This window comes from Streptomyces sp. NBC_01260 (assembly GCF_036226405.1).
GTDB lineage: Bacteria > Actinomycetota > Actinomycetes > Streptomycetales > Streptomycetaceae > Streptomyces > Streptomyces laculatispora.
Genome location: NZ_CP108464.1, coordinates 2,925,638 through 2,979,751 on the forward strand (window position 1 = coordinate 2,925,638; position 54,114 = coordinate 2,979,751).

The window sequence follows — 54,114 nt, forward strand, 5'->3', positions numbered from 1 at the left end:
CACGCCGCCACCCTGCTCACCGCCGAACCCGCCCGGCCGCCGGGGGCCAACGAGCGCGCACAGCGACTGCTGACGGCCGCGCTGGCCCGTACGTACGCGGACTGGGACCGGCTGCACGGCGAGGATCCGTACAACCGCACCCGGCAGGAGCTGGCCACCCGGTTCGCGAGGGAGGCCTGGCGCCACCACCACGCGCGCGGCGGGCTGTTGGACCGGCTGACCCCGCAGGAACGGCTCGTCCTGGTGCTGCGGCTGCACGAAGAGGTCGCCGAGGAGCAGACCGCGGCACTGCTCGGACTGCCCGCGGAGCGCATCCGCGCGATCTGCAACCGCTCGGTGGCCACGATGCGCGGCACCCGCGGCCCCAGCATCCGGCAGGGGCCCACCAGAGAGCTGGGGGCCACGCCATGAGCGGTACCGGCCGCAAGGAGGACGAGGTCCGGCGGATGCTGGAGGGGCCGCATCCGCAGGTGCCCGTCGATCTGGCGGAACGGGCGGTGGAGCGCGGCGGCCGGCTGCTGCGCCGGCAGCGGGTCCTGCGCCTGCTGGGGCTGCTCGCGCTGATCGCCGCGGTGGCCGCGTTCGCGGTGTGGGCGGTGACGGTCCAGCCCTGGCAGGCGCCGCCGGCCGAGACGACCCCGCCACTGGGCGGCTGGTGAGCGCATGTCGCCGGGCCGCCCCGGATCTACCCTGGAAGAAGCGGCCGGGGCCAGGCGGAACCGGCCCAGGAGGCACTGCCATGACCAGGAAGATCGCTGACTGCCGCAAGTATCCGAGCGAGTCGAACTGCTCACTGACCATCTCCGGCGAGGAGGACGAAGTCGTGCGGGCGGCAACCGAGCACGCCGTCTCCGTCCATGAGCACCCGGACGGCCCCGAGCTGCGGGAGCAGATCCGGTCCATGCTGGAGGACGAGAAGGCCACCGTCTGAGACGGGCCCGACGCGACCGGGGCGGAGCCGGATTCCCGACCCCGCCCCAGGAGTGCTCAGACGTCCCGCACCAGGAGTGCTCACACGTCCTGGCACAGGAGCCGGCACGCGCCGCCCCGCCACGGCACGGGCACGGCACGCTCGCAGGTGTCAGCCGAGCGCCTGCGTCAGGTCGGCCAGCAGGTCGTCGCCGTTCTCGATGCCGACGGAGAGCCTGACCAGGTCGGCGGGGACCTCCAGCGGCGATCCGGCCGCCGAGGCGTGCGTCATCCGGCCCGGGTGCTCCAGCAGCGACTCGACGCCGCCGAGGGACTCACCGAGCGTGAAGAGCTTCGCCCGGTTGCAGACCTCGACCGCCGCCTCCTCGCCGCCCGCGACCCGGAAGGACACCATGCCGCCGAACGCCTTCATCTGCTTGGCGGCGATCTCGTGCCCCTGGTGCTCGGGCAGTCCCGGGTAGAGGACGTGGGTGACCTTGGGGTGCCGGGTCAGCAGGTCGGCGACCTTGGTGGCGTTCTCGCTGTGCCGGTCCATCCGGACGGCGAGGGTCTTGATGCCGCGCAGCACCAGCCAGGCGTCGAAGGGGCCGGCCACGGCACCCATCGCGTTCTGGTGGTACGCCAACTCCTCGGAGAGTTCCGGGTCGTTGACGATCAGCGCGCCGCCGACGACGTCCGAGTGACCGCCCATGTACTTGGTGGTGGAGTGCACCACCACATCGGCGCCCAGGGCGAGGGGCTGCTGGAGATAGGGACTGGCGAAGGTGTTGTCGACGACCAGCCGCGCACCCGCCGAGCGGGCGACACCGGCGATGGCCGCGATGTCGGTGATGCCGAGCAGCGGGTTGGAGGGCGTCTCCACCCAGATCGCCTTGGTACGCGGCTGGATCGCGGCCCGTACCGCCGCCACGTCCGAGGTGTCGGCGACCGAGAACTCCACGCCCCAGCGCGAGGCGACCTTCGCGAACAGCCGGAACGTACCGCCGTAGGCGTCGTTCGGGATGACCACGTGGTCGCCGGGCGTCAGCAGCGTACGGAGCAGGCAGTCCTCGGCGGCCAGACCGGACGCGAAGGCGAGCCCGCGGCGGCCGCCCTCCAGGGCCGCCAGGTTCTCCTCCAGTGCGGTGCGCGTCGGGTTGGCGCTGCGGCTGTACTCGTAGCCGCCGCGCAGCCCGCCCACGCCGTCCTGCTTGTACGTGGACACCTGGTAAATGGGCGGAACAACAGCGCCGGTGAGGGGATCGGCGGTGTTTCCCGCGTGGATCGCGAGAGTTTCGAAGCTGTGCTGGTCGCTCATGAGGCCCGAGCGTAGTTCGTCCCGAGGGCCCTCATGGAGCACCGGGGCCGTCCGGGGACAATGGAGGCATGGAGATTCTCTGGTTCCTGCTCGCGCTGTGCATGCTCGCCGCGGTTGTCGGCCCCTTCGTGCTGCGGCGCCGCGGCGGTATCCGTCAGGTGGCGCCCGGTTCCCCCGACGCCGCCGACCCGGACACCTACGGCTTCGCGCGCCAGGAGGAACTGGACATCCGGATGCCGGGCCCCGACCAGGACCTCCTGGACGTACTCGACGTCGTCCAGGGCACCCAGGAGTGGCGGGCCGCCTCGCAGCTGCTGTCCGGGACGCCGAAGGAGGGCGAGGTGCGGTGGCAGCGGGTGCAGGCGTTCGCCGGTGCCGCCTCGCTGGAGCTGGCGCGGCGGCCGGGCGTCGGCGGGGCCTGGCTGCGCAAGTGGCGGGCCGAGTCCCCGAAGGACGCGGGTGGCGCGGCCGTGCACGCCGAGTTCCTGGTCCAGCAGGCCTGGCGTTCCTCCACCGTCGGTACGGACGACTTCCGGATCATCCTGGAGGAGGCCCGTACGGTCGTCGGCGAGGCGGCCCTGCTGGCCCCGGGCGACCCGGTGCCGTACCTGGTGGAGCTGGCCGCGGCCCGTGGGCTCGGCTACTCCCACGAGGAGTTCGACCAGCTCTGGGTGAAGATCATCGACCGGGCACCCGCGCACATGGGCGCGCACATCGCGGCGCTGCACTTCTGGTGCGAGAAGTGGCACGGCTCCCGCGAGGAGGCCGACCGGTTCGCCACCGCGGCCGCCGCCCGCGCCCCGCAGGGGTCACTGCTGGCCGCGCTGCCGCTCTTCGCGCTGTACGAGCACCTGCCCGAGGTCAATCTGGTGCGGGGCTTCTACCGGAGCCAGGCGGTGACGAAGGCGGTCGAGGGCGCCCTGTTCGCGGTGCACTCGGCCCGCGCCGACGACCCGATGCTCGCCCATGTCCGCCATCTGCTGGTGCTGTTCCTGGTCCGGATGGAGCGCTGGGCGGAGGCGATGGGCCAGCTCGTCCACATCGACGGGCACGTGGGCGCGCTGCCGTGGACGGAGAGCTCCGACCCGGCGGCCGAGTACACCGTGTACCGCGCCCTGGCGGTCGCCGGCTACGAGGCGAACGGCGGCAGCCCGGCGACGCTGCTGCGGTAGAAAGCCCGGCTCCGGGGCCACCCGGCTCCGGGGGTGTGCGACGGTGGGCACCGACAGGGCGCCCACCGCGCGGACTGCTGACTGATGGGACCGGTACACCTCATGGCCCGACTGATACCCCTGATCCTGATCGGCCTCGGCCTCTACTTCTGGTTCAAGGCCCGCAAGCGGACCGCCGCCTACGTCGAGGACGCGGAGTCCGAGAACGGCATCCCCCGCCGCTGACCGGGGCGACGGCACCGGCGGCGGAATCCACGGCGGTCCCGGTGCGTTGTACGGACAGCACGCCGACCCGACGAGGAGCCCCCGCATGTTCCTGCACCGCCGCACCCCGCAGCTCCCCGCTCCGGAGGAGGCCCTGCGCGGCCGCCCCGTCCCGGAGTTCACCGTCCCGTCCCGCCACACGGTCCTGGGCAACGCCCTGGTGGGCCCGTACCCGGAGGGTCTGGAGGTCGCGGACTTCGCGATGGGCTGCTTCTGGGGCGCCGAGCGCAAGTTCTGGCAGACGGACGGCGTCTGGACGACGCTCGTCGGCTACCAGGGCGGCTCCACGGAGAACCCCGCTTACGAAGAGGTCTGCTCAGGCCTGACCGGCCACACGGAGGCCGTCCGCGTCGTGTACGACCCGCGCGTCGTCACGTACCCCGAGCTGCTGAAGCTCTTCTGGGAGTCGCACAACCCGACCCAGGGCTTCCGCCAGGGCAATGACGTCGGTACGCAGTACCGCTCGGCGGTCTACACCCACTCCCCCGAGCAGGCCGCGGCCGTGCAGGCGTCCCGCGAGGCCTACCAGAAGGTCCTCACAGCCTCCGGCCACGGCGAGATCACCACGGAGATCCTGCCCGCCGAGGGCCGCCCCTTCTGGCCGGCGGAAGCTGCGCACCAGCAGTACCTGGACAAGAACCCGGCGGGCTACTGCGGGATCGGCGGTACGGGCGTCTCATGCCCGATCGGGGTGGCACCGGCCGACGGCTGAGTCCCGGGGGCGGCAGGCCCGGCGCGGGCAAGGCCGGTACTCTCGCATCGACTTGGACGGCGAGGGGCGGGAACATGATGCGCGGGAACCGAACGGACGAACCGGCGATCCCCTCCCTGCGCGGACGCCCCTGGTGGGCCGCGAACGAAGGTCTGGCCTTCGTGCTGGAGCTGGTGGCGCTGGCGTGCCTGTGCTGGTGGGGCTTCACCGCCGGCGACGGCCCGGCCGTGCACCTGCTGCTGGGGATCGGGATGCCGGCCGTCGCCATCGCCCTGTGGGGCACGTTCGCCGCCCCTCGCGCCCGGATCCGGCTGCCGCTGGCGGGCGTGCTCGTGGTGAAGGCCGTGGTGCTCGGCGGCGGCGCCTTCGGGTTGTACCGGGTGGGCCACCCGGTCGCGGCGGTCGTCCTGGCCGCGGTGATGGTGGCGAACACGGCCCTCGCGGAGACCTTCCGCAGGAGGCCGCCCGCCGGGGGCTGATACGTGAGGGGCTCGTCCCGGCCGGGACGAGCCCCTCGTCGCGTCCGGGTCAGATCAGACCCTGCGCCAGCATCGCGTCCGCGACCAGCTCGAAGCCGGCGATGTTGGCGCCGACCACGTAGTTGCCGGGGCTGCCGTAACGCTCCGCCGTGGTGTAGCAGGAGTCGTGGATGTGACGCATGATCTCCGCGAGCCGCTCCTCCGTGTGGGCGAACGTCCAGGAGTCGCGCGAGGCGTTCTGCTGCATCTCCAGGGCGCTGGTGGCGACGCCGCCCGCGTTGGCCGCCTTCCCGGGGGCGAACGCCACACCCGCCTCCTGGAGGACGCGGACGGCCTCGGGGGTGGTGGGCATGTTGGCGCCCTCGGCTACGGCCTTCACACCGTTGCGTACGAGGGTCAGCGCGTCGGCCTCGTGGAGTTCGTTCTGCGTGGCGCAGGGCAGGGCCACATCGCAGGGGACGTCCCAGACACCGGCGCCGGGCACGAACACGGCCTCGGCGCGGCGTTCCGCGTACTCGGCGACGCGGCCGCGGCCCGCCTCCTTGATCTCCTTGAGCAGGGCGAGGTCGATGCCCTTCTCGTCCACGACGTAGCCGTCGGAGTCGGAGCAGGTGATGACCGTGGCGCCGAGCTGCTGGGCCTTCTCGATCGCGTAGATCGCGACGTTGCCCGAGCCCGAGACGGCGATGCGCTGGCCGTCGAGGGACTCGCCCCGGCTGCGGAGCATCTCGGCGGTGAACATGACGCAGCCGTAGCCGGTCGCCTCCGTACGCACCAGGGCGCCGCCCCAGCCGAGACCCTTTCCGGTGAGGACACCGGACTCGAAGCGGTTGGTGATCCGCTTGTACTGGCCGAAGAGGTAGCCGATCTCGCGGCCGCCCACGCCTATGTCACCGGCGGGGACGTCGGTGTACTCGCCCAGGTGGCGGTGGAGCTCGGTCATGAACGACTGGCAGAACCGCATGATCTCGGCGTCCGAGCGGCCCTTCGGGTCGAAGTCCGAGCCGCCCTTGCCGCCGCCGATGGGCATACCGGTGAGGGCGTTCTTGAAGATCTGCTCGAAGCCGAGGAACTTCACGATGCCGAGGTTGACCGAGGGGTGGAAGCGCAGTCCGCCCTTGTACGGGCCGAGCGTGCTGGAGAACTCGACCCGGAAGCCGCGGTTGACGTGGATGTCGCCCGAGTCGTCCGACCACGGCACCCGGAAGATGAGCTGGCGCTCCGGCTCGCATATGCGCTCGATGATCCGGGCGTCCACGAACTCCGGCCGCTGGGCCAGCACCGGGCCGAGCGTTTCGAGAACTTCCCGGACCGCCTGGTGGAATTCCTTCTCGCCCTGGTTGCGGCGGAGGATCTCCGCGTAGAGCGGCTCGATGACGCGGTTCTCGGCGGCGTGCGGGACTGCGGAGTCAGGGGTGGCCTGCATCTGATCAAGACCTTCCATGGGTCGGCTCATCGCGAAGGCGCCCCCGTCCCGGAGGGCGCCAGGTCCCCCCTCCCCATTGAGGGCGTCGCCCGGATAGCGCGGGTACCGCGCTCACGACTGCGACGTACAGGACCGTTGTGGCCTACCGAGTGTCCCAGTGGGACCGCTGAATCCTCCATGCCATCCACATGGTGAATCCCGCCGGGTTGCGTACGGGCCGGCCGCAACGGCCTTGCCCCGGACCGGTTCCGGGCGGAACGACCGGGTTGCGGGGTATGCCCGGACACCTCTCGGAGTGGTGAACCTCACAGCGCACCGGCTGCGGCTGTGAGGCGAGGGTGCGCGGCCCTCAGGACTCGCGCGGGCTGCGCAGCATCCACAGGCACGCGGCCGACACCAGGACGACCACGCCCGACACGACGCTCAGGGCGATGTTCAGGCCGCCCTGCTCGACCAGGAAGTTGAGGGAGACGTTCGCGACGATCGCGGCGAGGAGCACGATCCAGAGCAGCGGCTTCACGGGGTTCCTCCACGGAGACGGAGCCGGGCCCGGAGACGGAGCCCGGCAAGGACGGAGCGGGTGACGCAGCCGGGCCGGCGTCCGGCTGCGTCACCCATCCTTCCGGCCGGCGGACGCCGGTACGAGGGCGCCCGCTCCCGGAACCGCGGTGTAGCGGGCTACACCACGGTTGCGGCCCGGAGTGCTTCGGCGCGCAGCGCGGCGGCGGTCGCCCCGGCGTCGTAGTCCCGTGCGACACCGTCCACGAGCACCACGTCGCCCGCCATGTTCCGGCTCCGCAGCGGGGCCAGCTCCTGGTAGGCGGGCGAGGCGAACCAGGTGCGGGCGGCCTCGATCGCGGGGAACTCCAGGATGACGAGCGCGCCGGGCCAGTCGCCCTCCATGACCTCGACCGGGGTGTTGTGGACCAGGAACCGGCCCCCGTACGGGTCCATCGTCGACTGGATGCGCTCGATGTACTCCAGCACCTCCTCGTTGGGGAGGCCATCGGGGTGCAGGTGAGCGATCGCGTACGCGGTCATGGTCACGTCCTCCGTCTTCCGGTCTTCCGTCCGCTGATGCACACCATGCTGCCGGGAGCGGCGGGGAGGGTCGATTACCCCCGAGGTAAGCGGGCGGACCGCCTGTGCGGACCGGGCCCGCGGTGATGGGTAATCAGACATGATGCCGTCATGAAGACTTCACGGGGGAACCGCGGCACCCAGGATCCTCACCGGCCTTACGAGTCAGTGCTGTTGGACGCAAGCACGTTGCCAGGGCACGGGCAGCCGAGGCCCTCGCACATACCCGGCCGGACAGGGCGGGCCGGGCATCGCACGCCGCCCCGGGCCGGGGAGATGCGCCGCTATCTCGCCGTGGGACTCGACTGCTATCTCTGCCTGGTCACCGCCGGGTTACTGGCCCGGCCGCACGTGGACGCGACGCCCCTGTCCGGGGACGTCGCCCTGCTGCTCGGGCCGGGGGTCGTCATCTCCTTCCTCAACCAGGTGGTGCTCACCGCGCTCGTCGGAGCCGGTGCCGGAAAGCTGATCATGGGCATACGGGTGGTGAGCCTGCCGGACGGCGGACGCCCGGGGCCGGGGCAGCTGGTGCGGCGCTGGCTGCACGGGCTGTGCTGGCTGCCGCTCCAGCCCTGGTACGGGCTGCGCGCCCACCTCGCCCGTACCGGCGACAGCCCCGGCCCCGCTCCGCGCTGCTGCGAGGAGGGCGATCCGTACGCCGACCCGTTCGCCGATCCGGCCGGGGTGCGCCAGGTCCGCCGGAGCGATCTCGCGGCGCACCGCCGGGCCGCCGCCGGACGGGCCGCCTGAGGCTGCGGGGGGTGAACCCGCACCGCCGCCCGCGAACCCCGGTGCGGGTCCGCGGACGGCGGCAGCCGTGGCGGTGCGGTAACAGCCTTGCGTGGGAGGGCTGTTCAGGCCGCCGCGTTCTCCGTGATGGTGACCTTGCCCTTGCGGATGGTCGCCAGCCGCGGGGCGCGGCGGGCGATCGCGCTGTCGTGGGTGACCATGATGAAGGTGAGCCCGTGCTCCTTCCACATGGTCTCCAGCACCTCCATGATCTCGTCACGCATGGACTCGTCGAGGTTGCCGGTGGGTTCGTCGGCGAGCAGCACCTTGGGCTGCTTGACCAGGGCTCTGGCTATCGCCACCCGCTGCTGCTGGCCGCCGGACATCTCTCCGGGCAGATGTCCGAGCCGCTCGCCGAGACCGACCGAGTCGAGCGCCTCGGCCGCCCGTCTGCGCCGCTCCGACGCCTTGCCGCCGAGGGGTACCAGGGCCGTCTCGACGTTCTCCTGGGCGGTGAGCGTCGGGATGAGGTTGAAGCTCTGGAAGACGAAGCCGATGTTCTCCGCGCGCACCTTGGTGAGCTTGGCCTCGCTGAGCTTCGCGAGGTCGACACCGTCGAGTTCGACGCTGCCGGCCGTGGGGCGGTCCAGGCCGCCGAGCATCTGGAGCAGCGTGGACTTGCCGCCGCCGGTGGGGCCCTGGATGACCAGGCGGCCGCCGTCCTCGATGGTCAGATCGACGCCGGCGAGTGCGTGGACGGTGGACTTGCCGCGCGTGTAGCGCTTGGTGACGCCTTGAAGCGTGTACATGGGTCAACTCCTGCTGGACGGTGATCGCGGGTGCCGGGTGAACGGATGCCGGGTGAACGGGTCCCGGCTGAGCTGGTCCCGGATCACCGGGACGGGGGCGAGGGCCGGGACACCCGGGCGACGGGTCTCCCGCGACGGGTCACTCGACGCGCCGCAGGGCGTCCGCGGGGCGCAGCCGGGAGGCGCGCCAGCCGCCGAAGGCGCCCGCGATGAGCCCGCCCGCCACGGCCAGGCCGACGGCGATCAGGATGATCGAGAGGGACACGGGCGCGGTCAGCGCGATGTCGAGGGCCTTGGAGGCGCTCTGCCGGCCGGGGCCGCCACCCATCATGCCGCCGCGCATCCCGCCGCCCGAGGAGCCGCCCGCGGAGCCGAGCTGCGCGGTCAGGGTGGGGCTGACCGCGGTGACGACGTACGCGCCTGCCAGGCCGACCGCGATGCCGAGGACGCCGCCCATCAACCCGTTGACCAGGGCCTCGCCGACGACCTGGCGGGTGACCCGGCCGCTCTTCCAGCCGAGTGCCTTGAGCGTGCCGAACTCCCGTACCCGGCGGCTGACCGCGGAGGAGGTGAGCAGGCCGGCCACCAGGAAGGCGGCGATCAGTACGGCGATGGAGAGCCACTTGCCGACGCTGGAGGCCAGGTCGGACGCGGTGGACAGGGAGCCGGAAACGGTGTCCGCGAGATCGGCGGAGGTGGTGACGGTGGTGCCCGGGATGTTCTTCTGGATCGTGGACTTGACGCTGTCGATCTGCTGCGAGTCCGCGGCCTTCACATAGACCGTGGTGACCTTGTCCTTCGCGTCGGCCAGGGTCTGCGCCTGCTGGAGCGGGACGTAGAGGTCGGCGGCCGCGTCGCCGCTGTCGGCCGCCGAGACGCCGACGATCGTGAACTTGGTGCCGTGGACCGTCACCGTCTTGCCGACGATGAGCTTCTTCTCCTTGGCGTACGCGGCGTCGACGACGGCCACCCTGCCGTTGGTCTCGGTCGTCTTGAACGTCCGCCCCGCGGTGATCTTCGACGAGGTCAGCGGGCCCAGGTCCTGCTTGGTGACGTCGGTGCCGTAGACCGTGTAGGAGTTGACGTCGAAGGAGGCGCCGCCGCCCTTGACCTCGCCCTGCGGCTGGGCACTGCCTCCGGGGCCGCCGCGGCCGCCCTGGGACGTACCGCCCTCCTGCTTGAACTCACCGCGCTTGAACTGGCCGTCCACCTTCATGACGCTCATGCTCAGTCCGCCGACGGCGTCGGCGACGCCGTCCTGCTTGCCCACCTTGTCCACGGTGGTGGAGGCCAGCGTCTGGAAGCCCTGGACCATGACCCGGTCCGTGCTCTGGGTCGAGTCGTCGCCGCTCTCCTTGGCGTCGAACTCGAACTTGGGCCGCTCCGTGCCGGAACCCGGGGCCGCGGCCGCCTTGCTGACGGTCATGTCGGTGCCGAGGCCGTACAGCGATTCCAGGACCTTGTCCTGGGCCTTGCTCATGCCCGAGGAGACCGAGCTGACGATGATGACCAGCGCAATGCCGAGGCCGAGCCCCGAGGCGACGACGAGCGCCGCCTTTCTGCGGCGGCGCAGCTCGCGCCGGAGGTAGGTGAAGAACATGGCGCGAGGTTATGAACGGGTTGTGATGGCGGGTTAAGTCCACCATGAGATCCGGATGAGAACGCCCCACAACGCCGCAGGCGGCGGCACCGGGATCCGTGGGGATCCGGTGCCGCCGCCTGCGGTAAGGGACTTGGGGCCGATCGGGGTCCTGCCCGGGGCGCGGAGGACGTCCGGTCAGGCCGCGGGGGCCTGCCACTGGGCCCAGCTCATGTTCCAGCCGTTGAGTCCGTTGTCGGGCTGGATCGTCTTGTCCGGGGAGTTCTTCATGATGACCACGTCACCGATCATGGAGTTGTCGTAGAACCAGGCGCCGGGCTGGGCGGCGTCGCCGGCGCCCTTCGTGTCGGAGAGACCGACACAGCCGTGACTGGTGTTGGCGCTGCCGAAGATCGACTTGGCGCCCCAGTAGTTGCCGTGGATGAAGGTGCCCGACGTGGACAGCCGCATGGCGTGCGGCACGTCCTTGATGTCGTACTCGCCCTTGCCGTCGCCGTCGGTGAAGCCGACCGTCGAACCGTCCATCCGGGTCTCCTTGAACTTCTCGGAGATCACCATCTGGCCGTTGTACGTCGGGTTCTCCGTGGAACCGGCGGAGATCGGGATGGTCTTGATCGTCTTCCCGTTCTGGGTGACGGTCATCATGTGCGTCTTGGCGTCCACGGTGGAGACCTGGTTGCGGCCGACCTTGAAGGTGACCGTCTTCTGCTGCACGCCGTAGACGCCGTCCGCGCCCTCCACTCCGTCCAGCGCCAGCTTCAGCGTGACGGTGGAGCCGCCCTGCCAGTAGTTCTCGGGGCGCAGGTCCAGACGCTGCGAGTTGAACCAGTGGCCGACGACCTGCTGGCCACTGCTGGACGTCACGTTGATGCCGTCCTGTACGGCCTTCTTGTCCGTGATCGCCTTGTTGAAGTTGATCGAGACGGGCATGCCGACGCCGACGGTGGAACCGTCCTCGGGGGTGAAGTTCCCGATGAAGCTGTTGGCGGGCGACACGGTGGTGAAGGAGGAGTTCTCGTGCGCCTCTCGGCCCTTCGAGTCCTTCGCCGTGGCGTCGATCTTGTACGTGGTAGAGCGCTCCAGCTGGGCGTCCGGCTTCCAGCTGGTGCCGTCGGCGGAGAGGGTGCCCTTGACGCTCGCACCGGCCGCCGTGGTCATCGTGACGGCCGTCAGCTTGCCCTTGGCGACGGAGACCTTCGCGTCGTTGTTGATCCCGGCGTTGGTCGCGCCGTTCTTCGGCGAGATCGCTATCTGCGCCTGCGAGGTCTCCTCGGCCGCCGCCTTGTCGACCTCGGCCGCCTGTGACTTCTTCGAGCTGTCGGGGCTGGAACCGCTGCCGTCGCTGCAGGCCGTAAGCACCAGCACGCCGCCGAGCAGTGCGGACGCGGCCATGAGGCCCTTGCGCCGCTTGCTGTCCGTCATCACACACTTCTCCATCGTTGCCGAAATCCCCAAATAACCCCGAGCAAGCCGTTGACCGGCGATACCCCGTCAATGCTCCAAGAACACCCTGAAAGGGTTGCCCGTTCCACATCTGCGGGAGATGTGGGGAACACCACTCATCGACGCGGTGATATCAGCGGTGGTTCCCGTGGTCCACCCCGTAGGTGCCGCCGGTGTCCTGCCCGGTTGTGCAACAGCTTCACGACCCGGTGCACCGGCTGTCACACACAGCGGCCCCGGCCCGCCGGAAGCGGGCCGGGGCCGGTGATCTCCACCTGCTACGCCCGCCGCTCCGCGCTGCCGTCGTCGTCGTTCTCCTCCCCATTGTGCGGGACGCCGGCGCCGTCCTCGTCGTCGTCCTCTTCGTCGTCGCCGTCGTCGAGGTCCCATCCGTCCGGGTCCTGCGGGTCGTAGGCGATGCTTTCGCTGCTCCAGGAGGCCTGGGTCAGCTCGACCCCGGGGACCTCACTGACCAGGTCGAACGGGTCGATCAGCGAGGCGAGGGCCTCCGCACCGTCTTCCCGGACCGCGGTCTCGGCATGCGTGCGCTCCTCGGCGGAATCGCCGCCGGGCTCGCCGTACTCGGCCGCGAGGCTCTCCAGAGCGGTGCCGCTCAGGGCGTCGGCGTCCGTGATCTCCAACACCATTTCCACGTGAAGCCGAACATAACGCGATGTCTCAGAAGTGCTCATGTGCCGGAGCGTAAGCTCCCGGCCGCTGTGGCTTTCCTGCGACCCGCTGCTTTCACTAGCATCGGCCGCAGGCCTAACTCACGGCTGTCACAAGGGGGATCGATTCTGTGGCCATCACCCGCCGCCCGCTCCTGACCGCCACCGCTGCGGGAACGCTGCTGTGCGCTCTCTGGTTCGTCCCGACGGCCAACGCGACCGGCGACACGGGCGCCGCTCCCGGCGCACCGGGCCGGACGTCCGCCGTCGACGCCACCGGCACGGACGGCACCACGCTCGCCGACACCGGGACCGGGACCGACACGACCCCGTACCTGATCGGGGGCATGGCGTTCCTGGGCATGGGCGCGGGCTTCGTCACCTACTCCGCCCGCCGCGTCGGCCCGCTGCCGGCGCATTGACCGTCACGCGGAGGCGGCCACCGGGTCCACCCGGCGGCCGCCTCCGCGTACGTCACTGGAACGAGCGGCGCTAGGCGAGCTGCCCCGTCACCGGTTCCACCGCCGCGACCAGCTTCCCCGCGCGCACGAAGGCGTCCGCGGCGGCCAGGTCCGGCGACAGGAAGCGGTCCGGGCCCGGCCCCTCCACGCCCGCCGCGCGCAGTGCCTCGACGGCCGCCAGTGAGGCGGGCGCCGGGGTCAGCCCCTGCGCGGCGCGGAGCTCGATCGCGCGGGTCGCCGCGTACAGCTCGACGGCGACGATCCGGGCGAGGTTCTCCACGGCGGTACGGAGCTTGCGCGCGGCCGACCAGCCCATCGAGACGTGGTCCTCCTGCATCGCGGAGGACGGGATCGAGTCCGCCGAGGCCGGGACGGCGAGCCGCTTCATCTCGCTGACCAGGGCGGCCTGGGTGTACTGGGCGATCATCAGGCCGGAGTCGACGCCGGCGTCGTCCGCCAGGAACGGCGGCAGCCCGTGCGAACGGTTCTTGTCCAGCAGCCGGTCGGTCCGGCGCTCGGTGATCGAGCCGAGGTCGGCCGCGACGATCGCCAGGAAGTCCAGGACGTACGCGACCGGGGCGCCGTGGAAGTTGCCGTTGGACTCGACCCTGCCGTCGGACAGCACCACCGGGTTGTCCACGGCGGCGGCCAGTTCGCGGTCGGCGACGAGCCGGGCGTGGGCGAGGGTGTCGCGCCCGGCGCCGTTGACCTGCGGGGCGCACCGCACGGAGTAGGCGTCCTGGACGCGGGGGGCGTCGTCCTGATGGTGGCCGGTGAGGCCCGATCCGGCGAGCACCCGCAGCATGTTGTCGGCGCTGGCACCCTGCCCCGGGTGCGGGCGGATGGCGTGCAGCTCGGGGGCGAGGACCTTGTCCGTGCCGAGCAGGGCCTCCAGGGAGAGGGCCGCGGTGATGTCCGCCGAGGTGTAGAGGTTCTGGAGGTCGGCGATGGCCATCACGAGCATGCCGAGCATCCCGTCGGTGCCGTTGAGGAGGGCGAGGCCCTCCTTCTCGCGCAGCTCGACCGGGGTGATGCCGTGGGCGGCGAGGAGCTCGCCCGCGGGGCGCACGGTGCCGTCGGGGCCCTCCGCGTCGCCCTCGCCCATCAGGGTCAGCGCGCAGTGCGAGAGCGGCGCCAGATCGCCGGAGCAGCCGAGCGAACCGTACTCGTGAACGACGGGTGTGATCCCGGCGTTCAGGACGTCGGCCATGGTCTGTGCGATCTCGGGCCGCACGCCCGTGTGACCCGAGGCCACCGTCTTCAGCCGGAGGAACATCAGCGCCCGGACGACCTCGCGCTCGACCCGCGGGCCCATGCCGGCGGCGTGCGAGCGGACGATGTTGCGCTGGAGCTGCGCGCGGAGCTCCGGGCTGATGTGGCGGCTGGCCAGTGCCCCGAATCCGGTGGAGACGCCGTAGACCGGCTCGGGCTTGGCGGCGAGCGCGTCGATGACCTCACGGGCCGCGGCGAGAGCGCCCACCGCGGCCGCGGAGAGCTCGACACGGGCGTTGCCGCGGGCCACGGCGATGACGTCCTGAGCAGTGGTACCGGACGTCCCCACCACGACTGTATGCATATCCATATTCAGAAGCGTACGGACTGAATCTCTTCATGTCACTAGTGGCGGCCGGGTTGACCCCTTACCGATCGGACCGCGCGGTTCAGGGACTGTTTCCGCGCAGCCGGCGACGGTCGTGGGCGGATTTGGGCGGGGAGTCGGCCAGCCGGATCACCTCGCCGTCGCGTCCCGCCACCACGGGCTTCAGCGAACGGGCCGCCTTCGCCCGGTACTGGGCCGCGTCCGCGAGCCGGAACAGCCGCCGCGCGGAGACCACCGGGCCGATCGGGTCACCGGTGGAGGCGATCCCGCAGGCGACCCCGTTGCCGAATTCCAGCTCGGCCGCCCGCCCGCAGAGCTCGGTTGCCACCGCGACCACCTCGTCCGCCCCGGGACCCAAGGCCAGCAGGCAGAACTCGTCCCCGCCGAGCCGGGCCGACAGCGCACCGGGCAGCATGGCGCCGCACCGGGACAGCACCGAGCCGAAACGTTCCAGCAGACGGTCACCGACCGCATGGCCATGGGTGTCGTTGACCCACTTCAGCCCGTTGAGATCGCAGACGACCAGACTGACCACCGAACCGTCCACCCGGTGCCGCTCCACCGCCTCGTCCAGCCGCATGTCGACGGCCCGCCGGTTGGCGAGGCCGGTCAGGGGGTCGGTGAAGGCGAGCTTGCGCACCTCCTCCAGCCGCTCCGTCTGGGAGATCCCGGCGGCCACGACGGCGGCCAGCACGGTGGCGAAGTCCGCGTCCGCGCGCCCGAACACCGGATCCCCCACCGGACGCGCCACGTAGAGCTCACCCCAGGCCCGCCCGTGCAGCACGATCGGCGCCACCACACAGCAGCCGCGCCCGCGCCGGCGCAGCGCCGCCACCCGCTGATGGCAGTAGCCGTGCCCGTAACCGTGCGCACCCGCCACCCCGGCCTTCCGCCCACCGTCCGCGGGCTCCGGCTCCACCGGGCCCTCGGCGGTCTCCACCCAGGCGTCCGGCTCACCGCCCCCGGCCCACCGTTCATGGAGGAACTCGGTGATCTCCGGGAACTGGTGCACCGGGTACGTCTCCTCGTCGGGGAACTCCTCCTCCCCCTCGGCCCGCTCGCCCGCGTTCACCAGGACCCGCAGCCGCCCGCGCCCGCGCTCCCAGACCGACAGCGCGGCAAAGCCGCCGCCCAGCGCCTCGCACGCCCCCAGCGCGGCCGCCCGCCAGCACCCCCGCGGGGTGTGTGCCGCCGCCATCGCCTGCGCAAGCGAAACCACGGCCCGGAGCCGCGCATCATCACCACCCATCGCTACAGCCTATGTAGATTTGTGGTGATTTGATCAGTTCGCAACCATGATCATGCGCGTTGTGTCGGCATTCAATTACCTGCTGTCACGACTGCTTCATTCCCCGGGCCAGTTCGGCTTCCGCTTCTCGTTGAACGCGGCGACGCCCTCCGCGCGGTCGCCGGAGAAGGCCACCGACCGCCACGCGGAGTCCTCCACCTCCAGGCCGGCCCGCAGATCGAGCCCGTGCCCCAGCCGCAGCGCCCGCTTGGCCGCTCGCAGCCCCACCGGGGAGTTGCCCGCGATCCGGCCGGCGAGGGCCAGCGCCTCGGACCGGTCCTCGCCCTCAGCCACCAGCTCGTCGACCAGCCCCAGCTCCCGGGCCTCGGCCGCCTCCACCCGGCGGGCGGTGAAGATCAGCTCGGCGGCGCGGGCCGCCCCGATCCGGCGCGGCAGCAGCTGGGTGCCGCCGCCGCCCGGGATGACCCCGACCGACACCTCGGGCAGGCCCACCAGAGCGGTCCGGTCGGCGACGATCAGATCGCAGGACAGGGCCAGCTCGAATCCGCCGCCGAGCGCGAAGCCGTGCACCGCGGCGATCGTCGGCATGGGCAGTTCGAGGACACCGGTGTAGGCGGCGCGTGCGGTGGGCCGCTGACGCACCAGGTCGGCATCGGTGAAGGAGTTCCGCTCCTTCAGGTCCGCCCCCACGCAGAAGGCCCGTTCATGGCTGGAGGTGAGGACGGTGACCCGTACGTCCGGGTCGGCGGCGAGCGCGGCGCAGGCGGCGCCGATCGAGCGGGCCATGTCCGTGGACACCGCGTTCATGGCCTTCGGCCGGTCCAGGACCAGCTCGGCGACGTGCTCCAGGCCCTCGTGGCCCCGTACGACGACGAAATCCCCGAACCGCTGCTCGGACGTGACGGTCATGGCTGCACCCCTGTCGGTTAACGAGCGTTACCGCAGGGATCCTAGAGCGCAGCCCCGCGAGCCGGAGGGGGCGAGGGTCTCTCGGGTGGATCAGGCTGGACCGGGGAGCGGAATCCGGTGCCGTGCCGGACCGCGCGAGCCCGGAAGGCCCTGGGTCAGGACTGGCCGCGGCGGGCCAGCAGCCACGGTTCGACGACACCGAGGCCGCGCACCGGGCGCTGCCACATCGGCTGCAGCCCGTAGCGGTACCTGGGCACGGACCTCGGCTCCTCGCCGTCCGCACCCTCCTTCTCGGCGCGCTCGGCGGCCGCCGCGGCCTCCTCGGCGGCCTGGGCCTCGGAGGCGGGGGCGTCGCCGGTACGGGTCAGCTCCTCGGCGAACGCCCCGTCCACCAGGACGGCGTCCTTCGGCGCTATCGAGGTGAGCCGGCTGGCGAGGTTCACCGTGGTACCGAACACATCGCCCATCCGGGTGGTGACCGTGCCGAACGCGATGCCGACGCGCAGCGCCGGCATCGACTCGTCCAGGGCCATCGCCTCGATGAGGCGCAGCGCGATCTCGGCCGCGGTGCCGGCGTCGTCGGCGGCGTAGAGGACCTCGTCACCGAGGGTCTTGATGAGCCGGCCGCCGTGTGCGGCGACCAGGTCGGCGCAGGTGGTCTCGAAGGACTCGACGAGTTCGCCGAGCTCCTCCTCCTCCAGGCGGCGGGTGAGCCGGGTGAACCCGACGAGGTCGGCGAAGCCGACGGCTAGGCGCCGGTCGACCATCTCGTCGTCGTCCGCGGCCTGCACGACCCGGCCGGTGGCGGCGGCGAGCTGGCGCCGCCACACGTAGACCAGGAACTCCTCCAGCTCCGGCAGGAGCAGTTCGACCAGCGGGTACGTGACCTCGGTACGGGTCATTCCGGGCTCGGGCGGCTCGGTCAGGCCCTCCAGGAACGAATCGATCTGCCACTCCGCCAGCCGGGCGGTGGTCTGCCCGGTCGACCGGGCGACCTGGATCGCCATCGGCTCGCTGAGCAGCCCGGCCTCGACCAGACCGGACAGCCGGCGCAGCGCCAGCACGTCCGCCTCGGTCAGCGCCTTGGCCTGGCCGATGTCGGCGAAGCCCATGGCCCGCCAGAACCGGGACGCCAGGTCCATGGAGACGCCCGCGGTCCGGGCGGCCTGGAACGGGGTGTAGCGCCGGTCGGCGCCCAGGATCAGCGCTTCCAGCCTGATCGCGAGGGGGTCGTCGGTCGGTTCGGCCGTGTGGTCGACTTCGTGATGCGGTGTCGCGTGGACCGATGGGTCCGACGGGGGCTCCACGCCATCGCCGGAGGTCGTGTCGTCGACGGTCACCAGCCGCCTCCTGCCCGTTCCCTGCGCACTGCCCTGCCGATCTGTCGGTGGATCGCCTCAACGATACGGCAGGTGTGCCCTACCTCACGTCCCCAGGTCACCCGGATGCGGGGCGCGCCGCTCAGGTCAGACCGCCCCCGGCGCCCCGGAGGTGCACGATGTCGCCCGCCGACACCGGCTCCTGGAGACCGTCGCCGGTCGACAGGACCAGCCGCCCGTCCCCGTCGATCGCCACGGCCTCCCCCGTGAGCGTGCGGTCGCCCGGCAGCTGGGCCCGCACCGTCCGCCCGAGCGTCGCGCAGCCGGCCACGTACGCCTCCTGCAGGCCGCTCGCGGCCGCGTCGCCGTCCGCCGCCCGCCACTTCCCGTACCACTGCTCCAGTGAGCGCAGCACGCCCCTCAGCAGCGTCTCGCGGTCCGTGGAGACCGCTCCGGCCAGGGCGAGCGAGGCGGCCGTGGGGGCGGGCAGCTCGTCCGCGCGCAGGGAGACGTTGAGGCCGATGCCGATGACGACACCGTCCCCGGCGCGTTCGGCCAGGATGCCGCCCGTCTTGCGCTCCTCTCCCTCGATGGTGACCAGGACGTCGTTGGGCCACTTCAGGGCCGTGTCGACGCCCGCCGACCTCGCCAGACCGGCCGCCACCGCGACCCCGGTGAGCAGTGGCAGCCAGCCCCAGCGCTGAACCGGTACCGCGCCGGGCGTCAGGTAGACGGAGAAGAACAGGCCCGAGCGGGCCGGGGCGGTCCAGGTCCGGTCGAGGCGCCCCCGTCCGGCGGTCTGCTCCTCGGCGACCAGGACGGCGCCCTCGGTGAGCCCGGCCGCGCGCCCAGCGAGATCGGAGTTGGTGGACCCGGTGGTGTCCACGACGTCGAGGGTGCTCCACAGCCCGTCCGGGCGGAGCAGCCCGCGCCGCAGCGCGGGAACGTTCAGGGGCGGCCGGTCCAGGTCCGACCAACGGTTGTGAGACGCATCCGAGGGTGTCATGCAAGCCACCCTAGGTGTGTCAAACGACGCACTGCCGAACCGTATCCGCGCCGATACGCTACGGGGCAGTAGCTGTTCATCCGCTGATCAGCAGCACAGCCGTCCCCGTGACCAGGCAGGGAGCCGCAACCCGATGTCCGAGCCGGAAGAGACCGACATCCACACCACCGCGGGCAAGCTCGCGGACCTGCAGCGCCGTACCGAAGAGGCGACCCACGCGGGTTCCGCGCGCGCCGTGGAAAAGCAGCACGCGAAGGGCAAGTTGACGGCGCGCGAGCGCGTCGGTCTGCTGCTCGACGAGGGCTCCTTCGTGGAGCTCGACGAATTCGCCCGGCATCGCTCGACGAACTTCGGGATCGAGAAGAACCGCCCGTACGGAGACGGTGTCGTCACCGGGTACGGCATGGTCGACGGCCGCCCCGTCTGCGTGTACTCGCAGGACTTCACCATCTTCGGCGGCTCGCTCGGCGAGGTCTACGGTGAGAAGATCGTCAAGGTGATGGACTTCGCGCTGAAGACCGGCTGTCCGGTCATCGGCATCAACGACGGCGGCGGCGCCCGCATCCAGGAGGGTGTGGCGGCGCTGGGCCTCTTCGCGGAGATCTTCCGGCGCAATGTGCACGCGTCGGGTGTCGTCCCGCAGATCTCGCTGATCGTCGGACCGTGCGCGGGCGGCGCGGTCTACTCCCCCGCGATCACCGACTTCACGGTCATGGTCGACCAGACCTCGCACATGTTCATCACCGGCCCCGACGTCATCAAGACGGTCACCGGCGAGGACGTCGGCTTCGAGGAGCTCGGCGGCGCCCGCACCCACAACACCACCTCCGGTGTGGCGCACCACATGGCGGGTGACGAGAAGGACGCCATCGAGTACGTCAAGTCGCTGCTCTCCTACCTCCCGTCGAACAACCTCTCCGAGGCCCCGGCCTTCCCCGAGGAGGCGGACCTGGCGACCAGCGACGAGGACCGCGAGCTGGACACGCTCATCCCCGACTCGGCGAACCAGCCGTACGACATGCACACCGCGATCGAGCATGTGCTGGACGACGGCGAGTTCCTGGAGACCCAGGCACTCTTCGCGCCGAACATCCTCACCGGTTTCGGCCGGGTCGAGGGCTATCCGGTCGGCGTCGTCGCCAACCAGCCGATGCAGTTCGCGGGCTGCCTGGACATCAACGCGAGCGAGAAGGCCGCGCGCTTCGTGCGCACCTGCGACGCCTTCAACGTGCCCGTGCTGACCTTCGTGGACGTGCCCGGGTTCCTGCCCGGCGTCGACCAGGAGTACGGCGGCATCATCCGCCGCGGCGCCAAGCTGATCTACGCGTACGCGGAGGCGACGGTCCCGCTGATCACGGTGATCACCCGCAAGGCGTTCGGCGGCGCGTACGACGTCATGGGCTCCAAGCACCTGGGCGCCGACATCAACCTCGCCTGGCCGACCGCCCAGATCGCCGTCATGGGCGCCCAGGGGGCCGTCAACATCCTGCACCGCCGCACGATCGCCGCCGCGGAGGATCAGGACGCCACCCGCGCCGGGCTGATCGCGGACTACGAGGACGCGCTGCTCAACCCGTACGTGGCGGCCGAGCGCGGCTACGTGGACGCGGTGATCATGCCGTCCGAGACCCGGGCCCATGTGGTCAAGGGGCTCCGGCAGCTGCGGACCAAGCGGGAGTCGTTGCCCCCGAAGAAGCACGGCAACATCCCTCTCTAGAAAGGGCTCTGGCCATGATCAAGGTCGTACGGGGCAACCCGACCCCGGAAGAGCTGGCGGCCGCGCTCGCGGTCGTCCAGGCACGCGCCGCCGCGGTGGCCGCCGTGTCGTCCGGCGCGCCGGAGCTGCCCGGCCAGTGGTCCGACCCGGGCCGGGTCGCCCGGCGCGGCCGTCATCTGCCGGGGCCGCGCGCCTGGGCACGTACGTACTGGCCCGGCTAGTCACCGGCCGTCACCGGAGGCCCGGAACCCCTGCGGGGTCCGGGCCTCCGGTGCGTACCGGAAGGATCCGGTCCATCCGCGCGGGATGGCTGAGTACCCGTACTCAGGCGCGTGCGCGGTCCGCGCAGCAGGATCGGAGGCATGCTGTGGTCGGACCCCGAGAACAAGCCGCCGAAGGAACTGCGCGACGCCCAGGAGATGATGCGGCGCGTGGGGCTGGTGCTCGCGCTGGCCATGGTCGTCGCCATGTTCGTGCTCGGCACCCGCTGACCGTGCGGGTCCTGCGGCGCCGGTCCGCCCGCACCGGCTGATTTGTACGATGGCGCGCATGACTGATCCCGCACCCCGCCGCTTCGTGCTCGCCTCCGCCTCCCCCGCCCGCCTCGGTCTGCTCCGGCAGGCCGGGTTCGCGCCCGAGGTGATCGTCAGCGGGGTGGACGAGGACGCGCTGAGCGCCCCGACACCCGCCGAGCTGGCGCTGGTGCTCGCCGAGGCCAAGGCCGCGGCCGTGGCCGGGCTTGCGGAGGTCGCGGGGGCCCTGGTCATCGGCTGCGACTCGGTGCTCGAACTCGACGGCGAGGCGCTGGGCAAACCGGCCGACGCCGAGGACGCCACGGCCCGCTGGAAGTCCATGCGGGGCCGGTCCGGGGTGCTGCGGACCGGTCACAGCCTGGCCGACACCGCGACCGGGCGGACGGTCTCCGAGACCGCGTCCACGACGGTCCGCTTCGGTGAGCCGACGGACGCCGAGATCGCCGCCTACGTGGCCTCCGGCGAACCGCTCCACGTGGCGGGCGCCTTCACCCTCGACGGGCGCTCGGCGCCGTTCGTGGACTCCATCGACGGCGACCCGGGCAACGTCATCGGGCTCTCGCTGCCGCTGCTGCGGCGGCTGCTGGGCGAGCTGGGCATCCCGGTCACCGATCTCTGGGTCTGAGCGGGCCCGTCCGGTCAGGCCGGGGCCGGAGCCACCGGCTTCTCGGTAGCCGCCCCGGCGGCCGGCTCCTCGCGGTCCGCGCCGTACGCCACCAGCGTCAGCACGATCAGACCGAGCACCACCATCATGAACGCGAACGCGGCCCAGCCGACCAGCCCCACCGTGAGCGCGCCCAGCACCCCGTGGATGACGGCGCAGCAGATGAGGACGATCCGGGCGATCCTGCCCGGGGCCCGGTCGCGGATGCCGCTCAGCAGGATCAGCACACCGCACAGCAGCAGGAACAGTCCAAAGACTCCGCCCGTCGCCCAGGTGCCGTTGGCCATGACCCCGGGATCCATTCCCGCCAGGGACATGTCCTGGTTCCTGACGAACGTCGCCATGACGCCGTTGATGATCACGATGCCCACGGCTTCCGCGAACAGCACGATCGCGGCTATGAAAGCCACTGGCCTGCGCACCATGGCGCTCACCCCCTGTTACCTGCAGTACGTGCGATAGCGCGGACCCTACTAATCGGTAATGCTCCGTACAAGAGGTTCGGCGGCGTTCGCGCCCCGGTTCGCCTCCGCGACAGGCCCCCATCACGGAGGACGGCCGGGCGTCTGGCAAAGAATCGCGCAGCCGTTAGTAGGAATCACACAAAGAAACACCTGGCGTCGCTGCCCGTACCGACAGAGACCTGGACCACACCTCGTGGCTACTGTGCGGTTATGGATCCCGGCGTACCGTGGTGCCACAAGGGATTTCGCGACTTGAGCAGGCCTCGAATCACACTCCGTGTGGGCAAGCTCACCATTGGGGACGGGTCGTAGGGCCGTGTCGGTAGTCCCTAAACTCAGCTTGTTTCAAGGAGGGAGCCATCGTGCGCAAGGTGCTCATCGCCAACCGTGGCGAAATTGCTGTCCGTGTTGCCCGCGCTTGCCGGGATGCGGGAATCGGGAGCGTGGCCGTCTACGCAGACCCGGACCGCGACGCTCTGCACGTGCGTGCGGCCGACGAGGCATTCGCGCTGGGCGGTGACACCCCGGCCGCCAGCTATCTGGACATGGCCAAGGTGCTCCAGGCTGCCAAGGACTCCGGGGCGGACGCGATCCACCCGGGTTACGGATTCCTCTCGGAGAACGCCGAATTCGCCCAGGCCGTGCTGGACGCCGGACTGACGTGGATCGGCCCGCCGCCGCAGGCGATCCGGGACCTCGGCGACAAGGTCGCCGCCCGCCACATCGCCCAGCGTGCCGGTGCCCCGCTCGTCGCCGGCACCCCGGACCCGGTCGGGGGTTCCGCCGAGGTCGTCGCCTTCGCCGAGGAGAACGGGCTGCCGATCGCGATCAAGGCCGCCTTCGGCGGTGGCGGGCGCGGGCTGAAGGTCGCCCGCACCCTGGAGGAGATCCCGGAGCTGTACGACTCCGCGGTCCGTGAGGCCGTCGCCGCGTTCGGGCGCGGGGAGTGCTTCGTGGAGCGCTACCTCGACAAGCCGCGGCACGTGGAGACCCAGTGCCTGGCCGACTCCCACGGCAACGTGGTCGTCGTCTCCACCCGTGACTGCTCGCTCCAGCGCCGGCACCAGAAGCTGGTCGAGGAGGCCCCGGCACCGTTCCTGTCCGAGGCGCAGAACGCCGAGCTGTACGCGGCGTCGAAGGCGATCCTGAAGGAGGCCGGTTACGTCGGCGCCGGCACGGTCGAGTTCCTCGTCGGCACGGACGGCACGATCTCCTTCCTGGAGGTCAACACCCGCCTCCAGGTCGAGCACCCGGTCACCGAGGAGGTCACCGGCCTCGACCTCGTGCGCGAGATGTTCCGCATCGCCGACGGCGAGGAGCTGGGCTACGACGACCCGGCCGTGCGCGGCCACTCCTTCGAGTTCCGGATCAACGGCGAGGACCCGGGCCGCGGCTTCCTGCCCGCCCCCGGCACCGTCACCGTGTTCGCCCCGCCGTCCGGCCCCGGTGTCCGCCTCGACGCGGGCGTCGAGTCCGGCTCGGTCATCGGCCCCGCCTGGGACTCGCTGCTGGCGAAGCTGATCGTGACCGGTGCGACGCGTGAGCAGGCGCTCCAGCGCGCGGCCCGCGCGCTGGCCGAGTTCAACGTCGAGGGCATGGCCACCGCCATCCCCTTCCACCGCGCGGTCGTCGCCGACCCGGCGTTCACCTCCGCCCCGTTCCGGATTCACACCCGCTGGATCGAGACGGAGTTCGTCAACGAGATCCCGGCGTTCGCCGCTCCCGCCGACGCGGAGGCGGACGAGGAGTCCGGCCGCGAGACCGTGGTCGTCGAGGTCGGCGGCAAGCGCCTAGAGGTCTCGCTGCCCTCGTCGCTCGGCATGAGCCTGGCCCGCACCGGTCTCGCGGCGGGTGCCAGGCCCAAGCGCCGCGCGGCGAAGAAGTCCGGCTCCGCGGCCTCCGGCGACACCCTCGCCTCCCCGATGCAGGGCACGATCGTGAAGATCGCCGTGGAAGAGGGCCAGGAGGTCAAGGAGGGCGACCTGATCGTCGTCCTTGAGGCCATGAAGATGGAGCAGCCGCTCAACGCGCACCGCGCCGGCACGGTCAAGGGCCTCGCCGCCGAGGTCGGCAGCTCGGTCTCGTCCGGTGCCGTCATCTGCGAGATCAAGGACTGACCCTCGCTCCTGCGTTCCACCGGCGCCCCTGTCATGTCGTACGACGTGGCAGGGGCGCCGGTCATGGGCCGTCGGGACGCCGCCTGCGGAACACTCCGCCGGACGCGCGATGGCATCCTGGACCCCCGCGGCGGAATCAGGGAGGACTGCGCGATGGCGATGAGCACGGCAGCGACACCGGCCAGGCCCATGCGCGCCGACGCGCGCCGCAATTACGACCGGCTGCTGGCCGAGGCCCGTACCGCCTTCGCGGAGCACGGCACGACGGCGTCCCTGGAGGATGTCGCGCGGTGCGCGGGGGTGGGGATCGGCACGCTGTACCGGCACTTCCCGACCCGGCACGCGCTGATGAGCGCCGTCTTCCAGGAGGCGGTGGCCGACCTGATCGCCCGCTCCCACGAGCTGGCCGGGACGGAGCGGCCGTGCGACGGGCTGGTGGAATGGCTGGGCGCGATCATCACTCATGCGGGTGAGTACCGCGGGCTGGCCCAGGCACTCATGTCGACGTGCCGGGACGAGACTTCGGCGCTGTCCCGGTGCAATGTGCCGCTGCGCGAGGCGGGTTCGGTACTGCTGGCCCGCGCGCAGGCGGGCGGGGCGGTGCGGCCGGACGTCTCCATCGACGACCTGATGCAGCTCACGAACGCGATCGCGCTGGCCGCGGAGCAGTCGCCGGACGATCCGGGGCTGGCGGGGCGCTTGCTGACGCTGACGGTGCAGGGGCTGCGGGCGTCGGGCTGACGCCCGCGCCCGGCGGCTGCGCCCCGGACCCCGCGCCTCAAACGCCGGCGGGGCCGGACTGTCACCGCCGCCGCAGGTCCGCCACCCGGGCCCGGTCCCGGTCTCCCTGGCTCTGCTCCGCCAGCACCGCCGAGGCCCGTAACGACTGCGGCCCGCCCCCGTGCGTCCGCCGCTGCCCCGGCAGGGGCATCTCACGGCGGTTGGTCCGGCCGGGCGGCGCGGGGTCGGCCGAGGACTGAGCACCCGAGGCGCCGGCCACCGCGATCTGCACTCCCTGGTCCGCCAGGGCCTGCAGCTCCGCCGCGGCACGGTCGTCGTGCGCGGCCGGTTCGTCCGTCACGAGGCGGGTGATGAGGTCGGTCGGCACCGTCTGGAACATGGTGTCGGAGCCGAGCTTGGTGTGGTCCGCGAGGACCACCACCTCCCCCGCCGCCTGCACCAGCGCCCGGTCCACGCTCGCGGAGAGCATGTTGGACGTGGAGAGCCCGCGCTCGGCGGTGAGGCCGCTCCCGGACAGGAACGCGCGCGAGACCCGCAGCCCCTGGAGCGACTGCTCGGCCCCACTGCCCACCAGGGCGTAGTTGGAACCGCGCAGGGTGCCCCCGGTCATCACCACTTCCACCCGGTTGGCATGGGCCAGCGCCTGGGCGACCAGAAGCGAATTGGTGACCACGGTCAGGCCGGGGACCCTCGCGAGCCGGCGGGCCAGCTCCTGCGTGGTCGTACCGGCGCCGACCACAATGGCCTCGCCCTCTTCGACGAGACCGGCGGCCAGATCGGCGATGGCCGTCTTCTCCGCGGTGGCGAGATGGGATTTCTGCGGAAAACCGGACTCCCGCGTAAAACCGCCCGGCAAAACCGCACCGCCGTGCCGGCGGTCGAGGAGTCCTTCTGCCTCCAGTGCCCGCACGTCCCGCCGTACGGTCACTTCGGAGGTCTGGACGACGCGGGCGAGCTCACGGAGCGATACCGCCCCGTTGGCACGCACCATTTCGAGGATCAATTGACGACGTTCTGCAGCGAACACGAAACTGACAGTAACGCGACCGCCCGAGAGTTTTCAGCAGTTTGCGCCGAATAGCAGAAGTTGTACATGCAAGGGGCCGCCGAGTGGTATAGGCGGCCCCGTTGTTGTTCTCTCCTGATCGCGAGCGGTCGTCGGACGGCCCGAGTTGCCGGGAGTTGCCGCGGAATGCCGGGTTCCCGGAGGCGTTCTAGGCTTCGCCCGCCTGCTTACGGGTGTGCAACTGACGGGCCACTTCGGCGATCGATCCCGACAGGGACGGATACACAGTGAAGGCGTTTGCGATCTGTTCCACCGTCAGATTGTTGTCGACCGCGATCGAGATGGGGTGGATCAGCTCGCTCGCCCGCGGTGCGACGACACAGCCGCCGACCACGATGCCGGTACCGGGCCGGCAGAATATTTTGACGAAACCGTCCCGGATGCCCTGCATCTTGGCGCGCGGGTTGCGCAGCAGCGGCAGCTTGACGACCCGGGCGTCGATCTTGCCCCCGTCGACATCGGACTGGCTGTAGCCGACCGTGGCGATCTCCGGGTCGGTGAAGACGTTCGAGGAGACCGTCTTCAGGTTCAGCGGCGTCACCGCGTCACCGAGGAAGTGGTACATCGCGATCCGGCCCTGCATCGCGGCGACCGAGGCGAGCGCGAAGATCCCGGTGACGTCACCGGCCGCGTAGACACCCGGCGCGCTGGTGCGGGAGACCTTGTCGGTCCAGATGTGGCCCGAGTCCTTGAGCTTGACCCCGGCCTCCTCCAGGCCCATGCCGGCGCTGTTCGGGATCGCGCCGACCGCCATCAGGCAGTGCGAGCCGGAGATGACCCGGCCGTCGGCGAGGGTGACCTCGACGCGGTCACCGACGCGCTTGGCGGACTGGGCGCGGGAGCGGGCCATCACGTTCATGCCGCGGCGCCGGAAGACGTCCTCCAGGACGGCGGCCGCGTCCGGGTCCTCGCCCGGCAGCACCCGGTCCCGGGACGAGACGAGCGTGACGCGGGAGCCGAGGGCCTGGTAGGCGCCGGCGAACTCCGCACCCGTGACACCCGAGCCGACCACGATGAGCTCCTCGGGGAGCTCGTCGAGGTCGTAGACCTGGGTCCAGTTCAGGATCCGCTCGCCGTCGGGGAGCGCGTCCGGGATCTCCCGGGGGTGACCGCCGGTCGCGATCAGCACGGCGTCGGCGGAGAGGGTCTCCTCCGTGCCGTCGGCCGCGGTGACCACGACCTGGCGGGAGCCGTCGGCGGCCTGGAGTCCCTCCAGCCGGCCGCGTCCGCGCATCACCCGCGCACCCGCACGGGTGACGGAGGCGGTGATGTCGTGGGACTGGGCGAGCGCCAGGCGCTTCACCCGTCGGTTGACCTTGCCCAGATCGACGCCGACCACACGCGCCGCCTGTTCCATGTGCGGCGTGTCGTCCGCGACGATGATGCCCAGCTCCTCGTACGAGGAGTCGAAGGTGGTCATCACCTCCGCCGTCGCGATCAGGGTCTTCGAGGGCACGCAGTCGGTGAGCACGGACGCGCCGCCGAGGCCGTCGCAGTCGACGACGGTCACCTCCGCGCCGAGCTGGGCGCCCACCAATGCCGCCTCGTACCCGCCGGGTCCGCCGCCGATGATCACGATCCGGGTCACGAAAAGTCCGCCTCGCGTTTCTCGTCCCACGGCCGTCTGCCGTCCCGGCCGGGGTCCGGGGGGCCGCCCCGGGGGAATGCAGTACGTACTTCATTGTCCCGCACGCGCCAAGGTGCTTCGCCCCGGGGCCCTCCATACGTGCACCGGACCCCTGGAACAGGGGCCGCGCCACGGGCGGCGGACACCCCGAGCGGGCGTCTTCCTCACCGGAATCGACCTCCCCGCGGCCACCTCCCGTACCCTCGACCCCATGTCGCTCTACGCCGCATACGCCGGCAACCTCGACGCGCGGCTGATGACGCGCCGCGCACCGCACTCGCCGCTGCGCGGAACCGGCTGGCTGAACGGCTGGCGGCTGACGTTCGGCGGGGAGCAGATGGGCTGGGAGGGCGCGCTGGCCACGGTGGTCGAGGCGCCGCGCTCCCAGGTCTTCGTCGCCCTGTACGACCTGGCTCCGATGGACGAGGACTCCATGGACCGCTGGGAGGGTGTCGGCCTCGACATCTACCGGCGGATGCGGGTCCGGGTGCACACCCTGGACGGCGAGGAGCCGGCCTGGATGTATGTGCTGAACGGTTACGAGGGCGGGCTGCCCTCCGCCCGCTACCTCGGCGAGATCGCGGACGCAGCCGATTCGGCGGGCGCCCCGCACGACTATGCGATGGAGCTCCGCAAGCGCCCCTGCTGAGCCCGGACAGCGCCCGCGAGCTGCCCTTTCCGCGGGATCACCGCCCCACCGCTGTGCGAACGCACGAACGGATGCCCCCAGACTCTGTACGGGAACATCTACGCGCGTAGGGAATCAGCGGTTACGCTCATCCGCGTGAACGCATCAGTTATTCCGGACCACATCCAGGGCGACCCGCGCGCCGCCGCCGCCGACGCCGCCGCCCGCCTGCGCGAGCTGACCGGTGCCGAGACCCACGACGTCGCACTCGTGATGGGCTCCGGCTGGGCACCCGCGGGCGATGCGCTCGGCATTCCGGAGGCCGAGTTCCCGGTGACCGCCCTGCCCGGGTTCCCGGCCCCCGCCGTCCAGGGCCACGGCGGCACGATCCGTTCGTACCGGATCGGCGAGAAGCGCGCCCTGGTCTTCCTCGGCCGCACGCACTTCTACGAGGGCCGCGGCGTCGCCGCCGTGGCGCACGGGGTGCGTACCGCTGTCGCGGCGGGCTGCGGGACCGTCGTGCTGACGAACGGCTGCGGAGGGCTGCGCGAGGGCATGCGCCCCGGGCAGCCGGTCCTGATCAGCGACCACATCAACCTCACGGCGGCGTCGCCGATCATCGGCGCCAACTTCGTCGACCTGACCGACCTGTACTCGCCGCGGCTGCGGGCGCTGTGCAAGGAGGTCGACGAGACCCTCGAAGAGGGCGTGTACGTGCAGTTCCCCGGCCCGCACTACGAGACGCCGGCCGAGATCAACATGGTCCGGGTGATGGGCGGCGACCTGGTCGGCATGTCCACCGTGCTGGAGGCCATCGCGGCCCGGGAGGCCGGGGCGGAGGTGCTGGGCATCTCGCTGGTGACGAATCTGGCCGCCGGGCTGAGCGGGGAGCCGCTGAACCACGAAGAGGTGCTCCAGGCGGGCCGCGACTCCGCGACCCGGATGGGCTCGCTGCTGGCCCGCCTGCTGGACCGCATCTGACCCGGCCCCACCCGTTTCCGGGGCGGAGCCCCACCACACACGACAGCTTCACCCCGGAAAGGCGGACCACCGTGCTGCAGCAGGACCTCATCACCCGGGCCAGGACCTGGCTCGCCGAGGACCCCGACCCCGAGACCCGCGACGAGCTGGCCAAGCTCATCGAGACCGAGGACCTCGACGAGCTCGCCGTCCGCTTCGCGGGCACCCTCCAGTTCGGCACCGCGGGCCTGCGCGGCGAGCTGGGCGCCGGTCCGATGCGGATGAACCGCGCCGTCGTCATCCGCGCCGCCGCCGGACTCGCCGCGTACCTGAAGAACCAGGGGCAGGCCGGCGGCCTCGTCGTCATCGGCTACGACGCGCGCTACAAGTCCACCGACTTCGCCCGCGACACCGCGGCCGTGATGACCGGCGCCGGGCTGCGGGCTGCGGTGCTCCCCCGCCCGCTCCCCACCCCCGTACTCGCTTACGCCATAAGGCACCTGGGCGCCGTCGCGGGCGTCGAGGTGACCGCGAGCCACAATCCGCCGCGCGACAACGGCTACAAGGTCTACCTCGGCGACGGCTCGCAGATCGTCCCCCCGGCGGACGGCGAGATCGCCGCGGCGATCGCCGCGGTCGGTCCGCTGGGCACCGTGCCCCGCCCCGGCAACGGCTGGCAGACCCTCGGCGACGAGGTGCTGGACGCCTATCTGGCGCGTACGGACACCGTGCTCGACGCCGGATCGCCGCGGACCGCCCGCGTCGTCTACACGGCCATGCACGGCGTCGGCACCTCCGTACTCACCGCGGCCTTCGACCGGGCCGGCTTCCCCGCCCCGGTCCTGGTCGCCGAACAGGCCGAGCCGGACCCCGCGTTCCCCACCGTCGCCTTCCCCAATCCGGAAGAGCCCGGCGCGATGGATCTCGCCTTCGCCACCGCACGCCGCTCGGACCCCGACATCGTCATCGCCAACGACCCGGACGCCGACCGGTGCGCCGTCGCCGTCCCGGACCCGGCCGCCGACGGCGGATGGCGGATGCTGCGCGGCGACGAGGTCGGCGCGCTGCTCGCCGCGCACCTCGTGCGCCGCGGTGTCACCGGCGTCCTCGCCGAGTCGATCGTGTCGTCGTCCCTCCTGGGCCGGATCGCCGAGAAGGCGGGGCTGGGCTACGAGGAGACGCTGACCGGCTTCAAGTGGATCGCCCGGGTGGACGGTCTGCGGTACGGCTACGAGGAGGCGCTCGGCTACTGCGTCGACCCGGACGGCGTCCGCGACAAGGACGGCATCACGGCCGCCCTCCTCGTCGCCGAACTCGCCTCCGTGCTCAAGGAGCAGGGCCGCACACTGCCCGATCTGCTGGACGACCTCGCGGTCGAGCACGGACTGCACGCCACCGACCAGCTCTCGGTCCGGGTCGAGGACCTGTCCGTCATCGCGGACGCCATGCGCCGTCTGCGCGAGCAGCCGCCGACCGCACTCGCCGGCCTCGCCGTCACCTCGGCCGAGGACCTGTCGCAGGGCACCGGACTGCTGCCGCCCACCGACGGGCTCCGCTACCACCTGGAGGGCGCCCGGGTGATCGTCCGCCCGAGCGGCACCGAGCCGAAGCTCAAGTGCTACCTGGAGGTCGTGGTGCCCGTCGCCTCGGCCGACGAGCTGCCCGCGGCCCGCACGAGGGGCGCTGAGCTGATCACCGGCATCAAGCGGGACCTGGCCGCCGCGGCCGGGATCTGAGCGGCACTACCTGACGCGGGCCGAGAAGACCGAGTGCCCGCGCCACTGGCGTACCGGGCAGACCCCGCCGGCCCCCTGACCGGCGGACCGACGGGGAGGGCACCCTCCGCTCCGGGCGGGTGCCCTCCCCGTCAGTGCGCCGAAACCCAGCGGTCCGGAACGGAGCCCCTGGTGCGGCGCACTCAGCCGGCGAACCGGGCCATCCACGCCTCGACCTCGTCCGCCGACCGGGGCAGACCCGCCGACAGGTTCTCGTGGCCGTCTTCGGTGACGACCAGGTCGTCCTCGATCCGGACGCCGATGCCGCGCCACTCCTCGGGCACGGTGAGGTCGTCCGGCTGGAAGTACAGACCGGGCTCGACGGTGAGCACCATGCCCGGCTCCAACACGCCGTCGACGTACTCCTCGTTCCGGGCCTGCGCGCAGTCGTGGACGTCCAGGCCGAGCATGTGGCCGGTGCCCGCCATGGTGAAGCGGCGCTGGAGGCCGAGCTCGTACGCGCGGTCGGCCGGGCCCTCGATGAAGCCCCACTCGACCAGCCGGTCCGCGAGGTAACGCTGGGACGCCTCGTGGAAGTCGCGGTACGCGGCGCCCGGCTTCACGGCGGCCATGCCCGCCTCCTGGGCCTCGTACACCGCGTCGTAGACCTTGCGCTGCAAGGGTGTGAAGGTGCCGTTGATCGGGAGGGTGCGGGTGACGTCGGCGGTGTAGAGGGTGTGGGTCTCCACGCCGGCGTCGAGCAGGAGCAGGTCGCCGGGGCGCACCGGGCCGTCGTTGTCCGTCCAGTGCATGATCGTGGCGTGCTCGCCCGCCGCGCAGATCGAGCCGTAGCCGACGGCGTTGCCCTCAAGGCGGGCGCGGCGGAAGAACGTGCCCTCGATCCACCGCTCGGACGAGGCGACCGCGCGGGAGAGTTCACCGATCACATCGGTGAACCCGCGCACGGTGGAGTCGACGGCCTTGCGGAGCTCGGTGATCTCCCAGTCGTCCTTGACGAGGCGGAGATCGCTGAGCGCCTCCTCCAGTTCGGCGTCACGGTCCTCCTCGGTGGTGACGGCGTCCTCCAGGGACGGGTCGATACCGCGGACGATCCGGGTCGGCGCGCCCGAGCCGGCGGCCAGGCCGTCGGCCGCCGTGCGGACGTCGCGGCAGGGCAGACCGAGCACGAGCTCCGACTCGGCGAGCGAGCGGCGGCGGCCCATCCACAGCTCCGCCGTGGGACCGGTCCAGAACTCGTCGTTGTCCCGGCTGTCCCGCGGCAGCTGGAAGCAGTAGGCGTCATGGCCGCCGTCCGCACGGGGTTCGAGGACGAGAGCGCCGTCCCGGGCCCGGTCGCCGGTCATGTGCACATAGCCCGTGTAGGGGCGGAACGCGTAGCCGTCGTCGTTCGAACGGACCTTGAGGTTCCCCGAGGGAATCACGAGGCGCTCGCCGGGGAAGCGCGCGGAGAGCGCGGCGCGGCGGCCGGCCGCGTACGGGGCCTGCTCGCCGAGCTGGAGGTCGTGCCGCTCGGTGTCGGCCCAGCCCGTCCGCATCAATGCGGACAGTTCCTCGGAGATCCCTGAGTAGAGACCGTTCCTTCGGCCTTTCGCCATGTCTGCACCTTCTTCTGGCTGGGTTTCCTCCGCGGCGAGGGCCGGCGGAGCCGCACGTACCGGCATGCCCTGCCGGTACGGACCGGTTGCCCTCGCTGCCGCCGGTCGGCGGCGGCACCCGGACGCTATCGCGCACCGCGCGCGCCCGGTGCCAAGGAGTGCCACTGGCACGAATCGGCCAGGGTCCGGACGGGAGCCGTTGGATAATGAGGGGCATGACGAACGCGAAACTCGGCGAGGCCCTGCGGCTTCTGGGGCTCGATCACGCGGCGGGCCAGGTCTATCTGGCGCTGCTCGATCTGGCTCCCGCGCCGCTGGGCGCGATCGGCCGGGCGGCCGGTCTGGGCGGGGCGGAACTCGACGCGGCGTACGGCGCGCTGGTCGACGCCGGTCTGGCCAGCACCGCCGGGGAGGGCGAGGACGTGGTGGCCCCGGTGCCGCCGGCCGCGGGCCTGGAGATCCTGGCCCGGCACCGGGCGAGTGAGGTCGAGGAGTCACGCATCGCCGTGGGGGGCGCGTTCGAGTCGTTCCGGCGCCAGCGGCTCGCGGCGTACAACGACCATCTCGTCGAGGTCGTCACCGGCGAAGCCGTCGGCCCCCGGATTCGCCAGGCCTGGGCGAGCGCCCGCGATCAGATCCGGCAGTTCGAGTCGCCGCCGTACTTCCCCCTGCCCGGCGCCACGGACGACGCGCTGGCCACGCTCGCCCGCGGTGTGACGCAGCGCGTCGTGTACTCACGGGAGTCGCTGGAGCATCCGGGCCATCTGAAGGACGTCATCGAACCGTGCGTCAACGCCGGCGAGCAGGCCAGGGTGCTGCCGTCCGTGCCGGTCAAGCTCGTGATCATCGACGACGCGTACGCGCTCGTGTCGCTGTCGATCAAAGAGGCCGATGTGCACAACACCATGCTGGTGGTGCAGCCGTGCGGGCTGCTGTCCGCGCTGATCGCCCTGTTCGAGCAGTCCTGGCAGAACGCCCTGCCGTTCCACGGCCGCACCGCCCGGCCGGGCGGCCTGCCGCCCGGCGACCGCCGCCTGCTGTGGCTCCTGGCGGGTGGCGCGAGCGACGACGCCATCACCCGCGAGCTGGGCATCAGCCGCCGCACGCTGTTTCGCCGCGTCCAGATCCTGATGGCCCGGCTGGGCGCCGCGAACCGCTTCCAGATGGCCCTGCAGGCGCAGCGCAGCGGCTGGCTGTGAGCGGCGACGCGGCGGGCCGCTCTCAGCCGGTCGCGCCCAGCACCACCAGCAGCACCGCGCCCACCACGGCCGGCGCGATCACCTCGTACGCCCAGCGCACCGACATGACGGCGTCCCCCGCCACGGGCGTCTCGCCCGCCTGTTCGGCCAGCTCCCGCAGGTCCACCACGGCCTGGTCGGCGCCCGCGGTCAGGGCCTTGGTGGCGCGCACGTCGGCGGTCACCGACGTCTTGCCGTACGGATCGTCCATCGACTGGCGGGACTGCCGGCGGGCGGCCTTCTTGCGCTGCCGCAACGAGACCGGCACCGCCCAGAGCTGGTACTTCGTGCCCTCCTGCGTGAACAGTTCGCTGGAGTAGCTCGCCCGCACGTCCGCGACACCGGTCCAGGGCAGCGTGATCGTGCGGAACGGGTTGCGGATCCGGATGCGCCGGTCGTTGGCGAACACCGCCGGGCGCAGGGTGAAGGCGACCACCAGCGGGACCGCGGTCAGCAGCCCGGCCAGCGCCAGCCACGGCACCCGGCCCTCACCCCGGATCGCGGCGTCCAGGCCGATCCAGAGGATGAGCAGGAGCAGCAGGGCGCCCCCGACCAGCCCGGCGGGCGACCGGAAGATCCGGTCGGCGTAGGTGGGCTCGGCGGGGGGCGTGGGGCTCGTCATGGGCCCGATTCTGCCTGACGGGCGCAAGGGATGCGGGGGCGGCTTCCCCGCTGCCGTGCGCGCGGCGGTCCTGAGCCGTGCGATACACGAACGGCATGGGCCCCTGTACAGGCCGCTACGCGCGTAGATATGCTCACCTGGTGACCATGCCCACCACTGCACCCGCATTTGCCGACGCGACGGCGTCCGACGGTGCGCTGCGCCGCTTCCTGCACGGGCTGCCCGGCGTCGATGCCGTCGGCCTCGAAGCGCGCGCCGCCTCGCTCGGAACCCGTTCGATCAAGACGACGGCCAAGGCGTACGCCATCGACCTCGCCATTTCGATGATCGACCTGACGACGCTGGAAGGCGCGGACACCCCGGGCAAGGTCCGGGCGCTCGCCGCCAAGGCCGTCAACCCCGATCCCACCGACCGCACGTCCCCGCGCACCGCCGCGGTCTGCGTCTATCCCGACATGGCGGCGACCGCGGTCGCCGCGCTGGCCGGCTCCGGCGTGAAGGTGGCGTCCGTGGCGACGGCCTTCCCGGCCGGCCGTGCCGCACTCGACGTGAAACTCGCGGACGTCCGCGACGCCGTGGCCGCCGGGGCCGACGAGATCGACATGGTGATCGACCGGGGCGCCTTCCTCTCCGGCCGCTATCTGAAGGTGTACGAGGAGATCCTCGCCGTGAAGGCCGAGTGCGGCCGGGCCCGGCTGAAGGTGATCTTCGAGACCGGCGAGCTGTCCACGTACGACAACATCCGGCGGGCCTCCTGGCTCGGGATGCTGGCGGGTGCGGACTTCATCAAGACGTCGACCGGCAAGGTCGGGGTCAACGCCACGCCCGCGAACACCCTGCTGATGCTGGAGGCGGTACGCGACTTCCGTGCGCAGACCGGCGTCCAGATCGGCGTGAAGCCGGCCGGCGGCATCCGCACCTCCAAGGACGCCATCAAGTTCCTGGTCCTGGTGAACGAGACGGCGGGTGAGGACTGGCTGGACAACCACTGGTTCCGCTTCGGCGCCTCCAGCCTGCTGAACGACCTGCTGATGCAGCGCCAGAAGCTCAGCACCGGCCGTTACTCCGGCCCCGATTACGTGACGGTGGACTGATCCCCATGGCATCTGCATTCGAGTACGCACCCGCCCCCGAGTCGCGTTCGGTCGTCGACATCGCGCCCTCGTACGGCCTGTTCATCGACGGCGAGTTCACCGAGGCCGCCGACGGCAAGGTCTTCAAGACCCTCTCGCCGAGCAGCGAGGAGGTCCTCTCCGAGGTCGCCCGGGCCGGCGCCGAGGACGTGGACCGGGCCGTGAAGGCGGCCCGCAGGGCGTTCGAGAAGTGGTCGGCGCTGCCCGGCTCCGAGCGCGCCAAGTACCTGTTCCGGATCGCCCGGATCATCCAGGAGCGCTCGCGCGAACTGGCCGTCCTGGAGACCCTGGACAACGGCAAGCCGATCAAGGAGACCCGCGACGCGGACCTCCCGCTGGTCGCCGCGCACTTCTTCTACTACGCGGGCTGGGCCGACAAGCTGGACCACGCCGGGTACGGGGCGAACCCCCGTCCGCTCGGGGTGGCCGGCCAGATCATTCCGTGGAACTTCCCGCTCCTGATGCTCGCGTGGAAGATCGCCCCGGCGCTCGCCACCGGCAACACCGTGGTCCTGAAGCCCGCCGAGACGACGCCGCTGTCCGCGCTCTTCTTCGCGGACATCTGCCGCCAGGCCGGTCTGCCCAAGGGCGTCGTCAACATCCTCACGGGCTACGGGGACGCGGGCCAGGCCCTCGTCGAGCACGCGGACGTCGACAAGGTCGCCTTCACCGGCTCGACCGCCGTCGGCAAGGCCATCGCCCGGAGCATCGCGGGCACGGACAAGAAGGCCACCCTTGAGCTGGGCGGCAAGGGCGCCAACATCGTCTTCGACGACGCCCCGCTCGACCAGGCCGTCGAGGGCATCGTCACCGGCATCTTCTTCAACCAGGGCCAGGTCTGCTGCGCGGGCTCGCGGCTCCTCGTGCAGGAGTCGGTCCAGGACGAGCTGCTGGACGCCCTCAAGCGCCGGCTGACCACGCTGCGCCTCGGCGACCCGCTGGACAAGAACACCGACATCGGGGCGATCAACTCCGCGGAGCAGCTCTCCCGGATCACCGCGCTCGTCGAGACCGGCGAGGCCGAGGGCGCCGAGCGCTGGTCGGCCCCCTGCGAACTGCCCTCCTCGGGCTACTGGTTCGCACCGACGCTGTTCACCAACGTCACCCAGGCGCACACCGTCGCCCGCGACGAGATCTTCGGCCCGGTGCTGTCGGTCCTGTCGTTCCGCACGCCGGACGAGGCAGTCGCCAAGGCCAACAACAGCCAGTACGGCCTCTCGGCCGGCATCTGGACGGAGAAGGGCTCCCGCATCCTCGCGGTGGCGAACAAGCTCCGGGCGGGCGTCGTCTGGGCCAACACGTTCAACAAGTTCGACCCGACCTCGCCGTTCGGCGGCTACAAGGAGTCGGGCTTCGGCCGCGAAGGCGGCCGTCACGGTCTGGAGGCCTACCTCGATGTCTGACGGACGACTGAGTGTCTTCAAGACCTACAAGCTGTACGTCGGGGGCAAGTTCCCCCGCTCCGAGAGCGGCCGGGTGTACGAGGTGACCGACTCCAAGGGCAGGTGGCTGGCCAACGCGCCCCAGTCGTCCCGCAAGGACGCCCGCGACGCGGTCGTGGCCGCCCGCAAGGCGTTCGGCGGCTGGTCGGGCGCGACCGCGTACAACCGCGGCCAGGTCCTCTACCGCGTCGCGGAGATGCTGGAGGGCCGCCGGGAGCAGTTCGTACGGGAGGTGGCGGAGGCCGAGGGCCTCTCGAAGTCCAAGGCCGCCGCCGTCGTGGACGCGGCGGTGGACCGCTGGGTCTGGTACGCGGGCTGGACCGACAAGATCGGCCAGATCGTGGGCGCGGTGAACCCGGTCGCGGGCCCCTTCCTCAACCTCTCCACCCCCGAGCCGACCGGTGTGGTCACGGTCCTGGCCCCGCAGGAGTCGTCGTTCCTGGGCCTGGTCTCGGTGGTCGCCCCGGTGATCGCCACGGGCAACACCGCGGTCGTCATCGCCTCGGCGAACGCCCCGCTGCCCGCCCTGTCGCTGGGCGAGGTGCTGGCCACCTCGGACCTGCCGGGGGGCGTGGTCAACATCCTCTCCGGGAAGACCGCGGAGCTCGCCGCGCCGCTCGCCTCGCACCAGGACGTGAACGGCATCGATCTCACGGGCGCCGGCGCGGATCTGGCGAGGGAGCTGGAGATCGCGGCGGCCGACAACCTGAAGCGGGTGTCCCGCCCGCCCGTCTCCCGACACCACGCCGAGAAGGAAGCGAAGGGCGCGGATCGTCCACAGGCTGTGGACGGCGTCGACTGGTCCGCCGATCCGGGCACGCACCGGCTCACCGCGTTCCTGGAGACCAAGACGGTCTGGCATCCGACGGGCGCGCTGGGCGTATCGGGCTCCTCGTACTGACGGACGCGTGAGCGTGGCCCGTGCCGCCGGGAAGCCCGGCGGCACGGGCCACGTCCGTGTCAGCTGTGCAGCAGCCCCGTGATCTGCCCCACCACGGGCAGGTCCTTCAGCGCGCCGCCGCTGGTCACCGGGTCGGTGACGGCGGCCGTGGAGACCGGCTTGAAGTCGGCGATCTGCGTCCCCACCGCGTTGTCCAGCGGGTCCGTCCCCGTGCCCGCCAGCGGGTCGAGCCGCAGGTGCGTCACGGGGGCGATACCGCTGTCCAGCGAGTGGCCGAGAGCCCCGGTCACCGCGCCGCCGGCAGCGTCGGCGGCCTCACCGAGGCCGCTGTCGGCGCCCGTCGCCGACGCCAGGGGCAGCGGCGCCGCCTGGGCCGCCGCACCCCCCGCACCGAGCGCGGCTCCCACCGCGGTGACGGTCAGGCCTGCCCGCAGCAGAGCGCGGCGCCGGGACTTGGAAAGTGCGTGACGTGCCATGGATTTCCCACCTGATCGGGCCGATCGAACCATCAATCGAGTAATCGTCTGGACGCACAGCGTAGTTGAGGTGTGATGCTCGATACCAACAAGACCTCCGGGGGGTCCCCTGTGCGGGTCAATGCCTCACACTCATGTCCTGTGAGTTCCCAAGCGCTTTCGACCCGCGTCGTCCTGCTGGCCGGCCCTTCCGGCTCCGGCAAGTCCTCCCTCGCCGCCCGTACCGGCCTTCCGGTGCTGCGGCTGGACGACTTCTACAAGGAGCGCGACGACCCCACGCTGCCGCTCGTCCCCGGCAGCCCGGACATAGACTGGGACTCCGTACGGTCCTGGGACGCCGACGCCGCGGTCGCCGCGATCGAGGCACTGTGCCGCACCGGCCGCAGCGAGGTGCCGCTGTACGACATCGCCACCAGCTCGCGGACCGGGCACGAGGTTCTCCACATCGAGCGCACCCCGCTCTTCGTGGCCGAGGGCATCTTCGCCGCGGACGTCGTCGAGCGGTGCCGGTCGCTGGGGGTGCTCGCGGACGCCCTGTGCCTGCGCGGCCGCCCGACGACGACGTTCCGCCGCCGGCTGCTGCGGGACCTGCGCGAGGGCCGCAAGTCCGTACCGTTCCTGCTGCGGCGGGGGTGGCGGCTGATGCGGGCCGAGCGGCGGATCGTGGCACGCCAGGCCGAACTGGGGGCGTACCCCTGCGGCAAGGAGGAGGCGCTGGGCCGGCTGGTCGCCGCCGCCGCGGGGCGGTGCCGGACACCGGCGGCGCTCAGGGCAAGCCCCTCCGGAGACTGAGGAGCGGGGCCGCGGGGGCAGCGCCCCCGATCGGTACGCCCGGGAAGCCCGGGGCAACGCCGACGGGGCCGGACAGGACCCCCGGCCCATCCGACCCCGCGACGTTTTCCCCCGTGCGCCGCCGCCTCCCCCGAAGCAGCGGCCCCGTTCCCCCGTATCCCCGTTCCCCCGTTTCCCCCGTCGCCTCAGGCCACCAGCTCGCCGAAGGACTCTTCCTCGTCACGGCCGAAGCTGAGGACCTCGTCCTCGCGCAGCCGGCGGAGCGACCGCCAGATGCTGGACTTCACCGTGCCGACACTGATGTCGAGGATGGCCGCGATCTCCGGGTCCGTACGGCCCTCGTAGTAGCGCAGGACCAGCATCGTGCGCTGGAGCTCCGGCAGCCGCGCCAGCGCCTGCCAGAGCACGGCACGCAGCTCCGTACCGCGCATCGCGTCCGTGTCGCCCGCCGTCTCCGGCAGCTCCTCGGTCGGATATTCGCTCAGCTTGCGCCTGCGCCAGGCGCTGATGTGCAGATTGGTCATGGTGCGGCGCAGATAGCCGCCGACCGCCGCCTTGTCGCTGATCCGGTCCCACGCCCGGTACGTCGAGAAGAGGGCGCTCTGCAGCAGGTCCTCGGCCTCGAACCGGTCGCCGGTCAGGTGATAGGCGGTGGCGTACAGGGAGGCACGGCGTTCCCGGACGTAGGCCGTGAACACCGCTTCGGCGTCCTCGTCCCGCGCCGGGGCCTGCCGCTCCCCCATGGCCTCCCCGTACGTGCTTCCCCCGTTGCTCCCGCCTGTCGCGGCAGGTGCGTCGACCACCGTCATGTACGACGGGTGCTGACGCCTGCCGGCGCGTTCGCACCCCCGCCCGTTCAATGCGGCGCCGGACTTCTCGGTGGCCCGTCCGACGTCGTGGAGACGCGTGACAACTGCGCTTGCGGTGATGCTGTGAGTTGCGTTCATCTCGCGCCCCCCGTCGGTGGAGTCCGTCCGTTCCTTGTGTCAACGAGCTTGCCGGGGCAGTTTCATGGCGCTGTCCCCCAACTGTCACAGGCCTGTCACAGGGCCCGGCGCGGGTGCGATCCGGGGGTGCCGGATGCATGAGAGGGGACCAACTGTCGAACTAGGGCTCCCCCATGGGTCAGAATGACCAACGTGCCTTTCCTGTTGCTGATCGAGGACGACGACGCCATCCGCACGGCCCTCGAACTCTCGCTGTCACGCCAGGGCCACCGTGTGGCCACCGCGGCGACGGGAGAGGACGGCCTCAACCTGCTGAGAGAACAGCGGCCCGACCTGGTCGTACTGGATGTGATGCTGCCCGGGATCGACGGATTCGAGGTGTGCCGGCGCATCCGGCGCACCGACCAGTTGCCGATCATCCTGCTGACCGCGCGCAGCGACGACATCGACGTCGTGGTCGGACTGGAGTCCGGTGCCGACGACTATGTGGTGAAACCCGTGCAGGGCCGGGTGCTCGACGCCCGGATCCGCGCGGTGCTGCGCCGGGGCGAGCGCGAGTCCACGGACTCCGCGACGTTCGGGAGCGTGGTGATCGACCGGTCCGCGATGACCGTCACCAAGAACGGGGAGGATCTTCAGCTCACGCCGACCGAGCTGCGTCTCCTGCTCGAACTGAGCCGCCGCCCCGGCCAGGCCCTGTCCCGGCAGCAGCTGCTGCGGCTGGTCTGGGAGCACGACTACCTCGGTGACTCCCGGCTGGTGGACGCCTGCGTCCAGCGGCTGCGCGCGAAGGTGGAGGACGTGCCGTCCTCGCCGACCCTGATCCGTACTGTGCGGGGAGTGGGATACCGGCTGGACTCGCCGCAGTGAGCACGGCTGTGCGGCGGAGTCTGCTCGCCGGGCTCCGCTGGACCAGCCTGCGGTTGCGGCTCGTCGTCGTGTTCGCGCTGGTGGCGCTGACCGCCGCGGTGTCCGCGTCCGGGATCGCGTACTGGCTGAACCGCGAGGCGGTGCTGACCCGTACCCAGGACTCGGCGCTCGGGGACTTCCGTCAGGAGATGCAGAACCGGGCGGCCTCGCTGCCGCCCAGCCCCACCAAGGACGATCTGGAGCACGCCGCCGCGCAGATGGCGAGCAGCAGCCCCGGTTACAGCGTGCTGCTGATCGACGAGCGCGATCCGGGCAAGCCGATCGTCGGCAACTCCGACGTGGACACCTTCACCCGGGACAACGTGCCGCGGTCGCTGCAGGAGCAGGTCGCCAAGAAGCAGCCGGTCAAGGCGGGCAACAAGTACCGGTACCACCTGTTCTGGCAGCGGACCTCGATCCGAGGCACGCCGTATCTCGTCGGCGGTACGAAGATCATCGGCGGTGGCCCGACCGGCTACATGCTCAAGTCCCTGGACCAGGAGCGGCAGGATCTGAACTCCCTCGCCTGGTCGTTGGGGATCGCGACCGCGCTCGCCCTCGTCGGCTCCGCCCTGCTCGCCCAGGCCGCCGCGACGACCGTGCTGCGTCCGGTACAGCGGCTGGGCGACGCCGCCCGCAAGCTCGGCGAGGGCAAGCTCGACACCCGGCTGGTGGTGTCGGGGACCGATGAACTGGCCGATCTCTCCCGGACGTTCAACAGAACGGCGAGCTCGCTGGAGAAGAAGGTCGCGGACATGACCGCGCGGGAGGAGTCCAGCCGCCGCTTCGTCGCCGACATGTCGCACGAGCTGCGCACTCCGCTCACCGCGATCACCGCGGTCGCCGAGGTGCTGGAGGACGAGGCCGACAACCTCGACCCGATGATCGCGCCGGCCGTGCACCTGGTGGTCAGCGAGACCCGCCGGCTCAACGACCTGGTGGAGAACCTGATGGAGGTCACCCGCTTCGACGCGGGCACGGCCCGTCTCGTCCTGGACACCGTCGATGTCGCCGACCAGGTGACGGCCTGCATAGACGTCCGCGCCTGGCTGGACGCGGTGGATCTGGACGCCGAGCGCGGCATGATGGTCCGCCTCGATCCGCGCCGGCTCGATGTGATCCTGGCGAACCTGATCGGCAACGCGCTGAAGCACGGCGGTTCGCCGGTCCGGGTCACGGTACGGACCGAGGGCGACGAGCTGGTCATCGAGGTCCGCGACCACGGCCCCGGCATCCCCGAGGACGTACTGCCCCATGTCTTCGACCGGTTCTACAAGGCCAGCGCCTCCCGGCCGCGGTCCGAGGGCAGCGGTCTCGGCCTGTCGATCGCCATGGAGAACGCACACATCCACGGCGGTGACATCACCGCCGCGAACTCGCCGGACGGCGACGGCGCGGTGTTCGTACTGCGCCTGCCGCGCGACGCGGAGGCGCTGAGCCGCACCACCGAGGGTCACGACGCGGAGATCCCGGACGAGGAGGACGACGCGACGTGATGCGCAGCGAACGCCGGGGCCGACGCCCCGCCGCGGCGGTGGCCGGGGCCGCGCTCTGCGCGATACTGGCCGCGGGCTGCGGGATCAGGACGACATCGGTGCCGGTCGACGCCGGGCCCGCACCGTCCCGGGTGCCGTGCGAGATGCCCGCGCAGGACGCCACCGCCCAGCCCCGGCAGAGCATCTCCGCGGAGATCTATCTCATCTGCAACTCGCAGCTGGTCACCGTCGACCGCACGGTCCAGGTCCAGGAGGCGAAGTCCGGGAGCACCGTCGCCGCCGCCCTCCTGGCTGAGCTGCGCAAGGAGCCCCCGGGCCCCGAGCGGCAGGCGGGCTTCTCCACGGACGTCCCGGAATCCCTGCGGGTCAGCGGGCCCCGTGCGGGCGACCCGAAGGGCGCGCTGCGGCTCAGCGAGCAGCCGGAGGACCTGACAGCCGAGGCGCTGGCCCAGATCGTCTGTACGTACACGGAGAGCGAACCGCTCGTCCAGGACGGCACGGTGATGCTCGGCGGCCCCGGGAAGTACGCGCCGCGCGGCTATCTGTGCACCGCGGAGACCAAGGCCAGCCCGAAGGCCGTACCGACCCTGGGCGCGGTCCGGCTGTCCTGAGCGGTGCGGCGGTGGGGCGGGGCGGCAGCGCGTACGGGGCGGCCGGGACCGTGAGCCAGGTCTCCCCGGCAGGAGCGGAACCGTTCCTGCCGCTACCCGCGTCTTGGGGAACGTGCGTCAAGGTTCTGGCGGCCAGGCCGTCATCCGCTTCCGCGCGGTCGGAGTGTCCCTCCTCCTCGTGCATCTGCTGCTCGTCGGGTGGCTGACTCTTCGCCCGCTGGACGTGCCGTGGATGACCGCCGCCAACCTCCAGCCGTTCGCCGGCATCAAGGCGGACCTGACCCTGGGCCCGGCCGCCGCCATCCGGCGGATCGGCGGGGAGCTCCTGCTGCTGGCACCCCTGGGCGTCCTGCTGCCGATGGCCGGGGGCCGGCTCTTCGTCTCGCCGTGGGCCTCGCTCGCCCGTACCGTCGCGGCCGGGGCACTGATCTCGCTGGGCATCGAACTGGGCCAGACCGGGGTGCCCGGCCAGGTCGTCGATGTCGACTCGCTGATCCTGAACACCGTCGGCGTGGCGCTGGCCCACGTGCTGTTCGTACCGGCGTGCCGGGCGCGGCTGCGCCGCCGGAAGCACTGGCGGATCCGGGTGCTGCCCTCGGCCGCCCATGAGGTTCCTCAGGGGGCGACCCCGACGATTTCCAGGGTCGGCATCGCCCCGTAGAGCGACGCTTCGCACCGGTTCGGCGAGCCACCATGGATACATCGGGAGCACAACGGACTGCTCCCCGGCGACGGTTCGCGAAGGAGCCCACCATGGCCGCACTTGCCCGCCCCCGTGACGGACGCATGCTCGGCGGAGTGTGCGCAGCGCTGGCACGGCGCTTCGGCACCTCCGCAGGGACCATGCGCGTCATCTTCCTCGTCTCGTGCCTGCTGCCGGGACCGCAGTTCCTGCTCTACCTGGCGCTGTGGGTGCTGCTCCCCGAGGAGCGGTCGTCCACCTCCACCGCCTGGTAGTCCCGCCGCACACGCCTGTGGGCGGGCACCCCGGCCTGGGGTGCCCGCCCACAGGCGTGTGCGGTACGGGTGTCAGCGGCCGAGCGGCAGGCCGTTGGCCGACAGGCCGCCGGTCTTCAGGCCGCCCGTGGGCAGACCGCCGAGGAGGCCCTTGGCGGGGGCGGTGACGTCCTTGACGGTCTTCGCCTGGCTGGTGCCGAGGAGGCCCGTGGCGGTGTCCTTGACCGGCAGGGTCGAGGTGGCGTTCGCCAGCGCGCCGGCGACGGGCAGGGCGCTGGTCGCGGTGCCGAGCGGCAGCGCGGAGGCCGACGCGGTACCGGCGGCGGCAGCGGCGAAAGCGGCACCGACAGCGGCGACGCCGAGAGTCCTGACAGCAGACTGCTTCATATGAATGTCATCCTTGGGGAAGGGGATGTGAGCGGCTCTGCAACGTAGCCAGCACCGGGCCCGTCCCGCAAACATCGATAACACGCGAAAACGGCCGGGATTCGCCTTCCCGGCCGTTTGTCGTCACGCGTCCGATCAGCCGGCGACGGAGGTGGAAACGCTGGTCGCAGCGGTCTGCTCGAAGAGCCATTCGGACTTCAGCTCGGCGTATCCGGGCTTGATGACGTCACTGATCATCGCCAGACGTTCATCGAAAGGAATGAATGCTGATTTCATCGCATTGACTGTGAACCACTGCATGTCGTCGAGCGTGTATCCGAATGTCTCGGTCAGCTTCTCGAATTCCTGGCTCATGCTCGTACCGCTCATCAGCCGGTTGTCCGTGTTCACGGTGGCCCGGAAGTGCAGCCTGCGCAGTAGCCCGATGGGGTGCTCGGCGTACGAGGCGGCGGCACCGGTCTGAAGGTTGGAGGTCGGGCAGAGCTCCAGCGGGATGCGCTTGTCCCGTACGTAGGAAGCCAGGCGCCCCAGCTTCACACTGCCGTCCTCGGCGACCTCGATGTCGTCGATGATGCGGACGCCGTGGCCGAGCCGGTCGGCGCCGCACCACTGGATGGCCTGCCAGATCGACGGCAGCCCGAACGCCTCGCCCGCGTGGATGGTGAAGTGGTTGTTCTCGCGCTTGAGGTACTCGAACGCGTCGAGGTGCCGGGTGGGCGGGAAGCCCGCCTCCGCGCCGGCGATGTCGAAGCCGACGACGCCCTGCTCCCGGTAGCGGTTGGCGAGTTCGGCGATCTCCAGCGAGCGGGCGGCGTGCCGCATGGCGGTGAGCAGGGCGCCGACCCGGATCCGGTTGCCGTCCCGGCGGGCCCGGCGCTCGCCCTCACGGAAGCCCTCGTTGACCGCCTCGACGACCTGTTCGAGGGAGAGCCCGGCTTCCAGGTGCTGCTCGGGGGCGTAGCGGATCTCGGCGTACACGACCCCGTCCGCGGCCAGGTCCTCGGCGCACTCGGCGGCGACCCGGACCAGCGCGTCACGGGTCTGCATGACGGCGCAGGTGTGCGCGAACGTCTCCAGGTACCGCTCCAGCGACCCGGAGTCGGCGGCTTCCCGGAACCAGATGCCGAGCTTGTCCGGCTCGCTCTCCGGGAGTCCTTCGTATCCGCTCGCCGCGGCGAGGTCGACGATCGTCCCGGGGCGCAGTCCGCCGTCGAGGTGGTCGTGGAGAAGGACCTTGGGCGCACGCCGGATCTGATCCTGGCCGGGCACATTGAGGGTCGGGCTCATCATCCACGCACTCTACCGCCTACGCGCGTAGAGCGCTGCTGGGCGCCGCTCGTCGATGCGTAACAGTGACCGCGAATACGGGTGGCGTACACCTGTCCTTCTGAGACTGTTACGTCATGGCACAGCGCGCACTACCCCTGCCTGCTGCGAGGCTGGGACGGGCCGTCAGGACGGCCGGAGCACCAACCGCGGTCAGCGGTGTGGTCCTGCTGCTCCCGGACGGCGAGCCCTACTCGCACCGCCGCCCCTCCCCCCTCTCGTACGCCCGCCAGATCCCGCTGGCCCGCGCCCTGGCCCGCGCGGGCCGGGACGACGGCCTCACCGCACACGTCGTCCGCTACCGCTGCCGCGGCTGGAACACGACGGACGCGCGGCTCGCGGCGGACGCCGAATGGGCGGTGGACGAGGTGGTACGCCGCTACGGCGACGTCCCCGTCTGCCTGGCCGGCCACGGCATGGGCGGCCGCGCGGCCCTGCGCGCGGGCGGCCACCCGGCGGTCGGCGCGGTCCTCGCCCTGGCCCCCTGGCTGCCCGCCGCCCCGGACGCCGAGCCGGAGCCGGTGAAACACCTGGTCGGCCGTCAGGTCCTGCTGGTGCACGGCACCAACGACGCCCGCGCCGACCCCGAACTCTCCTTCCGCCTCGCCGAACGCGCCAAGAAGTCCAACCGCGACACCTGCCGCTTCGAGGTCCACTCGGACGGCCACTCCCTGCGTCAGCACCACACCGAAGTGGCCGCCCTGGCAGCGGACTTCATCCGCGGCTCGCTCTTCGCCCACACCTACGCCCGCCCGGTCGCCGACGCCCTGGCGGCCCCGCCGCCGCTGGGACTGCGGATGCCGCTGGCCGTAGGGTTCGGGAAGTCGCTGGGCCGATGAGGGGGCGTTGGGGATGAGTTTCCGGCTGGCCGCGTACGCGGTGTGCGTCGAGGACGGGCGGGTACTGCTCGCCCGTCACGTATCGGCGAACGGCGAGAGCAACTGGACCCTCCCGGGCGGTGGGGTCGAGCAGGGGGAGGACCCGTTCGACGCGGTGATCCGGGAGGTCGCCGAGGAGACCGGCTGCGACGCGGTGGTCGAAAGCCTGCTGGGGGTGGACTCGAGGGTGATCCCCGCGGCCGAAGCCCGCAGGGGGATCGAGCACCAGAACATCGGCGTCTTCTACCGGGTACGGATCACCGGCGGCCGGCTGCGGCCCGAGCCGAACGGCGAAATCGCCGAGTCCGTCTGGACTCCGTTTCCCGACGTCGCTTCCCTGCGCCGGTCATCCCTCATCGACGTCGGCCTCGACCTCGCACGGACCGCTCCGGCGACCGGCCACGTCGCCCCCGTCCCGGTCGGCGGCCTGGTCCAGCACTGAGAGGTCGCCCGAAAGCCTCTGAGGCACCCGTGGGTCCCACCCTCCGATTTGGGCCCTGGTATAGGCCTTTGGACACTGTCCGTGGGCCCCCGTGCCGTCGCTACGGTTCGAGCCCCGGTGGGTGTCCCGCCCCCGGTGACTCGGGCGAGCAACGACGAGGTGACACGTGAAGTGCAGCAAACGGATACGCCAGGGCGTACGCACGAGCACGGGGCAGACGGCGATCGAGTACCTGGCCATGCTGGGCGTCGTCGTCGCCGTGGTCGGTGCGATCGTCGCCGTCAGCATCGGGGGCGACATCACCGGCTCCGCGCACCAGCAGATCTGCCGCATCGCGGCGACAACGGGCGGCGGTGGCGAATGCGGCGATGACAACGCTGTCACCGACGGCGGCGGGGAGTCCCGGCCCGCCGATCCCACCGAACCGATCGAGCCCGCCTCCGCCCCCGGCGACGAACCCGGAGAACCCGGCGGCGTACCGGGCGGCAAGCCCGACGACCAGTCCGGCGACAAGCCCAGCGGCAAGCCCGACGGCAACAAGGGCAACGCGCTTCCCAGCCTGTGCTTCGAGCCGCGGGAGCGGTCATCGAACTCGTCGGTCTCGGTTCCCGGCAACGGCCCCGTCAGCACGGCAGCCGCCTGGGGGTACTCGTACCTCGTCAACTTCGTCATCGACAAGGTCAACAACGAGAAGAACAAGGAGAAGCGGGTCAAGCTGGCGCTCGACGACCTCTCCTACTGCCTCCCCGACTACAACGTCGTCATCGCGCAGCCACATGAGGGCAATCTGCAGCAGATGGACGGTGCGGCGATGATCTCGACCGTGGAGATCAGCGGTACGACCTACCGCGTCTACGCCTTCAGGACCGGCAAGTTCACCTGGGCCGACGACGCCGACCTCGGATGGAAGAACCGCGCGTTCAAGGGCGTGTTCGACGTCAGCGAGGACAAGCGCACCGTGACGTTCGACGAGCCGCCCCGTCCCAAGCGGAAGAAGGACTGGAAGCCCGGCGACGAGGGCTGCCAGATCGAGGGCCAGGAACCGCCTGACCGGAGCCGGTACTACGACACCTACTCCCCGCTGGACAACGAGGGTTCGGCCCAGGCGGTCCGACGGCTCGTGAACGACATGCGCCGCTGCTACCCCGACTACAACGTGGTCGCGATGCATTCGGAGCAGTCGTCGCACTGGGTCGAGAAGCCGGACTCGTTCATCAATGAGAGCAGGTACCGGCTGAACTCCAACGAGTACCACGACGAGGAGACCGGGAACGACATCGCCTCGGGCCGGGCCGTGTTCGACGTCTACGTCTTCGACAAGGGCAAGTTCAGCAACGACGGCGACGGCGGATACACCAACTGGGCGTACTACGGCGACGCCACCCGCGACGGCTCGGAGGCCACCTTCAAGCAGCCGGAACCCGCCGACCTGGACGCCGACTCCACCTCCACCGGAACGGAGTCGGTCAACTTCAACGACGGCGCACCGAAGTACACGGACGGCCCGTACCCCGGTACCGACTACTCCGGCAAGGTTCCGGGCGACGACGCCGAGCTGAACCAGTCGCTGATCGACGAGTACAGCCGCAGCTTCCCGGACACGAACATCATCGCGGTGAAGAACTTCAACGACCTCTCCTTCTCCGGGGTGTCCGGCCTCGAACACCTCGCGGTGGTGGACGGGGTCGACATCTTCTCCGTCAAGAACGGGACCATCGTCAACAACGGTGACGGCGGCTGGAAGAACTGGGGCTTCGCCGGCAACTTCGAGCGCGACAAGGACTCGAAGGAGGTGACGTTCAGCCGTTAGCAGCGGCGTCGCGGACGGGTCGGGGCCGGAATCGTCACGGACCGGCACGGGGGACCCCCGTACCCGTACAGACATGCCTGTACTGGTTCACCTCATGGATGTGAAAGGTGACCCTCGCTCCAGCGCTATGGGAAAATGCGCTCACAGGCGCTGAGCCACGAGGCCACTGCAAGCCTGCTGAAGCAGATGCAAGCAGCGCCATGAGCACCGAACCGGCCTGGTTCAAGAGCAGTTACAGCGGGAGCGGCGGCGACAACTGCGTGGAGGTCGCCCTGCACACCGGGGCCGTCCACGTCCGTGATTCCAAGGACACCGGCCGCCCCCACTCACCCTCTCCACCACCGCCTGGTCCGACTTCACCGCGTACGCGTCCGCCAACGGCGTCTGACACCGCGCTCCCGCGGCTCCGTTCAGCGGAGGACAGCCAGGGCCCGTCTCCCCCGGGGAGGCGGGCTTTCGTGTGTCCGCGTCGGGGCGGAACGGAATGGAACTCGATTCCGGCTTCCGGCGAAGGACAGGTGTACGACCCGAACAAGCCCAAGCCTTCGAGGTATTCAGACCGATGAATGGAGCCCCGATGACCGTCGAGCCCCCGGGCGTCCGCACCCGCGAGCCAGATCGCGAGGAGACCGACGCCCGTGTGATCGCACGGTCCCGGGATGAGCCCGAGCTGTTCGCCGCTCTCTTCGACCGGTACGCCGATGCCGTGCACCATTACGCGGCGCGGCGGCTCGGTCCGGAGGCGGCGGAGGATCTGATGGCGGAGACGTTCACGACCGCCTTTCAGCGACGCCATACGTACGACCTCTCGCGCGGCGATGCCCGGCCGTGGCTGTTCGGCATCACGACCAACCTCGTGAGCCGGCACCGCAGGGCCGAGGCGCGCCGCTTCAAGGCGCTGGCCCGTGTTCCGGAGCCGGTGGAGCACGAGGAGCCGGTCGCGGACCGCGCGGTCGCCAGGGCCGGCGCTACAGGGGTGCGCCGGGAACTGGCGGCCGCGCTGGCCGGGCTGTCGGCCCGGCATCGCGATGTCGTACTGCTGGTGGCCTGGGCCGACCTCGACTACGAGGAGGCGGCCCAGGCCTTGGGGGTGCCGATCGGCACCGTCAGATCACGGCTGCACCGGGCTCGCAGCAGACTGCGCGAAGCGCTGGGTGGATGCGATCCGACAGGTCCGGCAGGTCCGGCTGATCCGACAGCTTCCCGAGAGGCAGACACCCCATGAGTGACCGTGGCATCGATGAACTGCGAGCGTTGCGGGAGTACGAGGCGCAGGCTCCACCGCTCGACACCGCCACCCGGAACCGGGCGCGGGCACGGCTGTTCGCCGCGATGAGCGCGCCGGACGTGGCCACCGCGCGCGTGGGCCGCCGGCCCGTTCTGCGCATCGCCCTGACCGGCGGGGTCGCGGCGGCCGTCGCCGCCGGCGTCCTGGTCGCCCTGCCGGACCACGACAAGGGGGGCAGAGACGGGGGGCGGGCCGCGGCGCCCGCCACCAGTGCGCCCGCGCTGCGGAACGTGAGCGCGCAGACCGTGCTCAACGGCGCGGCGGCGTACGAGCGGAAGCACGAGCGGGTGGCCAGCCCGCGCGACGACCAGTTCGTCTACACCAGGGAGATCATCCAGGAGACGAACCGGAAGACCGGCGCCAAGAAGAGCTACGTCGACGAGAACTGGCGCTCGGTGGACGGCTCCCAGCGGTCCTGGATCATGGAGATCGGCCATGGCTGGTGGTCGCCGCCGCTCAAGGACAACCAGGGCATGTGGCCGCCGCAGGACTGGGGCACGCTGAGGAAGCTGCCGACCGACCCCGAGAAGCTGATCCTCTCGCTCCTGCTCAAGAGCGGGCCCGACGACAGGAACGACTCGCTCGACGAGATCACCGAGAACGAGTGGTCGGACATCCACTTCTCCCTCACCGGGCTGCTCAAGCTGGTTCCGGTGATGCCCAAGGGGCTGCGCCCGGCGGCGTACGAGGCGCTGGGGATGGTGCCCGGGGTGCGGGCGGTGCCGAACCAGAAGGACGCCAAGGGCCGCACCGGCGTGGCCATCACGTACGACGACCCGGTGGCCCCTGGGGGGTCCGAGGGTTTCGGCAGCTTCTTCATCTTCGAACCGCGGACGCACCGGTTCCTGGGCTTCCGTGACGAGCGCAGCTCGGGCAGCGGCAAGAACACGAAGCGGTACATCCAGCTCTCGTACCTCGACAGCTGGGCGGTCGTCGACAAGGTCAGGCAGCGGCCGTAGCCGGATCTCGCGGACGGGGTGTGGCCTGCTGCCGGAGTGCCGGGGCGCCGGGGGGCGTCTCCGTCACTCCGGCAGCAGGTGTCCGCGCCGCGAGAGCAGGAACTTCTTGAACGCCGCGACCGGCGGGGTGTCCGGGTGGCCGTCCAGCCAGGCGACACCGATCTCGCGGGCCGCCCGGGGCGCCGTCACCGTCAGTTCCACGACTCCGGGGCGGGCCACCGCCGGGGGCGGGAGCAGGGCCACGCCCAGGCCTGCCGCGACCAGGCCGCGCAGGGTTTCGGCCTCCTCGCCCTCGAAGGCGACGCGGGGGACGAAGCCCGCCTCCGCGCAGAGGTCGTCCGTGATGCGGCGCAGGCCGTAGCCGGGTTCCAGGGTGACGAACGTTTCGTCGGCGGCCTCCGCCAGGCGGATGCGGCGGCGGGTGGCCAGCCGGTGGTCGTCGGGGACGACGAGGCGCAGCCGCTGTTCGTCCAGGCGCAGGGCGACCAGGTCCGGGGCGTCCGGGACGGGTGAGGTGAGGCAGAGGTCGAGGCCGCCCGCGCGGAGGCGTTCGATCATGGCCTCGCCGTAGTTCTGGACGAGCTGGAAGCGGACCCGCGGGTGGTCGGCGCGGAAGGCCCGGATCAGGGCGGGGACGGTCTCCGAGCCCATCGTGTGGAGGAAGCCGAAGGCGACCTTGCCCGCGGTGGGGTCGGCGTCCGCCCGTACCGAGTCGGCGGCCTTCTCCACCTCGGCGAGCGCCCGCTCGGCCGAGCCGAGGAAGGTGCGGCCCGCGGGGGTGAGGGAGACGGTACGGCCCTTGCGGGCGAACAGGGCGACTCCCAGGTCCTGTTCCAGCCGGACCATCGCCCGCGAGAGGGTCGACTGGGGTACGCCCAGCTCGTGCGCGGCGCGGGTGACGTGTTCGTGGCGGGCGACCGCCTCGAAGTAGGCGAGCCGCGGGGCGAGGACGGCGCGGATGTCTTCTTCGTAACTGCTTGGTGACAGCCGCGGCTGTGAGCTGTGCTGATGCGCCATGGGATTGATTATGGCCGCTTTGTGCATTGGACGCATGAAAGGGGTGCGGCCTACGTTCGTTGCATGCCTCCCGCCAGTACCGGGGCGTCCACCCTGATCGTGGCCGCCTCGACCCAGTCGTCCCCCGTAAGCGCCGTCACCGCCGCCGAGACCGCCACCGCGGACCGGCTCGAACCCGGTGGGCCCGGCTACCGCCGGATGAGTTTCGCGCTCTTCGCCGCCGGTGTCGCGACCTTCGCGCTCCTCTACTCCACCCAGGCCCTGCTGCCCGCCGTCTCCGCCTCCTTCGGCGCCACGGCCGGGCAGGCGAGCTGGACGGTCTCCGCGGCGACGGGTGCGCTGGCGCTCTTCGTGCTGCCGATGAGTGCGCTGTCCGAGCGGTTCGGGCGGCGGCAGATGATGACCGCCTCGCTGACGGTCGCGGTCGTGGTCGGGCTGTTCGTGCCGTTCGCTCCGTCGCTCGGCTGGCTGATCGCCCTGCGCGCCGTGCAGGGCGCCGCACTCGCCGGACTGCCCGCCTCCGCGATGGCGTATCTCGCGGAGGAGGTACGGCCCAAGGCGCTGGTCGCGGCGATCGGGCTGTTCGTGGCCGGCAACAGCATCGGCGGGATGAGCGGCCGCATCCTCACCGGCTGGGTCGCCCAGCTGTGGGGCTGGCGGGCCGCGCTCGGCTCGGTCGGTGTGCTGGCCGTGGCCTGCGCCGTCGTCTTCCACTTCATGATCCCCAGGGCCCGGCACTTCACCCCCGGTTCGCTGAACCCGAAGGCGCTCGCCCGGACCGTCGGCGGGCACCTCGCGGACCCGCTGCTGCGTCGGCTGTACGCGATCGGCGCGCTGTTCATGACGGTGTTCGGCGCGGTGTACACGGTGATCGGTTACCGCCTCGTCCAGGCGCCGTTCAACCTCCCGCAGGGGATCGTCGGCTCGATCTTCCTCGTCTACCTGGTCGGTACGGTCTCCTCCGCCGCGGCGGGGCGCCTCGTCGCCCGGCTGGGGCGCCGGGGCGCGCTCTACCTCGCCGTCTCCACCACGGCCGCCGGTCTGCTGCTCTCGCTGGCCGACCAGCTGGCAGCCGTGCTCCTCGGCCTGGTCCTGATCACGGCGGGCTTCTTCGCCGGGCACGCGGTGGCCTCCTCCTCCGTCAGCCGTACGGCGACCAAGGGCCGGGCCCAGGCGTCGGCGCTCTACCAGTCGGTGTACTACCTCGGTTCCAGCGCGGGCGGCACGCTCGGCGCGGTCGCCTTCCACGCCGGCGGCTGGGCGGGCACGGTCACGCTGGGACTCCTCGCGGTCCTGGGCGTCGTCTCGGTCACGCTGTACGGGTCGAGGGCGGCGCGCGTCGAGCGGCGCCGGTCCGCGGCGGTGCTGTCCGTACAGAACTGAGACATACGGCGCACAACCATCCACTCCCCGGCGCGCGTCTAGCAGGCGGAATCACCGCACTGCGCGCGAAGGGGAGTTGGCGTACATGGGAGTCACGGG

General features: G+C 71.4%; 58 protein-coding genes (1 of these 58 running past the window's edge). 35 read left to right on the forward strand and 23 right to left on the reverse strand.

Going from position 1 to position 54,114, the window contains the following annotated elements; genetic code table 11:
- From OG322_RS12595 to OG322_RS12605, 3 genes are all read left to right on the forward strand, one after another.
- A protein-coding gene (locus OG322_RS12595; protein WP_123461273.1) for a sigma factor-like helix-turn-helix DNA-binding protein crosses the window boundary here: on the forward strand, nt 1-411 show its 3' portion. Its footprint begins 84 nt before the window's first position; the window shows 411 of its 495 coding nt (coding positions 85-495); its start codon lies beyond the left edge, outside the window; its stop codon occupies nt 409-411.
- Nucleotides 408-659: a hypothetical protein gene (locus OG322_RS12600; protein ID WP_123461272.1), complete on the forward strand. Its 252-nt coding sequence runs from the start codon at nt 408-410 to the stop codon at nt 657-659. The genes OG322_RS12595 and OG322_RS12600 overlap by 4 nt, the downstream gene beginning before the upstream one ends.
- A gap of 80 nt (nt 660-739) precedes the next feature.
- On the forward strand, nt 740-931 hold the full coding sequence (locus tag OG322_RS12605; protein WP_123461271.1) for a DUF1059 domain-containing protein: 192 nt from the start codon (nt 740-742) through the stop codon (nt 929-931).
- A gap of 150 nt (nt 932-1,081) precedes the next feature.
- Here the strand turns inward: OG322_RS12605 and OG322_RS12610 are convergent, their stop codons facing one another.
- Nucleotides 1,082-2,227, reverse strand: a complete 1,146-nt coding sequence (locus OG322_RS12610) for a cystathionine gamma-synthase (RefSeq protein WP_123461270.1) — start codon at nt 2,225-2,227, stop codon at nt 1,082-1,084.
- A gap of 68 nt (nt 2,228-2,295) precedes the next feature.
- Between OG322_RS12610 and OG322_RS12615 the strand changes: the two genes are divergently transcribed.
- The 4 genes from OG322_RS12615 to OG322_RS12630 all read left to right on the forward strand — a co-directional run bounded on the left by OG322_RS12615 (nt 2,296) and on the right by OG322_RS12630 (nt 4,854).
- Nucleotides 2,296-3,399: a hypothetical protein gene (locus tag OG322_RS12615; RefSeq protein WP_124284883.1), complete on the forward strand. Its 1,104-nt coding sequence runs from the start codon at nt 2,296-2,298 to the stop codon at nt 3,397-3,399.
- 102 nt (nt 3,400-3,501) lie between these two features.
- Nucleotides 3,502-3,624, forward strand: a complete 123-nt coding sequence (locus OG322_RS12620; RefSeq protein ID WP_266411107.1) for a hypothetical protein — start codon at nt 3,502-3,504, stop codon at nt 3,622-3,624.
- A gap of 85 nt (nt 3,625-3,709) precedes the next feature.
- Nucleotides 3,710-4,375: a peptide-methionine (S)-S-oxide reductase MsrA gene (msrA, locus tag OG322_RS12625; protein WP_124284882.1), complete on the forward strand. Its 666-nt coding sequence runs from the start codon at nt 3,710-3,712 to the stop codon at nt 4,373-4,375.
- Nucleotides 4,376-4,449: 74 nt separating this feature from the next.
- Entirely contained in the window at nt 4,450-4,854 is a 405-nt protein-coding gene (locus tag OG322_RS12630) for a YrdB family protein (protein ID WP_241200112.1), read from the forward strand.
- A 49-nt stretch (nt 4,855-4,903) separates the two neighbouring features.
- Here OG322_RS12630 and gdhA read toward each other — a convergent pair whose 3' ends face one another.
- The 3 genes from gdhA to OG322_RS12645 all read right to left on the reverse strand — a co-directional run bounded on the left by gdhA (nt 4,904) and on the right by OG322_RS12645 (nt 7,321).
- On the reverse strand, nt 4,904-6,280 hold the full coding sequence (gdhA, locus tag OG322_RS12635) for an NADP-specific glutamate dehydrogenase (protein WP_123461267.1): 1,377 nt from the start codon (nt 6,278-6,280) through the stop codon (nt 4,904-4,906).
- Between the two features lie 349 nt (nt 6,281-6,629).
- Complete coding sequence (locus OG322_RS12640; protein WP_329306418.1) at nt 6,630-6,800, reverse strand: hypothetical protein; 171 nt, start codon at nt 6,798-6,800, stop codon at nt 6,630-6,632.
- Between the two features lie 158 nt (nt 6,801-6,958).
- The gene (locus OG322_RS12645; RefSeq protein WP_123462411.1) at nt 6,959-7,321 is read right to left on the reverse strand and encodes a DUF1330 domain-containing protein; all 363 of its coding nucleotides are present in this window, start codon (nt 7,319-7,321) and stop codon (nt 6,959-6,961) included.
- Between the two features lie 315 nt (nt 7,322-7,636).
- Between OG322_RS12645 and OG322_RS12650 the strand changes: the two genes are divergently transcribed.
- Entirely contained in the window at nt 7,637-8,110 is a 474-nt protein-coding gene (locus OG322_RS12650; protein WP_123461266.1) for an RDD family protein, read from the forward strand.
- Between the two features lie 104 nt (nt 8,111-8,214).
- Here the strand turns inward: OG322_RS12650 and OG322_RS12655 are convergent, their stop codons facing one another.
- From OG322_RS12655 to OG322_RS12670, 4 genes are all read right to left on the reverse strand, one after another.
- Nucleotides 8,215-8,898, reverse strand: coding sequence for an ABC transporter ATP-binding protein (locus OG322_RS12655; RefSeq protein ID WP_123461265.1), 684 nt, complete (start codon nt 8,896-8,898; stop codon nt 8,215-8,217).
- Nucleotides 8,899-9,037: 139 nt separating this feature from the next.
- Nucleotides 9,038-10,498, reverse strand: a complete 1,461-nt coding sequence (locus OG322_RS12660; protein WP_329306419.1) for an ABC transporter permease — start codon at nt 10,496-10,498, stop codon at nt 9,038-9,040.
- Nucleotides 10,499-10,675: 177 nt separating this feature from the next.
- On the reverse strand, nt 10,676-11,935 hold the full coding sequence (locus OG322_RS12665; RefSeq protein ID WP_329306420.1) for a L,D-transpeptidase: 1,260 nt from the start codon (nt 11,933-11,935) through the stop codon (nt 10,676-10,678).
- A gap of 284 nt (nt 11,936-12,219) precedes the next feature.
- Entirely contained in the window at nt 12,220-12,594 is a 375-nt protein-coding gene (locus OG322_RS12670) for a hypothetical protein (RefSeq protein ID WP_123461262.1), read from the reverse strand.
- Between the two features lie 146 nt (nt 12,595-12,740).
- Here OG322_RS12670 and OG322_RS12675 point away from each other — a divergent pair, with 146 nt between their 5' ends.
- Nucleotides 12,741-13,031 (forward strand): LPXTG cell wall anchor domain-containing protein, encoded by a 291-nt coding sequence (locus OG322_RS12675; RefSeq protein ID WP_123461261.1) that lies wholly within the window; start codon nt 12,741-12,743, stop codon nt 13,029-13,031.
- Nucleotides 13,032-13,101: 70 nt separating this feature from the next.
- Here the strand turns inward: OG322_RS12675 and hutH are convergent, their stop codons facing one another.
- The 5 genes from hutH to OG322_RS12700 all read right to left on the reverse strand — a co-directional run bounded on the left by hutH (nt 13,102) and on the right by OG322_RS12700 (nt 19,153).
- Entirely contained in the window at nt 13,102-14,652 is a 1,551-nt protein-coding gene (gene hutH, locus OG322_RS12680) for a histidine ammonia-lyase (protein ID WP_123461260.1), read from the reverse strand.
- Between the two features lie 79 nt (nt 14,653-14,731).
- A complete protein-coding gene (locus OG322_RS12685) occupies nt 14,732-15,919 on the reverse strand; it encodes a GGDEF domain-containing protein (RefSeq protein WP_123461259.1) in 1,188 nt (395 codons plus the stop codon).
- A 96-nt stretch (nt 15,920-16,015) separates the two neighbouring features.
- The gene (locus OG322_RS12690) at nt 16,016-16,828 is read right to left on the reverse strand and encodes an enoyl-CoA hydratase/isomerase family protein (RefSeq protein WP_123461258.1); all 813 of its coding nucleotides are present in this window, start codon (nt 16,826-16,828) and stop codon (nt 16,016-16,018) included.
- A 155-nt stretch (nt 16,829-16,983) separates the two neighbouring features.
- Nucleotides 16,984-18,168 (reverse strand): adenylate/guanylate cyclase domain-containing protein, encoded by a 1,185-nt coding sequence (locus tag OG322_RS12695; protein WP_123461257.1) that lies wholly within the window; start codon nt 18,166-18,168, stop codon nt 16,984-16,986.
- Between the two features lie 121 nt (nt 18,169-18,289).
- The gene (locus OG322_RS12700) at nt 18,290-19,153 is read right to left on the reverse strand and encodes a biotin--[acetyl-CoA-carboxylase] ligase (RefSeq protein WP_123461256.1); all 864 of its coding nucleotides are present in this window, start codon (nt 19,151-19,153) and stop codon (nt 18,290-18,292) included.
- 133 nt (nt 19,154-19,286) lie between these two features.
- On the opposite strand from OG322_RS12700, the gene OG322_RS12705 reads away from it, so the two are divergent.
- From OG322_RS12705 to OG322_RS12720, 4 genes are all read left to right on the forward strand, one after another.
- Nucleotides 19,287-20,870, forward strand: a complete 1,584-nt coding sequence (locus OG322_RS12705) for an acyl-CoA carboxylase subunit beta (protein ID WP_123461255.1) — start codon at nt 19,287-19,289, stop codon at nt 20,868-20,870.
- A 14-nt stretch (nt 20,871-20,884) separates the two neighbouring features.
- Nucleotides 20,885-21,091, forward strand: a complete 207-nt coding sequence (locus OG322_RS12710; RefSeq protein WP_123461254.1) for an acyl-CoA carboxylase epsilon subunit — start codon at nt 20,885-20,887, stop codon at nt 21,089-21,091.
- 141 nt (nt 21,092-21,232) lie between these two features.
- Nucleotides 21,233-21,361, forward strand: coding sequence for a morphogenic membrane protein MmpB (gene mmpB / locus OG322_RS12715; RefSeq protein ID WP_260146782.1), 129 nt, complete (start codon nt 21,233-21,235; stop codon nt 21,359-21,361).
- Between the two features lie 49 nt (nt 21,362-21,410).
- Nucleotides 21,411-22,028: a Maf family protein gene (locus OG322_RS12720; RefSeq protein WP_329306421.1), complete on the forward strand. Its 618-nt coding sequence runs from the start codon at nt 21,411-21,413 to the stop codon at nt 22,026-22,028.
- Nucleotides 22,029-22,042: 14 nt separating this feature from the next.
- On the opposite strand, the gene OG322_RS12725 is transcribed toward OG322_RS12720, so the two are convergent.
- Entirely contained in the window at nt 22,043-22,492 is a 450-nt protein-coding gene (locus tag OG322_RS12725) for a hypothetical protein (protein WP_329306422.1), read from the reverse strand.
- Between the two features lie 401 nt (nt 22,493-22,893).
- Between OG322_RS12725 and OG322_RS12730 the strand changes: the two genes are divergently transcribed.
- Nucleotides 22,894-24,648 carry an acetyl/propionyl/methylcrotonyl-CoA carboxylase subunit alpha gene (locus OG322_RS12730; RefSeq protein WP_123461251.1) on the forward strand — a complete coding sequence of 585 codons (1,755 nt, stop codon included), beginning with the start codon at nt 22,894-22,896 and terminating at the stop codon, nt 24,646-24,648.
- A gap of 153 nt (nt 24,649-24,801) precedes the next feature.
- Nucleotides 24,802-25,389, forward strand: coding sequence for a TetR/AcrR family transcriptional regulator (locus OG322_RS12735; RefSeq protein WP_329306423.1), 588 nt, complete (start codon nt 24,802-24,804; stop codon nt 25,387-25,389).
- 61 nt (nt 25,390-25,450) lie between these two features.
- On the opposite strand, the gene OG322_RS12740 is transcribed toward OG322_RS12735, so the two are convergent.
- Both OG322_RS12740 and OG322_RS12745 read right to left on the reverse strand, forming a co-directional pair.
- The gene (locus OG322_RS12740; RefSeq protein WP_123461249.1) at nt 25,451-26,416 is read right to left on the reverse strand and encodes a DeoR/GlpR family DNA-binding transcription regulator; all 966 of its coding nucleotides are present in this window, start codon (nt 26,414-26,416) and stop codon (nt 25,451-25,453) included.
- Between the two features lie 187 nt (nt 26,417-26,603).
- On the reverse strand, nt 26,604-28,043 hold the full coding sequence (locus OG322_RS12745) for an NAD(P)H-quinone dehydrogenase (RefSeq protein WP_123461248.1): 1,440 nt from the start codon (nt 28,041-28,043) through the stop codon (nt 26,604-26,606).
- Between the two features lie 250 nt (nt 28,044-28,293).
- Here OG322_RS12745 and OG322_RS12750 point away from each other — a divergent pair, with 250 nt between their 5' ends.
- From OG322_RS12750 to OG322_RS12760, 3 genes are all read left to right on the forward strand, one after another.
- Nucleotides 28,294-28,731, forward strand: a complete 438-nt coding sequence (locus OG322_RS12750) for a gamma-glutamylcyclotransferase (protein ID WP_123461247.1) — start codon at nt 28,294-28,296, stop codon at nt 28,729-28,731.
- Between the two features lie 135 nt (nt 28,732-28,866).
- The gene (locus OG322_RS12755; protein WP_123461246.1) at nt 28,867-29,691 is read left to right on the forward strand and encodes a purine-nucleoside phosphorylase; all 825 of its coding nucleotides are present in this window, start codon (nt 28,867-28,869) and stop codon (nt 29,689-29,691) included.
- A gap of 74 nt (nt 29,692-29,765) precedes the next feature.
- Entirely contained in the window at nt 29,766-31,406 is a 1,641-nt protein-coding gene (locus OG322_RS12760) for a phospho-sugar mutase (RefSeq protein WP_329307731.1), read from the forward strand.
- 182 nt (nt 31,407-31,588) lie between these two features.
- Here OG322_RS12760 and OG322_RS12765 read toward each other — a convergent pair whose 3' ends face one another.
- Nucleotides 31,589-33,067 (reverse strand): aminopeptidase P family protein, encoded by a 1,479-nt coding sequence (locus tag OG322_RS12765; protein ID WP_398911359.1) that lies wholly within the window; start codon nt 33,065-33,067, stop codon nt 31,589-31,591.
- Nucleotides 33,068-33,216: 149 nt separating this feature from the next.
- Between OG322_RS12765 and OG322_RS12770 the strand changes: the two genes are divergently transcribed.
- On the forward strand, nt 33,217-34,200 hold the full coding sequence (locus OG322_RS12770) for a LuxR family transcriptional regulator (protein WP_185095373.1): 984 nt from the start codon (nt 33,217-33,219) through the stop codon (nt 34,198-34,200).
- A gap of 22 nt (nt 34,201-34,222) precedes the next feature.
- On the opposite strand, the gene OG322_RS12775 is transcribed toward OG322_RS12770, so the two are convergent.
- Nucleotides 34,223-34,861 (reverse strand): PH domain-containing protein, encoded by a 639-nt coding sequence (locus OG322_RS12775; RefSeq protein ID WP_123461243.1) that lies wholly within the window; start codon nt 34,859-34,861, stop codon nt 34,223-34,225.
- Nucleotides 34,862-35,007: 146 nt separating this feature from the next.
- On the opposite strand from OG322_RS12775, the gene deoC reads away from it, so the two are divergent.
- From deoC to OG322_RS12790, 3 genes are read left to right on the forward strand one after another with little or no spacing between them, the layout of a single operon-like run.
- Nucleotides 35,008-35,955 carry a deoxyribose-phosphate aldolase gene (deoC, locus tag OG322_RS12780; protein ID WP_123462407.1) on the forward strand — a complete coding sequence of 316 codons (948 nt, stop codon included), beginning with the start codon at nt 35,008-35,010 and terminating at the stop codon, nt 35,953-35,955.
- Nucleotides 35,956-35,960: 5 nt separating this feature from the next.
- Nucleotides 35,961-37,397: an aldehyde dehydrogenase family protein gene (locus OG322_RS12785; RefSeq protein WP_123461242.1), complete on the forward strand. Its 1,437-nt coding sequence runs from the start codon at nt 35,961-35,963 to the stop codon at nt 37,395-37,397.
- Nucleotides 37,390-38,337, forward strand: a complete 948-nt coding sequence (locus tag OG322_RS12790) for an aldehyde dehydrogenase family protein (protein ID WP_124284878.1) — start codon at nt 37,390-37,392, stop codon at nt 38,335-38,337. The genes OG322_RS12785 and OG322_RS12790 overlap by 8 nt, the downstream gene beginning before the upstream one ends.
- A gap of 59 nt (nt 38,338-38,396) precedes the next feature.
- Here OG322_RS12790 and OG322_RS12795 read toward each other — a convergent pair whose 3' ends face one another.
- Nucleotides 38,397-38,813 carry a hypothetical protein gene (locus OG322_RS12795; RefSeq protein WP_123461240.1) on the reverse strand — a complete coding sequence of 139 codons (417 nt, stop codon included), beginning with the start codon at nt 38,811-38,813 and terminating at the stop codon, nt 38,397-38,399.
- A gap of 75 nt (nt 38,814-38,888) precedes the next feature.
- On the opposite strand from OG322_RS12795, the gene OG322_RS12800 reads away from it, so the two are divergent.
- A complete protein-coding gene (locus tag OG322_RS12800; RefSeq protein WP_123461239.1) occupies nt 38,889-39,605 on the forward strand; it encodes a uridine kinase in 717 nt (238 codons plus the stop codon).
- Nucleotides 39,606-39,790: 185 nt separating this feature from the next.
- On the opposite strand, the gene OG322_RS12805 is transcribed toward OG322_RS12800, so the two are convergent.
- Nucleotides 39,791-40,552 (reverse strand): SigE family RNA polymerase sigma factor, encoded by a 762-nt coding sequence (locus OG322_RS12805; RefSeq protein ID WP_123461238.1) that lies wholly within the window; start codon nt 40,550-40,552, stop codon nt 39,791-39,793.
- A gap of 192 nt (nt 40,553-40,744) precedes the next feature.
- Here OG322_RS12805 and afsQ1 point away from each other — a divergent pair, with 192 nt between their 5' ends.
- The 5 genes from afsQ1 to OG322_RS12830 all read left to right on the forward strand — a co-directional run bounded on the left by afsQ1 (nt 40,745) and on the right by OG322_RS12830 (nt 44,525).
- A complete protein-coding gene (gene afsQ1, locus OG322_RS12810) occupies nt 40,745-41,422 on the forward strand; it encodes a two-component system response regulator AfsQ1 (RefSeq protein WP_185095372.1) in 678 nt (225 codons plus the stop codon).
- A complete protein-coding gene (locus tag OG322_RS12815; RefSeq protein ID WP_123461236.1) occupies nt 41,419-42,957 on the forward strand; it encodes a sensor histidine kinase in 1,539 nt (512 codons plus the stop codon). The genes afsQ1 and OG322_RS12815 overlap by 4 nt, the downstream gene beginning before the upstream one ends.
- The gene (locus OG322_RS12820) at nt 42,957-43,568 is read left to right on the forward strand and encodes a GerMN domain-containing protein (protein WP_443066594.1); all 612 of its coding nucleotides are present in this window, start codon (nt 42,957-42,959) and stop codon (nt 43,566-43,568) included. Before OG322_RS12815 ends, OG322_RS12820 begins: the two co-directional genes overlap by 1 nt.
- A gap of 112 nt (nt 43,569-43,680) precedes the next feature.
- The gene (locus OG322_RS12825) at nt 43,681-44,229 is read left to right on the forward strand and encodes a VanZ family protein (protein WP_123462405.1); all 549 of its coding nucleotides are present in this window, start codon (nt 43,681-43,683) and stop codon (nt 44,227-44,229) included.
- 92 nt (nt 44,230-44,321) lie between these two features.
- Complete coding sequence (locus tag OG322_RS12830) at nt 44,322-44,525, forward strand: PspC domain-containing protein (protein WP_123461234.1); 204 nt, start codon at nt 44,322-44,324, stop codon at nt 44,523-44,525.
- A gap of 72 nt (nt 44,526-44,597) precedes the next feature.
- Here OG322_RS12830 and OG322_RS12835 read toward each other — a convergent pair whose 3' ends face one another.
- Together OG322_RS12835 and OG322_RS12840 are read right to left on the reverse strand one after the other, a co-directional pair.
- Nucleotides 44,598-44,912, reverse strand: a complete 315-nt coding sequence (locus OG322_RS12835; protein WP_123461233.1) for a hypothetical protein — start codon at nt 44,910-44,912, stop codon at nt 44,598-44,600.
- A gap of 135 nt (nt 44,913-45,047) precedes the next feature.
- Nucleotides 45,048-46,202 (reverse strand): adenosine deaminase, encoded by a 1,155-nt coding sequence (locus tag OG322_RS12840; RefSeq protein ID WP_207319103.1) that lies wholly within the window; start codon nt 46,200-46,202, stop codon nt 45,048-45,050.
- A gap of 113 nt (nt 46,203-46,315) precedes the next feature.
- Between OG322_RS12840 and OG322_RS12845 the strand changes: the two genes are divergently transcribed.
- From OG322_RS12845 to OG322_RS12870, 6 genes are all read left to right on the forward strand, one after another.
- Entirely contained in the window at nt 46,316-47,077 is a 762-nt protein-coding gene (locus tag OG322_RS12845; RefSeq protein WP_164494391.1) for an alpha/beta hydrolase, read from the forward strand.
- A gap of 13 nt (nt 47,078-47,090) precedes the next feature.
- Nucleotides 47,091-47,558, forward strand: a complete 468-nt coding sequence (locus OG322_RS12850; protein ID WP_329306425.1) for an NUDIX hydrolase — start codon at nt 47,091-47,093, stop codon at nt 47,556-47,558.
- Between the two features lie 166 nt (nt 47,559-47,724).
- Nucleotides 47,725-49,368: a hypothetical protein gene (locus OG322_RS12855; protein WP_329306426.1), complete on the forward strand. Its 1,644-nt coding sequence runs from the start codon at nt 47,725-47,727 to the stop codon at nt 49,366-49,368.
- Nucleotides 49,369-49,568: 200 nt separating this feature from the next.
- Nucleotides 49,569-49,934, forward strand: a complete 366-nt coding sequence (locus tag OG322_RS41545) for a DUF397 domain-containing protein (RefSeq protein WP_123462403.1) — start codon at nt 49,569-49,571, stop codon at nt 49,932-49,934.
- Nucleotides 49,935-49,945: 11 nt separating this feature from the next.
- Entirely contained in the window at nt 49,946-50,593 is a 648-nt protein-coding gene (locus tag OG322_RS12865) for an RNA polymerase sigma factor (protein ID WP_123461228.1), read from the forward strand.
- Nucleotides 50,590-51,615 (forward strand): CU044_5270 family protein, encoded by a 1,026-nt coding sequence (locus OG322_RS12870; protein ID WP_123461227.1) that lies wholly within the window; start codon nt 50,590-50,592, stop codon nt 51,613-51,615. The genes OG322_RS12865 and OG322_RS12870 overlap by 4 nt, the downstream gene beginning before the upstream one ends.
- 63 nt (nt 51,616-51,678) lie before the next feature.
- On the opposite strand, the gene OG322_RS12875 is transcribed toward OG322_RS12870, so the two are convergent.
- Nucleotides 51,679-52,632: a LysR family transcriptional regulator gene (locus OG322_RS12875; protein ID WP_124284873.1), complete on the reverse strand. Its 954-nt coding sequence runs from the start codon at nt 52,630-52,632 to the stop codon at nt 51,679-51,681.
- Between the two features lie 63 nt (nt 52,633-52,695).
- On the opposite strand from OG322_RS12875, the gene OG322_RS12880 reads away from it, so the two are divergent.
- Nucleotides 52,696-54,015 carry an MFS transporter gene (locus OG322_RS12880; protein WP_329306427.1) on the forward strand — a complete coding sequence of 440 codons (1,320 nt, stop codon included), beginning with the start codon at nt 52,696-52,698 and terminating at the stop codon, nt 54,013-54,015.
- Nucleotides 54,016-54,114: the final 99 nt, after the last annotated feature.

Excerpts from the sequence above, each read along its gene's own strand:
- OG322_RS12600 (WP_123461272.1), top strand. The coding sequence starts at position 408 with ATGAGCGGTACCGGCCGCAAGGAGGACGAGGTCCGGCGGATGCTGGAG.
- OG322_RS12605 (WP_123461271.1), top strand. The coding sequence starts at position 740 with ATGACCAGGAAGATCGCTGACTGCCGCAAGTATCCGAGCGAGTCGAAC.
- OG322_RS12610 (WP_123461270.1), bottom strand. The coding sequence starts at position 2,227 with ATGAGCGACCAGCACAGCTTCGAAACTCTCGCGATCCACGCGGGAAAC.
- OG322_RS12615 (WP_124284883.1), top strand. The coding sequence starts at position 2,296 with ATGGAGATTCTCTGGTTCCTGCTCGCGCTGTGCATGCTCGCCGCGGTT.
- OG322_RS12620 (WP_266411107.1), top strand. The coding sequence starts at position 3,502 with ATGGCCCGACTGATACCCCTGATCCTGATCGGCCTCGGCCTCTACTTC.
- msrA (WP_124284882.1), top strand. The coding sequence starts at position 3,710 with ATGTTCCTGCACCGCCGCACCCCGCAGCTCCCCGCTCCGGAGGAGGCC.
- OG322_RS12630 (WP_241200112.1), top strand. The coding sequence starts at position 4,450 with ATGATGCGCGGGAACCGAACGGACGAACCGGCGATCCCCTCCCTGCGC.
- gdhA (WP_123461267.1), bottom strand. The coding sequence starts at position 6,280 with ATGCAGGCCACCCCTGACTCCGCAGTCCCGCACGCCGCCGAGAACCGC.
- OG322_RS12645 (WP_123462411.1), bottom strand. The coding sequence starts at position 7,321 with ATGACCGCGTACGCGATCGCTCACCTGCACCCCGATGGCCTCCCCAAC.
- OG322_RS12650 (WP_123461266.1), top strand. The coding sequence starts at position 7,637 with ATGCGCCGCTATCTCGCCGTGGGACTCGACTGCTATCTCTGCCTGGTC.
- OG322_RS12655 (WP_123461265.1), bottom strand. The coding sequence starts at position 8,898 with ATGTACACGCTTCAAGGCGTCACCAAGCGCTACACGCGCGGCAAGTCC.
- OG322_RS12660 (WP_329306419.1), bottom strand. The coding sequence starts at position 10,498 with ATGTTCTTCACCTACCTCCGGCGCGAGCTGCGCCGCCGCAGAAAGGCG.
- OG322_RS12665 (WP_329306420.1), bottom strand. The coding sequence starts at position 11,935 with ATGGAGAAGTGTGTGATGACGGACAGCAAGCGGCGCAAGGGCCTCATG.
- hutH (WP_123461260.1), bottom strand. The coding sequence starts at position 14,652 with ATGGATATGCATACAGTCGTGGTGGGGACGTCCGGTACCACTGCTCAG.
- OG322_RS12685 (WP_123461259.1), bottom strand. The coding sequence starts at position 15,919 with ATGGGTGGTGATGATGCGCGGCTCCGGGCCGTGGTTTCGCTTGCGCAG.
- OG322_RS12690 (WP_123461258.1), bottom strand. The coding sequence starts at position 16,828 with ATGACCGTCACGTCCGAGCAGCGGTTCGGGGATTTCGTCGTCGTACGG.
- OG322_RS12700 (WP_123461256.1), bottom strand. The coding sequence starts at position 19,153 with ATGACACCCTCGGATGCGTCTCACAACCGTTGGTCGGACCTGGACCGG.
- OG322_RS12705 (WP_123461255.1), top strand. The coding sequence starts at position 19,287 with ATGTCCGAGCCGGAAGAGACCGACATCCACACCACCGCGGGCAAGCTC.
- OG322_RS12710 (WP_123461254.1), top strand. The coding sequence starts at position 20,885 with ATGATCAAGGTCGTACGGGGCAACCCGACCCCGGAAGAGCTGGCGGCC.
- mmpB (WP_260146782.1), top strand. The coding sequence starts at position 21,233 with ATGCTGTGGTCGGACCCCGAGAACAAGCCGCCGAAGGAACTGCGCGAC.
- OG322_RS12720 (WP_329306421.1), top strand. The coding sequence starts at position 21,411 with ATGGCGCGCATGACTGATCCCGCACCCCGCCGCTTCGTGCTCGCCTCC.
- OG322_RS12725 (WP_329306422.1), bottom strand. The coding sequence starts at position 22,492 with ATGGTGCGCAGGCCAGTGGCTTTCATAGCCGCGATCGTGCTGTTCGCG.
- OG322_RS12735 (WP_329306423.1), top strand. The coding sequence starts at position 24,802 with ATGGCGATGAGCACGGCAGCGACACCGGCCAGGCCCATGCGCGCCGAC.
- OG322_RS12750 (WP_123461247.1), top strand. The coding sequence starts at position 28,294 with ATGTCGCTCTACGCCGCATACGCCGGCAACCTCGACGCGCGGCTGATG.
- OG322_RS12765 (WP_398911359.1), bottom strand. The coding sequence starts at position 33,067 with ATGCCGGTACGTGCGGCTCCGCCGGCCCTCGCCGCGGAGGAAACCCAG.
- OG322_RS12770 (WP_185095373.1), top strand. The coding sequence starts at position 33,217 with ATGACGAACGCGAAACTCGGCGAGGCCCTGCGGCTTCTGGGGCTCGAT.
- OG322_RS12775 (WP_123461243.1), bottom strand. The coding sequence starts at position 34,861 with ATGACGAGCCCCACGCCCCCCGCCGAGCCCACCTACGCCGACCGGATC.
- deoC (WP_123462407.1), top strand. The coding sequence starts at position 35,008 with ATGCCCACCACTGCACCCGCATTTGCCGACGCGACGGCGTCCGACGGT.
- OG322_RS12785 (WP_123461242.1), top strand. The coding sequence starts at position 35,961 with ATGGCATCTGCATTCGAGTACGCACCCGCCCCCGAGTCGCGTTCGGTC.
- OG322_RS12790 (WP_124284878.1), top strand. The coding sequence starts at position 37,390 with ATGTCTGACGGACGACTGAGTGTCTTCAAGACCTACAAGCTGTACGTC.
- OG322_RS12795 (WP_123461240.1), bottom strand. The coding sequence starts at position 38,813 with ATGGCACGTCACGCACTTTCCAAGTCCCGGCGCCGCGCTCTGCTGCGG.
- OG322_RS12800 (WP_123461239.1), top strand. The coding sequence starts at position 38,889 with ATGCTCGATACCAACAAGACCTCCGGGGGGTCCCCTGTGCGGGTCAAT.
- OG322_RS12805 (WP_123461238.1), bottom strand. The coding sequence starts at position 40,552 with ATGAACGCAACTCACAGCATCACCGCAAGCGCAGTTGTCACGCGTCTC.
- OG322_RS12820 (WP_443066594.1), top strand. The coding sequence starts at position 42,957 with ATGCGCAGCGAACGCCGGGGCCGACGCCCCGCCGCGGCGGTGGCCGGG.
- OG322_RS12830 (WP_123461234.1), top strand. The coding sequence starts at position 44,322 with ATGGCCGCACTTGCCCGCCCCCGTGACGGACGCATGCTCGGCGGAGTG.
- OG322_RS12835 (WP_123461233.1), bottom strand. The coding sequence starts at position 44,912 with ATGAAGCAGTCTGCTGTCAGGACTCTCGGCGTCGCCGCTGTCGGTGCC.
- OG322_RS12840 (WP_207319103.1), bottom strand. The coding sequence starts at position 46,202 with ATGATGAGCCCGACCCTCAATGTGCCCGGCCAGGATCAGATCCGGCGT.
- OG322_RS12845 (WP_164494391.1), top strand. The coding sequence starts at position 46,316 with ATGGCACAGCGCGCACTACCCCTGCCTGCTGCGAGGCTGGGACGGGCC.
- OG322_RS12850 (WP_329306425.1), top strand. The coding sequence starts at position 47,091 with ATGAGTTTCCGGCTGGCCGCGTACGCGGTGTGCGTCGAGGACGGGCGG.
- OG322_RS41545 (WP_123462403.1), top strand. The coding sequence starts at position 49,569 with ATGAGCACCGAACCGGCCTGGTTCAAGAGCAGTTACAGCGGGAGCGGC.
- OG322_RS12865 (WP_123461228.1), top strand. The coding sequence starts at position 49,946 with ATGACCGTCGAGCCCCCGGGCGTCCGCACCCGCGAGCCAGATCGCGAG.
- OG322_RS12870 (WP_123461227.1), top strand. The coding sequence starts at position 50,590 with ATGAGTGACCGTGGCATCGATGAACTGCGAGCGTTGCGGGAGTACGAG.
- OG322_RS12875 (WP_124284873.1), bottom strand. The coding sequence starts at position 52,632 with ATGGCGCATCAGCACAGCTCACAGCCGCGGCTGTCACCAAGCAGTTAC.
- OG322_RS12880 (WP_329306427.1), top strand. The coding sequence starts at position 52,696 with ATGCCTCCCGCCAGTACCGGGGCGTCCACCCTGATCGTGGCCGCCTCG.